Annotated in this window: 50 protein-coding genes, 1 tRNA gene and 1 pseudogene (1 of these 52 running past the window's edge); 25 read left to right on the plus strand and 27 right to left on the minus strand. The window is 43.2% G+C overall.

What is annotated here, in order from left to right; translation table 11 throughout:
• The 3 genes from H6G40_RS07805 to H6G40_RS07815 all read left to right on the plus strand — a co-directional run.
• A partial coding sequence (locus H6G40_RS07805; protein ID WP_190537497.1) for a zinc ribbon domain-containing protein occupies window positions 1-225 on the plus strand: 225 nt, incomplete at its 5' end.
• A 706-nt stretch (window positions 226-931) separates the two neighbouring features.
• Window positions 932-2,092, plus strand: a complete 1,161-nt coding sequence (locus H6G40_RS07810) for a nucleotidyltransferase family protein (RefSeq protein WP_002734722.1) — start codon at window positions 932-934, stop codon at window positions 2,090-2,092.
• 139 nt (window positions 2,093-2,231) lie between these two features.
• Window positions 2,232-3,470, plus strand: coding sequence for a glycosyltransferase family protein (locus H6G40_RS07815; protein ID WP_123230629.1), 1,239 nt, complete (start codon window positions 2,232-2,234; stop codon window positions 3,468-3,470).
• 12 nt (window positions 3,471-3,482) lie between these two features.
• Here the strand turns inward: H6G40_RS07815 and dnaG are convergent, their stop codons facing one another.
• The 6 genes from dnaG to H6G40_RS07845 all read right to left on the minus strand — a co-directional run bounded on the left by dnaG (window position 3,483) and on the right by H6G40_RS07845 (window position 10,138).
• Window positions 3,483-5,363 carry a DNA primase gene (gene dnaG / locus H6G40_RS07820; RefSeq protein ID WP_069474419.1) on the minus strand — a complete coding sequence of 627 codons (1,881 nt, stop codon included), beginning with the start codon at window positions 5,361-5,363 and terminating at the stop codon, window positions 3,483-3,485.
• A gap of 88 nt (window positions 5,364-5,451) precedes the next feature.
• Entirely contained in the window at window positions 5,452-6,588 is a 1,137-nt protein-coding gene (locus H6G40_RS07825; protein WP_123230627.1) for a beta-ketoacyl-ACP synthase, read from the minus strand.
• A gap of 91 nt (window positions 6,589-6,679) precedes the next feature.
• Window positions 6,680-7,417 carry a peptidylprolyl isomerase gene (locus H6G40_RS07830; RefSeq protein WP_002791172.1) on the minus strand — a complete coding sequence of 246 codons (738 nt, stop codon included), beginning with the start codon at window positions 7,415-7,417 and terminating at the stop codon, window positions 6,680-6,682.
• 28 nt (window positions 7,418-7,445) lie between these two features.
• Window positions 7,446-8,012: a photosystem I assembly protein Ycf4 gene (locus H6G40_RS07835; protein ID WP_002733435.1), complete on the minus strand. Its 567-nt coding sequence runs from the start codon at window positions 8,010-8,012 to the stop codon at window positions 7,446-7,448.
• A gap of 348 nt (window positions 8,013-8,360) precedes the next feature.
• On the minus strand, window positions 8,361-8,822 hold the full coding sequence (locus H6G40_RS07840) for a hypothetical protein (RefSeq protein ID WP_123230626.1): 462 nt from the start codon (window positions 8,820-8,822) through the stop codon (window positions 8,361-8,363).
• Complete coding sequence (locus tag H6G40_RS07845) at window positions 8,822-10,138, minus strand: AAA family ATPase (RefSeq protein WP_190537499.1); 1,317 nt, start codon at window positions 10,136-10,138, stop codon at window positions 8,822-8,824. The genes H6G40_RS07840 and H6G40_RS07845 overlap by 1 nt, the downstream gene beginning before the upstream one ends.
• A gap of 730 nt (window positions 10,139-10,868) precedes the next feature.
• On the opposite strand from H6G40_RS07845, the gene H6G40_RS07850 reads away from it, so the two are divergent.
• Both H6G40_RS07850 and H6G40_RS07855 read left to right on the plus strand, forming a co-directional pair.
• Window positions 10,869-11,219: a DUF6883 domain-containing protein gene (locus H6G40_RS07850; RefSeq protein WP_159247607.1), complete on the plus strand. Its 351-nt coding sequence runs from the start codon at window positions 10,869-10,871 to the stop codon at window positions 11,217-11,219.
• Window positions 11,216-11,524, plus strand: a complete 309-nt coding sequence (locus H6G40_RS07855; RefSeq protein ID WP_002759315.1) for a DUF4926 domain-containing protein — start codon at window positions 11,216-11,218, stop codon at window positions 11,522-11,524. The genes H6G40_RS07850 and H6G40_RS07855 overlap by 4 nt, the downstream gene beginning before the upstream one ends.
• A 471-nt stretch (window positions 11,525-11,995) precedes the next feature.
• Here the strand turns inward: H6G40_RS07855 and H6G40_RS07860 are convergent, their stop codons facing one another.
• The 11 genes from H6G40_RS07860 to H6G40_RS07910 form a co-directional block, all read right to left on the minus strand.
• Entirely contained in the window at window positions 11,996-14,425 is a 2,430-nt protein-coding gene (locus H6G40_RS07860; RefSeq protein ID WP_190537501.1) for a S8 family peptidase, read from the minus strand.
• The gene (locus H6G40_RS07865) at window positions 14,425-15,429 is read right to left on the minus strand and encodes an AAA family ATPase (protein WP_190537503.1); all 1,005 of its coding nucleotides are present in this window, start codon (window positions 15,427-15,429) and stop codon (window positions 14,425-14,427) included. The genes H6G40_RS07860 and H6G40_RS07865 overlap by 1 nt, the downstream gene beginning before the upstream one ends.
• Window positions 15,430-16,028: 599 nt before the next feature.
• Entirely contained in the window at window positions 16,029-16,364 is a 336-nt protein-coding gene (locus H6G40_RS07870) for a ribulose bisphosphate carboxylase small subunit (protein ID WP_002741682.1), read from the minus strand.
• 15 nt (window positions 16,365-16,379) lie between these two features.
• Window positions 16,380-16,778 (minus strand): RuBisCO chaperone RbcX, encoded by a 399-nt coding sequence (gene rcbX / locus H6G40_RS07875; protein WP_002732424.1) that lies wholly within the window; start codon window positions 16,776-16,778, stop codon window positions 16,380-16,382.
• Window positions 16,779-16,908: 130 nt separating this feature from the next.
• Window positions 16,909-18,324, minus strand: a complete 1,416-nt coding sequence (locus H6G40_RS07880) for a form I ribulose bisphosphate carboxylase large subunit (RefSeq protein WP_046662935.1) — start codon at window positions 18,322-18,324, stop codon at window positions 16,909-16,911.
• 549 nt (window positions 18,325-18,873) lie between these two features.
• A complete protein-coding gene (locus H6G40_RS07885; protein WP_002734538.1) occupies window positions 18,874-19,536 on the minus strand; it encodes a beta-carboxysome scaffolding protein CcmN in 663 nt (220 codons plus the stop codon).
• Between the two features lie 131 nt (window positions 19,537-19,667).
• Window positions 19,668-21,626 carry a RuBisCO small subunit-like domain-containing protein gene (locus tag H6G40_RS07890; protein WP_002777285.1) on the minus strand — a complete coding sequence of 653 codons (1,959 nt, stop codon included), beginning with the start codon at window positions 21,624-21,626 and terminating at the stop codon, window positions 19,668-19,670.
• A gap of 70 nt (window positions 21,627-21,696) precedes the next feature.
• The gene (locus H6G40_RS07895) at window positions 21,697-22,008 is read right to left on the minus strand and encodes a beta-carboxysome shell vertex protein CcmL (RefSeq protein ID WP_002734360.1); all 312 of its coding nucleotides are present in this window, start codon (window positions 22,006-22,008) and stop codon (window positions 21,697-21,699) included.
• A 32-nt stretch (window positions 22,009-22,040) separates the two neighbouring features.
• A complete protein-coding gene (locus H6G40_RS07900) occupies window positions 22,041-22,382 on the minus strand; it encodes a carbon dioxide-concentrating mechanism protein CcmK (RefSeq protein WP_002733426.1) in 342 nt (113 codons plus the stop codon).
• A 66-nt stretch (window positions 22,383-22,448) separates the two neighbouring features.
• Window positions 22,449-22,760, minus strand: coding sequence for a carbon dioxide-concentrating mechanism protein CcmK (locus H6G40_RS07905; protein ID WP_002734613.1), 312 nt, complete (start codon window positions 22,758-22,760; stop codon window positions 22,449-22,451).
• A gap of 606 nt (window positions 22,761-23,366) precedes the next feature.
• Window positions 23,367-23,651 (minus strand): Nif11-like leader peptide family natural product precursor, encoded by a 285-nt coding sequence (locus H6G40_RS07910; protein WP_002731728.1) that lies wholly within the window; start codon window positions 23,649-23,651, stop codon window positions 23,367-23,369.
• A 303-nt stretch (window positions 23,652-23,954) separates the two neighbouring features.
• Here H6G40_RS07910 and miaB point away from each other — a divergent pair, with 303 nt between their 5' ends.
• Window positions 23,955-25,295: a tRNA (N6-isopentenyl adenosine(37)-C2)-methylthiotransferase MiaB gene (gene miaB, locus H6G40_RS07915; RefSeq protein ID WP_042790437.1), complete on the plus strand. Its 1,341-nt coding sequence runs from the start codon at window positions 23,955-23,957 to the stop codon at window positions 25,293-25,295.
• Window positions 25,296-25,339: 44 nt separating this feature from the next.
• Window positions 25,340-25,726, plus strand: a complete 387-nt coding sequence (locus tag H6G40_RS07920) for a C6orf136 family protein (protein ID WP_002734639.1) — start codon at window positions 25,340-25,342, stop codon at window positions 25,724-25,726.
• Window positions 25,727-25,735: 9 nt separating this feature from the next.
• On the opposite strand, the gene H6G40_RS07925 is transcribed toward H6G40_RS07920, so the two are convergent.
• On the minus strand, window positions 25,736-27,148 hold the full coding sequence (locus H6G40_RS07925) for a slr1306 family protein (protein WP_002731567.1): 1,413 nt from the start codon (window positions 27,146-27,148) through the stop codon (window positions 25,736-25,738).
• Between the two features lie 177 nt (window positions 27,149-27,325).
• On the opposite strand from H6G40_RS07925, the gene rpmG reads away from it, so the two are divergent.
• The 8 genes from rpmG (at window position 27,326) to glgA (ending at window position 34,997) form a co-directional block, all read left to right on the plus strand.
• Window positions 27,326-27,520 carry a 50S ribosomal protein L33 gene (rpmG, locus tag H6G40_RS07930; RefSeq protein WP_002734724.1) on the plus strand — a complete coding sequence of 65 codons (195 nt, stop codon included), beginning with the start codon at window positions 27,326-27,328 and terminating at the stop codon, window positions 27,518-27,520.
• Between the two features lie 40 nt (window positions 27,521-27,560).
• Entirely contained in the window at window positions 27,561-27,776 is a 216-nt protein-coding gene (gene rpsR / locus H6G40_RS07935) for a 30S ribosomal protein S18 (protein ID WP_002732313.1), read from the plus strand.
• A gap of 381 nt (window positions 27,777-28,157) precedes the next feature.
• Window positions 28,158-30,386 (plus strand): sensor histidine kinase, encoded by a 2,229-nt coding sequence (locus tag H6G40_RS07940; RefSeq protein WP_002733944.1) that lies wholly within the window; start codon window positions 28,158-28,160, stop codon window positions 30,384-30,386.
• Between the two features lie 76 nt (window positions 30,387-30,462).
• Window positions 30,463-30,535 (plus strand) — tRNA-Phe (locus H6G40_RS07945).
• Window positions 30,536-30,975: 440 nt separating this feature from the next.
• On the plus strand, window positions 30,976-31,719 hold the full coding sequence (locus H6G40_RS07950; protein ID WP_069474426.1) for a HEAT repeat domain-containing protein: 744 nt from the start codon (window positions 30,976-30,978) through the stop codon (window positions 31,717-31,719).
• Window positions 31,703-32,320: a flavin prenyltransferase UbiX gene (locus H6G40_RS07955; protein WP_069474427.1), complete on the plus strand. Its 618-nt coding sequence runs from the start codon at window positions 31,703-31,705 to the stop codon at window positions 32,318-32,320. The genes H6G40_RS07950 and H6G40_RS07955 overlap by 17 nt, the downstream gene beginning before the upstream one ends.
• A 405-nt stretch (window positions 32,321-32,725) precedes the next feature.
• The gene (locus H6G40_RS07960) at window positions 32,726-33,340 is read left to right on the plus strand and encodes a LapA family protein (protein ID WP_002734877.1); all 615 of its coding nucleotides are present in this window, start codon (window positions 32,726-32,728) and stop codon (window positions 33,338-33,340) included.
• A gap of 229 nt (window positions 33,341-33,569) precedes the next feature.
• On the plus strand, window positions 33,570-34,997 hold the full coding sequence (gene glgA, locus H6G40_RS07965; protein ID WP_069474428.1) for a glycogen synthase GlgA: 1,428 nt from the start codon (window positions 33,570-33,572) through the stop codon (window positions 34,995-34,997).
• A gap of 49 nt (window positions 34,998-35,046) precedes the next feature.
• Here the strand turns inward: glgA and H6G40_RS07970 are convergent, their stop codons facing one another.
• Window positions 35,047-35,652, minus strand: a complete 606-nt coding sequence (locus H6G40_RS07970; protein ID WP_002753340.1) for a vWA domain-containing protein — start codon at window positions 35,650-35,652, stop codon at window positions 35,047-35,049.
• 213 nt (window positions 35,653-35,865) lie between these two features.
• Here H6G40_RS07970 and H6G40_RS07975 point away from each other — a divergent pair, with 213 nt between their 5' ends.
• From H6G40_RS07975 to H6G40_RS08010, 8 genes are all read left to right on the plus strand, one after another.
• Window positions 35,866-36,198 carry a TMEM165/GDT1 family protein gene (locus H6G40_RS07975; RefSeq protein WP_002753338.1) on the plus strand — a complete coding sequence of 111 codons (333 nt, stop codon included), beginning with the start codon at window positions 35,866-35,868 and terminating at the stop codon, window positions 36,196-36,198.
• Window positions 36,199-36,270: 72 nt separating this feature from the next.
• Window positions 36,271-36,546: a TMEM165/GDT1 family protein gene (locus H6G40_RS07980; protein WP_002732425.1), complete on the plus strand. Its 276-nt coding sequence runs from the start codon at window positions 36,271-36,273 to the stop codon at window positions 36,544-36,546.
• A gap of 433 nt (window positions 36,547-36,979) precedes the next feature.
• Entirely contained in the window at window positions 36,980-38,296 is a 1,317-nt protein-coding gene (urtA, locus tag H6G40_RS07985; protein WP_069474430.1) for an urea ABC transporter substrate-binding protein, read from the plus strand.
• A 94-nt stretch (window positions 38,297-38,390) separates the two neighbouring features.
• A complete protein-coding gene (locus tag H6G40_RS07990) occupies window positions 38,391-39,551 on the plus strand; it encodes an ABC transporter permease subunit (protein ID WP_069474431.1) in 1,161 nt (386 codons plus the stop codon).
• Window positions 39,552-39,554: 3 nt separating this feature from the next.
• The gene (gene urtC, locus H6G40_RS07995) at window positions 39,555-40,709 is read left to right on the plus strand and encodes an urea ABC transporter permease subunit UrtC (RefSeq protein ID WP_069474432.1); all 1,155 of its coding nucleotides are present in this window, start codon (window positions 39,555-39,557) and stop codon (window positions 40,707-40,709) included.
• Between the two features lie 107 nt (window positions 40,710-40,816).
• Window positions 40,817-41,563: an urea ABC transporter ATP-binding protein UrtD gene (gene urtD / locus H6G40_RS08000; protein ID WP_002732385.1), complete on the plus strand. Its 747-nt coding sequence runs from the start codon at window positions 40,817-40,819 to the stop codon at window positions 41,561-41,563.
• 38 nt (window positions 41,564-41,601) lie between these two features.
• Entirely contained in the window at window positions 41,602-42,300 is a 699-nt protein-coding gene (gene urtE, locus H6G40_RS08005) for an urea ABC transporter ATP-binding subunit UrtE (RefSeq protein ID WP_069474433.1), read from the plus strand.
• A gap of 21 nt (window positions 42,301-42,321) precedes the next feature.
• On the plus strand, window positions 42,322-43,539 hold the full coding sequence (locus tag H6G40_RS08010; protein WP_069474434.1) for a BaiN/RdsA family NAD(P)/FAD-dependent oxidoreductase: 1,218 nt from the start codon (window positions 42,322-42,324) through the stop codon (window positions 43,537-43,539).
• A gap of 103 nt (window positions 43,540-43,642) precedes the next feature.
• Here H6G40_RS08010 and pckA read toward each other — a convergent pair whose 3' ends face one another.
• Window positions 43,643-45,322, minus strand: coding sequence for a phosphoenolpyruvate carboxykinase (ATP) (pckA, locus tag H6G40_RS08015; protein WP_042790440.1), 1,680 nt, complete (start codon window positions 45,320-45,322; stop codon window positions 43,643-43,645).
• Window positions 45,323-46,117: 795 nt separating this feature from the next.
• Window positions 46,118-47,305, minus strand: coding sequence for an RNA-guided endonuclease InsQ/TnpB family protein (locus H6G40_RS08020; RefSeq protein ID WP_069474435.1), 1,188 nt, complete (start codon window positions 47,303-47,305; stop codon window positions 46,118-46,120).
• Window positions 47,306-47,396: 91 nt separating this feature from the next.
• On the opposite strand from H6G40_RS08020, the gene H6G40_RS08025 reads away from it, so the two are divergent.
• Window positions 47,397-48,773 (plus strand): cobyrinic acid a,c-diamide synthase CobB, encoded by a 1,377-nt coding sequence (locus tag H6G40_RS08025; RefSeq protein WP_069474436.1) that lies wholly within the window; start codon window positions 47,397-47,399, stop codon window positions 48,771-48,773.
• Between the two features lie 272 nt (window positions 48,774-49,045).
• Here the strand turns inward: H6G40_RS08025 and H6G40_RS08030 are convergent, their stop codons facing one another.
• Window positions 49,046-49,432: a hypothetical protein gene (locus H6G40_RS08030; RefSeq protein WP_016517153.1), complete on the minus strand. Its 387-nt coding sequence runs from the start codon at window positions 49,430-49,432 to the stop codon at window positions 49,046-49,048.
• 389 nt (window positions 49,433-49,821) lie between these two features.
• Here H6G40_RS08030 and H6G40_RS08035 point away from each other — a divergent pair, with 389 nt between their 5' ends.
• Complete coding sequence (locus H6G40_RS08035; protein ID WP_002733805.1) at window positions 49,822-51,681, plus strand: iron uptake porin; 1,860 nt, start codon at window positions 49,822-49,824, stop codon at window positions 51,679-51,681.
• Between the two features lie 271 nt (window positions 51,682-51,952).
• Here H6G40_RS08035 and H6G40_RS08040 read toward each other — a convergent pair.
• From H6G40_RS08040 to H6G40_RS08060, 5 genes and pseudogenes are all read right to left on the minus strand, one after another.
• Window positions 51,953-52,218, minus strand: a pseudogene (locus H6G40_RS08040) (ISAzo13-like element transposase-related protein); the annotation flags it as partial.
• 244 nt (window positions 52,219-52,462) lie between these two features.
• Complete coding sequence (locus H6G40_RS08045; protein ID WP_069474437.1) at window positions 52,463-53,371, minus strand: LysM peptidoglycan-binding domain-containing M23 family metallopeptidase; 909 nt, start codon at window positions 53,369-53,371, stop codon at window positions 52,463-52,465.
• Window positions 53,372-53,391: 20 nt separating this feature from the next.
• The gene (locus H6G40_RS08050; protein WP_002731804.1) at window positions 53,392-54,690 is read right to left on the minus strand and encodes a homoserine dehydrogenase; all 1,299 of its coding nucleotides are present in this window, start codon (window positions 54,688-54,690) and stop codon (window positions 53,392-53,394) included.
• Window positions 54,691-55,074: 384 nt separating this feature from the next.
• Window positions 55,075-56,256 (minus strand): hypothetical protein, encoded by a 1,182-nt coding sequence (locus H6G40_RS08055; protein WP_190537506.1) that lies wholly within the window; start codon window positions 56,254-56,256, stop codon window positions 55,075-55,077.
• A gap of 340 nt (window positions 56,257-56,596) precedes the next feature.
• Window positions 56,597-57,671, minus strand: partial view of a (Fe-S)-binding protein gene (locus tag H6G40_RS08060; RefSeq protein WP_002733217.1) — the 3' portion only. The gene runs 281 nt beyond the window's last position; the window shows 1,075 of its 1,356 coding nt (coding positions 282-1,356); its start codon lies off the right edge, out of view — the gene reads right to left on this strand; the stop codon is at window positions 56,597-56,599.

Consider the following 57,671-nt stretch of genomic DNA (forward strand, 5'->3'; position numbering starts at 1 on the left):
CCAGCCTATACAAGTCAAGAATGCCTTAATTGTGGTCGGTTAATCCAAAAGTCTCTATCAGTCAGAACTCATGTTTGTTCCTGCGGATATGTGGAAGATAGGGACAAGATGGCGGCATTAAATATACTCAAAAAAGCTACGATAGGGCATATCGGAAGCTGGTCGTCAGACCTAAACGCTTGGGGAGATTTAAGCTCTATTTTGGTTGGTAGAAATACCTGCTAAGACAACTTGAGTCAGTGAACCAAGAATCCCTCGCATAAGCGCGACGGGAGTGTCAATATCTCAAGTAGTCAAATTTTTGCTCACCATTTTTCGCCTAGACTTCTTGGGGTTAACCGGATTGTTGGGGAAATTAGGCAAGGAGTCTAGGTTGATCTAATGCTCAAGGACACCTCGAATAAAAGATTTTGTTAACAAAGTGTTGGTCGAGGAAATCTCCTTGATCTACATTGATGAAGAGGGAATTATTTTCAAGAACTAACAAGGCGCTCCGTCCCTCAAAATTCGATTTTTCGAGGTAGCCTAGACATAACGCCTTGGTTATTGGCTAAAATTAAACTTTTTTTGCCCATCAATTTAAAAACTTGCGTTTTTTTGATCATCTTAGCCTAGAGGACTGAGTAGTATGAGTTACAGCAAAGTTGATTTGTTAATTTTGTCCATCAGTGTAATCTGGGTTAAATCTCTCACTTTTTCCCGTTATCAATTACTCAAGGGGTAGCTCGATCAATTGGACTTATTGAGAAAATCTTCGTACTAATTGAGAGTAAACCAAGGTTTGATCAGGGTTTCAGGCGGTGCAATGCTGAAGTAAATCTATTTTTCGAGGTACCCCCAAGAGGATCGATAACCACTGATTCCGAGCCAGTAATGATACACTAGGCATGATTTAATTACAAACCTCGATCGCAAAAGGAAATAAATATCGATGAAAGCCATGATTTTGGCGGCAGGCAAAGGAACTCGTGTCCGTCCGATTACCCATACGATTCCCAAACCCCTGATCCCGATTTTACAAAAGCCGGTGATGGAGTTTTTATTGGAACTGTTGCGACAGCATGGCTTTGATCAGATCATGGTGAATGTCAGTCATTTAGCCGAAGAAATTGAGAGTTATTTCCGCGATGGTCAGCGTTTTGGGGTGCATATCGGCTATTCTTTTGAGGGTAGAATCGAAGAGGGCGAGTTAATCGGTGATGCCCTAGGATCGGCGGGCGGTTTACGACGAATTCAAGATTTTAATCCCTTTTTTGACGATACTTTTGTGGTTCTCTGTGGTGATGCGCTGATTGATCTCGATCTAACCGCAGCCGTTAAATGGCATCGAGAAAAAGGAGCGATCGCCACTATCGTCACCAAAACTGTCCCCAGAGAGGAAGTATCCAGTTATGGGGTGGTAGTTAGCGACGAGGAGGGACGGATTCTCAGTTTCCAAGAAAAACCGGCCATCGATGAAGCTTTGAGTACCTGCATTAACACGGGGATCTATATTTTTGAACCAGAAATCATTGATTTTATTCCCCCTAATAGTAAATACGACATTGGTGGCGATTTGTTCCCCCAATTAGTCGCTAAAGCTGCGCCTTTCTACGCTTTAAACATGGATTTTGAATGGGTGGATATTGGTAAAGTCCCCGACTACTGGCAGGCAATTCGCGGGGTGTTATCCAGGAAAATTAAAAATGTTGCTATCCCCGGCATCGAAGTCAAACCGGGCATCTACACGGGCTTAAATGTGGGGGTAAACTGGGATCGAGTCGATATTACCGGACCTGTGTATATCGGGGCAATGACGCGCATTGAAGACGGGGCGAAAATTGTCGGTCCGAGTATGATTGGCCCAAATTGTTGGATTTGTGGCGGCGCAACAGTGGATAATAGCGTTATTTTTGAATATTCTCGCCTCGGTTCAGGGGCGCGTTTGGTGGATAAGTTGGTCTTTGGGCGCTACTGTGTTGATAAAACCGGCGCGGCGATCGATGTGGAAGCGGCAGCCTTGGATTGGTTGATTACCGATACCCGCAAGGTTCCCCCAGAATTTGATCACCCTAAACATCAGGCAATTCGTTCTTTATTCAATGGCAAGTAGGCAACACCGCAACGGGGAACTTTTTACTTGATAAGTACCTAAGCAAAATTAATTACACATATCTAACCACTCCTTGCATGAGTGCCTTTTGCCTTTTGCCTATCCTAACCAAGACATTAATTTTGCACGACTACTTATCATGTTTGATTCTCCTGTTGATCTTCTCATTCTCTCCAATGGTCCTGGAGAAATATCTACATGGGTGCGTCCAGTTGTCAAGAGATTGCGACAAAACTTAACAGAAGATCGATCGCGGTTGCGGATTTCGGTGATTCTTTCCCCTTGTACTCATTCTATGGGGGCGGAAACGGAAGTAGTTAGGAAATATCCGGAAGTCGATCGAGTCCAGTCGCCAGAAAACTTCTTTAATTTTCTTTTCTGGGGAAAAACCGCCGATAATTGGGATTGGCACCCCAAGGGCATCGTTTTATTTTTAGGGGGCGATCAATTTTTTGCCCTCACCATCGGTAAACGTTTGGGTTATCGCACCGTTATCTATGCGGAATGGGAAGCGCGTTGGTATCGGGGGATCGATCGCTTTGCCGTGATGAATACAAGTGTATTAAATAATATTCCCCAACAATATCAGCATAAATTTACTGTTATCGGCGATTTAATGGTGGATTTGCCCACTGCTATCACCCCTGATGATGCTACCTTAATTGCACTCCTCCCGGGTTCCAAACCCTCGAAATTAGCCCAGGGTGTACCCCTAACCCTAGCCATTGCTGAAAAGATACACGCGCAGGCTCCCCAGACTAAATTCTTAATTCCCGTCGCTCCTACCCTAAATTTAGCTTATTTGGCGAAATTTGCCGATCCTAGCTATAATCCGATGATCACTAAAACCGGTTGGAGTGCTGCCCAATTAAAAAACGGCGAAAAACCCTATCTAGAAACAGATAAGGGGGTAAAAGTTGACCTAATTACCGATTTTCCCGCCCATAACCAGCTTTCTCGCTGTCATTTAGCTTTAACGACGGTGGGTGCTAATACTGCTGAATTAGGGGCGCTGGCAATCCCGATGATTATTTTACTACCGACTCAGCAACTAGACGCGATGAGAACTTGGGACGGTTTACCCGGTTTATTAGCTCAACTGCCGGGGGTGGGTTCTTTATTTGCTAAGATAATTAATCTCTATATGTTGCGGAAAAAGCGTTTATATGCCTGGCCAAATATTTGGGCCGGTGCCGAAATTGTTCCGGAATTATTGGGGGAATTACAACCAGAAGAAGTGGCAAATATGGCTAGTTCTTGGTTAGAAAATCCCCAACAATTAGAGGCTATCCGGCAAAAATTGCGGGCAGTGCGCGGGCAAGCAGGAGCAGTGGATAAGTTAGTATCTATTATTGCTGAACAATTGTCTAGTTTTTAATCAATTAGATAATTAAGCTTGTTGGTAGTGAGGATCAATTGCGATTAATTTATTAACAGTTTGATAGAATTCCTGCTGATAAAATTCCCGTTGATTGCCGTCGCCAGAATTAATTAATTGTTCTTGACAGTAGCGACGATATTCCATTAAACTAATTTTTTCCATAGCTATAATAGCATCTTTAATTTGTTCCTCTGGTTGCAAAATTTCCTGACTGGTATGTTCATTTAAGTGAAATAAAGAATTAAAATCACGATTTTTGTCTGTAGTTATCATCAATAAATGATTCTGTAAAGCTGACATCAAATCTCTTGGTTTAGTAATTTGGTTTTCTAAATCTAGAATTACTTGCCATAACCAACGATAATCAGGGACATTAAAAATTAAATCTTTTTCATCCAAAAGTTCACAAATGAGCCTCCGATATTCGGGAGAATGGAGATAGATTAATAATAATAACCATTCGGCTTTTTCTGTGCCATTTTTTTCGGATTTATCTAAGATGTTTTTACTCTTAATTGCTGGGGATTTTCCTTGAGGTTTATTAACCTGTTTGGAGAGATTTTTTAAAATATATGGCAAACGAGTAGCATCTTTTTGAGCCAAAATTTCAGCACAATAATCGAGGTAAAAAGTGCGTTGATTGCCATCGATTAACTTTTGCAGTAAACTCACCATACTATTAGCTATTTGTTGAAAATGTAGTCCCTGTTTTAAATCTTTATTAACCAACATTTGCGAGATTTGCCAATCAATCCAAAAAGGAGATTTTTCGATTAATTCTCGATAACTATTTACCCCGTCAGCACGAGATTTAAGAAATTCATCGGCATCTTTACCATCGGGAAGATTAAGGATTTTTAGGTTAACTTGTCCTGAATAAACTAGAGAGTTAATTTCCTCGATCGCCCTTTGTGTCGCTTTAATTCCCGCTTGATCGGCATCAAAATTAAAGATTATTTGTTTACTTTCACTGTAGCGCAAAAGTAGCTTAATTTGCTCTTGACTTAAAGCTGTTCCTAAACAGGCAACCACATTAGTGATACCAGCAGCATGGAGAGCGATTGCGTCAAAATAACCCTCCACAACTATCGCTAAATCTTGCTGAATAATTGCCTGTTTAGCTCGATCAAGAGCAAAGAGAGTTTTTCCCTTTTCAAATAGAGGAGTATCGGGAGAATTTAGATACTTTGGTTGTTCATTACCTAAACTACGACTACCAAAAGCGATCGCTCGTCCTTGACTATCAAAAATAGGAATCATTAAACGATCTCGAAATTGATCGTAATAACCGCTACCATTTTGACGCGCTTTAATTAATCCCGCTTGTTCTACTAAAGCCACAGGATAGCGCTTTTGTTCCACTAAATAACGATAGAGAGTTTCCCAACCTTCCGGAGAATATCCCAGTTGAAAAGTTGCGATAGTTTCTGGGGTTAGTTGTCGTTGTACCTTGAGATAATCTAACGCTTTTTCCCCTTGGGGTTGACTAAGGGCGTGTTGATAAAAACTCACCGCCACGGCCATTATCTCGTATAATTGTTCCTTGAGGGATAATTGCTGTTCTAATTCCTGACGCTGTTCTACTGCTAGAGTTTTAATCGGGATTTGATACCTTCTAGCAAGATCGAAAACCACTTCACTAAAAGATTGTTTCCCCACCTCCATGAAAAATTTAATCCCGTTTCCCCCCGCACCACAGCCAAAACAGTAATACATTTGTTTGGCAGGACTAACCGTAAAACTAGGGGATTTTTCCTCGTGAAAAGGACATAAACCGACGTATTCCCTTCCCCTTTTTTTGAGGACGACTCTCTCCGAAATTAAATCCACAATATCAATTCTTTGTTTAACTTCTTCGATCGTATCTGGATGTAGTCGCGGTGTATCCATAATCAGTTATCAGTTATCAGTTATCAGTTATCAGGAGATTTGCTTTTATTTATTCTCCCCGTCTCCCCAATTCATCATTCATCATTCATCATTCCCACTCCCCTCTCCTTCTCCCCCATCTCCCCACTGCGATGGCTGCATTTTGTCCTCCGAAACCGAAACTAAGACAGAGACAATTGTGCAGGGAAAAATTAACAGCCGATCTAATTAAATTTAATTGAAAAGGCGACTCGCGCACACCGACACAGGGGGGAATTAGCTGATTTTTCAGAGCCATTAAACAAAAAGCCACACCTAATGCCCCCGAAGCCCCTAAAGTGTGTCCTGTTGCGCCTTTTGTCGAGCTTACAGCCACTTGCGAACCAAAAATGCTGGCGATCAGGTTTGCCTCCCGTTCATCGTTTAAACGCGTGCTAGTGCCGTGGGCGTGAATGTAATTAATTTCATCTTTTCTTAATTGACTTCTGTGCAAACATAGTTCTATGGCTTTGGTAGCGCTACGATTATCGACCGCCGGGGCGCTAACATGATCGGCATCACAGGTAAAACCATAGCCCAAAATTTGCCCGTAGATGGCGGCATTTCTGCTTAAAGCCAGTTCTTCCGATTCAAGGACTAAAATCGCGCCACCTTCCCCCAAAACTAAGCCTTCCCTAGCTCTATCAAAAGGATAACAGCCCGTTTTCGCCAAAGCTCCCATCTGTTCAAATCCCACCAGAGTTAAGGGAGTGATCGGAGTTTCGATCGCCCCGACTAAAACTCGATCGCATTCTCCCATTTTGATTAATTCTATACCCTGAGCGATCGACCAGATGCCCGTGGCACAGGCCGCCATGGGTGCTAAGACTGGGGCGCCAGTTTCTATCAATCTAGCGGTCAATACCGAGGCGCGATCGGGTAAACTATCTAACCAGTTTTCTACTATTCCCGTCGCTGCCATCCGTTCCCATAAACCCTGACAACCACGACTAGAACCGATAGTGACACCACAATCCTTTAAGGGAGGGGTTAACTTCGCGTCTTCAAGGGCAGCAATCAGGGCAATTTTGGTTAAATCCTCTAAAAATGCCGGTTTGTGACCGATTAAACCCAGGGGTAACGCGGGTAAATCAGAAAATGGTTGTTGTCTAGTTATACCAGTTTTGCCCTCTAGTAATCTTTGCCAACTCTGACTTAAATTTCCCAGAGAACTGATCAACCCAATTCCCGTCACCACAACATTCATTTATCAGTTATCAGCTATCGGAATATTAAATGATTGGGTGGGTTAGGGGGAAAATTAAATTATCGTCCCGCGAACCCACCCTAACCGATCGCTATTTTTTCAGATTTTCTGCACCAGAAATAACTTTGGCCGAGTCAATTTTATCCCCTTGTTTAATCGTATCGATCACTTCCATTCCCTTAGTGACATAACCAAAAACGGCATAATCACCATCGAGGAAATTGATATCCGACAGGGCAAAATAAAACTGAGAAGAAGCGGAATTAGGTTGTTGAGAACGGGCCATCGCGATCGCACCGCGTTTATGGGGTAAAGCGACGATGGGAGTGCGCGACGTGGCCTGTTGACCGATTGATTTCCCATAAATCGGCTCTTTTTCGTCTTTAAGGAGAATTTCTAGGGGAACATAACGGGATTGCTTGGTTTCTGGATCAACAAAACCACCGGTTCCGCGACCTTGGGGATCACCACCTTGGGCGACAAAAGGCTGCGGTTCTGTAACCACGCGATGGAAAGTTAAACCATTATAAAAACCTCTCTCCACCAGATCCACAAAATTACCGGCAGTAACTGGGGCCGCATTGCCATCAATTTCGATCGTTACCGGTTTACCTTTGATGATCATCTCGACGACAGCAGTTCCATCTAAGCGGGGTTTGTAATTATCCATGTTGACACTGCCCGAACTGGCAGGTTGAGAGGTTTGGGTGATACTAGAATTATCGGGGGTGGAGTTAGCTTCTGGGGAAGAACAGCCGAAAAGTGTGGTCGTTGTGATTAAAAAAACACAAACCACAGACAGCCAGCCAGATTTTCTTATCTTCATCATTTTATAGCCAAAAAGAGCGAAAAAAGGCCTACAATCCCTCTAGAGGAATTTCCAGAAAACGAGCGAGTTCCGCTCCTTGATTTTCCAATTCCGAGAGGGACATCGGATCACCGACGCGAGTTAGAGGGATATCGCGACGCTGTTTAATCCGCAGGAATAGTTCCCGTTTCGGGTTGAGTCCTTCTCGCACTTCGGCCCGCACAGCTTGCACATCTTCGAGAGGCCAATCGAGATCAACGCGACGATTTTTGCCGGGGTAGCCCCAACGAAAGATTTTAAGTTTGCCAGTTTCCTTATTAAACTCGTTGTAACCACCTCCGACATTCCAGAGGAGAGATAACCAGAGATAGATGGCTAAGAGGGTCCCCGCAGTGCCATAAAAGAGGAGGGCGACCCCTTGGGGAATAAATTGTAAGGCACTGGTATCGCTAACGAGAAGTAGATTGACCTTCAAATAACTGGAAAGACCGGCAAGGAGAAACCCTAGACCGCCAATAGAGACGATTACAGCCCAAAAATAGTTACTAGGGCGACGCGCTCCCACTACTTCTTGCCGTAGGATCAGGCTATCTTTACTTGTTGTTTGCGCTTTCATGAATTCTTTTTAAGGTTGCCTAGAGTTATTTTACCAGCTTTTTTCTCGCCACTTCCCCAACCCCGACCCAGGGATGCATCCGTTGATTTTTCTGAGTGTACCCATGTTTATTATAATATTTACTTATAGGTGAGTGGGGGAAGTTTAGGGGAAAATTCCCTAATCGTAATTCTCCTCGGCAACAATCATGCGTTAGATTTATTCGGGGTTTCCTTAATTTGTACCCAGTAAAGGCACATTCAGATACAGCACGGGTTATGGTCTTTTGTCAAGGGGGAAGTCCAATAATTAAATCTCCACCTTTTAAAATACAAATCGACTATTAGAAGTAAATCCGTAGTCAATTACTCATAACTTCGGTGGCCGCTCGTAACCTTTAAGGTGTTTGTCCAAAGACCATATATAGACGCGGCGGCTTGGATTTTGATCACAAATTTTCTGCCAATCATGAATGATAGAAAGGTCTCCCAGTCCCCTACCTCCCATCGCTTGATCAGGAAACTCTTTTAACCATCCTTGCAGGTCTTCTTTCTTTAGAAAACTAATGGGGGTGAAGGGAGATTTTCCTTCAAGAGCTTGTGTTACCTGATTTACAAATTTTTCTGCACAAATACGTCGCTGATTGCCATCTCGATTTTGGGCAATATGATTGCCAGTTTCCAGAATGGTTGCCATTGGCAAAAAAAGAGATTCCCTAGCTTTAATTTTCTCTTCTAATTTTTGAAGTATTAACTCAGATTGACTCGCTTTGTGGGGGACATTAAGTATCTCTAAAAAGCTCGAAGTATCGATCAGACAAATAGCTCCCATCAGGCTACTTCTCCCTGTTTTAATTGCTCTAACCAACTTAGCGCGTTTTGTTGACGTTGTTCTGCTGTGGACTTATCCTTTAAGAACTTATCTAATACTTGTTTAGTCATCAACTGACCAAGAGTTCCCTGCACAATTAATTCGGGGAAACGCTCTAAATCAGCTAATCGGACAATACGACTATCTCCTGCTTGCGGATCTCGGTAACAACAAAGTACATTTCCAATATCACTATCGGGTACTGCATCTAGTAACGCTGGGTTATGGGAGGTGATCAGTACCCTCAGTTTTCTTTCTAAGGCGATCTCCCGAATTTGCTTAACTAAATTATCTGCACGACTGGGATGAACACCATTATCGATCTCTTCAATAATTACGAAAGTTCCAGGATTTACACTTAGTAGAGTTGCAGCAATCGCTAAAACTCTCAGAGTACCATCAGACAACAAAGGAGCATCTATCTGATGTTCTTTGTTCCCAAAAGACTCTATTAGTTTCACCATAACATCGTTGCGGTCTGTAATGATAAAGCGAATATCAGTAATATCCTGTTCTGGTAATGAACGAATGAAGTCAAGCAACTTGTTTTTTTGAGTCTCTCCCTGCTGACAAACTGCGTAAAGAACACTAGAAAGGTTAGAGCCATCTTCTTTAATATCATCATCTTTAGCGTAAGCATAATCCCGCATTACTGCTGGACGAGGATCAAGAAAGACGATATTCCTCAAGGTTTCTCGAATTACTTTAGTAACTGCTGGAATAATTTTTTGTGATTTAGTATGACTTTGCTGGAACCGACTGGGAGTTTCCAATTGATAAAAAATGGCTTGTCGGTTAGAACAAGGTATATGAGGCTTATTTTTACCTGTCTTAAAATTGTTATACATCACCCTAATTTCATCGGTGTGCGGGTTAGGATCGCTATCAATTTTGTAAAGTGTTAATTCCTGATCTTTATTAGCTTTACTGACACTTTCTCCGATTATAATAAGTTGGTCTGATAATAGCCCAATTTCAATCTCAAAATCAGTCCAACCGTCGGGAGCGTTATCAATGTGTACTCCCAAGGTAAAATACTGTTTTTCTGCACCGAAAAGATCGATCGCTTGTCCACGAGCAATTGCATTCCCGCTTTGAATGTTGCGTTCAATGTCATCTAACCTGCTGCCTTTCGCTAACCACGAAAGTAAGCGAATTGCTTCTAGTGCATTACTTTTACCTGACGCATTAGCACCGATTAAAAAGGTGATGGGTGCTAGAGACAAGGTTGCCTCCTGATAGCTTTTGAAATTCCGAAGAGTCAGCGATGTTAACATACTTTTCACCCATTAAATCTTGACTGGTGCAGTTTGAGCATTTGTACTAAAAGTTCCAATACCAGCGCAGCTTATAGACTCTAACAAGTACCGAAAACTAGCACCCATAACCTTGAAAACTCAAACTGTAGGGCAGGGCATATCCGAACAGTATAATCTAGGCTTGGGGAGATAAGGTCGCTGTTTATTGGCATTAGGGCGGAACCCTTACCCTTACTGCAGGTCGCTTCTCAGAAAAAATTGAAAAGACGCTACTGGGTACATTTTCCCCTTGAAAATGGCTGTACCGTTGATTGTATCTAGAGTAGAGCGATTCTGTGGAGTTGGCTGTATGGTGATCGCTAACCTTATGATCACAGATGATGTCATTAATCTTTAGAGTAAGCAATTCCCTCTGTAGCCATGTTTTTGCTGGTTTTCTGCCCCGAAACAAGCTATAATGATCTAAGGGTCAAATTAGAAGATTTTTGCCGCAAACCCTATCTGCGTAAATACTTCAGGATTTTGTGTTCAGTAGCTCATTGGTATTATATGGCTTTAACTCAGGCTCTGTAAGACTTTTAGCCATAGCTAGTATTTTTGTACGGGTAAATTCCAGAGCTAAATGGTTGCCTTTTTTAACTTTTTTATTGATCTCATTAAGCATTTCTACTTATTGCAAGGGTGAGATGCTCCCTTATGAAATATGAAACTAGAGGCAAAGTCAAAATTAATAATCGTCTTAATTCCAATGAAATTAAAAGATATTGTCAACAAAGTCAAAATAGATTCTAGAAAATTAACCCAATATGCTCTCAATTTAGACAATCCAAAAGGATTAAATAAAGCCATCATGTTTCAACGCCACTTAGGATATACTCAAGATAATTATGAGCCACTTCTACAACAAATCGCTAACAAATCCCTTGAAGCAAAAGCTGTTTATCAAAGTACAGATCGACATGACAAACGCTATCAAGTTGACCTAGAAATTACAGGAATTGAACCAGGGCAACAAGAAATAGTGAGGACTGGATGGATTGTTGAGCCTGATAGTGATACAGCTAAATTAGTAACTTTATATGTGAGAAAAAGACCATGATTAAACCAGAATTATTTGACCTTGTGGAATTATTAGTTGACTTGCCTGAACATAACTTAATAATGGGAGAAAAAGGGACAATTGTTGAAGACTATAATGATGGTTGTTACGAAATTGAATTTAGTAATGATCTAGGGGAAACTATCGCCCTTTGTTCTCTCCCAATGCAGCAATTTATTGTAATCTGGAAAGCTCAGAACAAAACTTGGTTATCTTTAACAGAAAAGCTAACAGCTTTAATCGATAAATTACCCAAAGAAAAGCAACAAAAAGTTTTAGATTTCACCCGCTCTTTGTATCAATAAAATCGGAAAAAATAGGCTATTCCAGAATTGTTATGCAAATAATTAACTTAAAATAAAAGCTAAAATTCATATAGGGAAGGACTTAAGGCACAAACAAGTTAAGGACACAAAGATAGACAATAGAGTTAAGATTTGATATAATCGCCAAAAACGAGAGTATTTTACCTATGATAGTTGACAAATTTTTGAACCTAAAAGGAACCTCTATTCAAGGCTATCGACACCTAGAAAATATCGGTATATTTTGACGAATCGAATCAAAAAATAAAAAAGCAACGGCTCGAAGGCGTTAGATTTATTTGGGGTTTCCTTAATTTGTACCCAGTAAAACCCCATTCAGATACAGCACGGGTTATGGTCTTTTGTCAAGGGGGGAAGTCCAGCTATAGCAATCCTAAATAAATAGATCACTTATGATAATACCCGCTTTTTATTGACTTTATTAGCTATGAAGTCTTAGATATAGCGTTTTTAAATATTGCTTCTAGCTTGAACTTCAAGTTGTGCCATGATATTCTGAACTTCCACATAAACATCTGCTGTTTGTGTCGTATCTTCAAGGCGTACAACTACCGCATAAGGTACAGGATCAGGATTTTCACGATTCCATTTTTCGTAAGCAGCAATAGCTAATGTGTAGCAGTTTTGACTATACTCAGATTTGTGCTGCTTCCACTCGCATATTCCATGTTGAACTGTTCCTCTAGAACGTAGAGTAATACCGGGTTCAAATTTTAATTCTTTGGGATTTTCTCCAGTCTCCTCATCATTCTCCTCTTCTTCTACAGACATATACTTAATAACTTCTTCTTGGTCCACATTGCCTCTAAACATTCGCCATTTAAGGGTTGTTCCTAAGTAGGTTTCTAATCCCCATCGCTGAACTTCAGGAGCATAAACCACTGTAACAGTTAACCGTTTTACTTTTGTTGGTGGTGTTTCTACTAAACACTCAGGAACAGGAATCTCAAAAAACTTGACAGTATTAGGTTGAATTTTCTCCTGGAATATTAGAATTGCCGTGTATTTATCACATTCCGTTGCTCTGATATCATCTGGTATTCCGTAACCAACCACATTTAACCAATGTTTAGGTTTTTTCTCATCCATTGCCTGCTTAAAATTGTCAAAATTTCCATAATAGGGAGGGTAAGTAGCAGAATTAACGGTTAGTGCTTTCAATAAAGAGGCAGAAATATCATCAAAACCAAGAGACTGCATATCATAGAGAATACGAGCCATTTTATGAGCAACACGAGGAGCAGCAAAACTTGTCCCTGACTTATGAGTAATTGCAGGTGTCAGTTGATGACTTGCCATTATTACATTCATCCCTGGATTTTCTCTTACTGTGCCATTTTGATCTAATAAATAATTGCCACCATATTCCACTAACTCAGGTTTAATTTCACGGTTAATTCCAGGTCCACAACGAGTAAAAGGAGAAGGTTGATGTTTTTCTGCTATTGCCATTGCTGTTGTTATTTGTCCTACTGCTTGAGTAGTAGGACTCATAGAACCTACTGTAATAGCGAGTGATGCTTGTCCAGGGTCATAAATTGAGGCTTCATCGTCTATAAAATATTCTGGATAAGCTAATCCATCCCCATAATAGTATTTGACATTAGAAGTTGATATATTGCCTGTAACTGTAATAAAAACTATGTTATGTTCCCTGGAAAGTTTATCAATCGTTCTAGCTATCCAAGAACGACGAGGAATCGTTCGCTTTGCTTCTTCATGCCATTTTCGATTGATAAATTGAATAGATAAATTAAAAATTTTAATTCCAATTAAAGTAAAAGTTTTAACAACTTCTTCCAAGATTTTGGAAAATAATCGCTCATCTTCAATTTCATTATCTTGATTTAAAACTCTAGCACTAGCAATCCAAATCTTTCCTCTATTTTCTGCATTTTGGTATAAATTTAAAGCATAATAAGAAGCTAAAGAAGCCACACCAGAACCATGTCCACACTCATCGTTAGGATTATCTTTATCTGATTCAGTCCTAAGAAAAGAAAGGATTAAATCTTCTCTCACCACAGGTTTTAGAAAAGGATTTTCAATCGTAACGCCTGAATCTACAATACAGACCATTGGTGCATCTGAGGGAGGACTGATAAATTCACCTAATTTTTCAACACTAAAGTTTCTTAGTGTTTGATGAAATGTTTCAAAGGCTGGACGAGCATCAAAATAGACTATTTTAGTTTGCCACTTCCTATCTTCTACTAATTCTTGAAAAACTTCTCCGGTACATCGAATTACAGCACGACAAGTTCCTTTGATTTCTTCTTGCTCAAATAAATTTCCTTTAGTCCCACTCTCAAATAGTTTGCTTATTTCTTCTCGTATTTTTAATAACTCCTGTCTCTGCTGCTTTTCCCCCCTTTCTAAAGACATCATTTCAATCTCAAAAATTATCCAATCCTTCTGAATTAATTCATCATATTGCTCAAAAAACACTTGACAAAGACGGTCTTGGGGAGAAGCTTCTTCTATCGTATTAAGATAGGCAAAATCTTTATTAGGGGGTTGCCCTCTTTTTAAGTCTCCTTCCCCAAATTCCTCAATTTTTTCTTCAAGTTTATCTAATTTTTCAGTTCGAGGAACAGCAAGAGTAAAATGTTGCGTAGATTCAGCAATTGGTTTTAAACCTGTACCACTTAAATTAATTTTTTGTTCATGTTCCAGTTTAATTAATACGGACTTTCTTTCCTCTTCAGACATTTCTTGTAGTTGACGAGAGATCCTTCTAACTTGCTGTCTTAAATTATCAGCTTTCTCTTTTCGCTGTTGGATTTTCTCTGGTGAAAGTGGCAGCAAACGAGGTGGTTCCTTACCACGTTTAGCCGTTTGAGGTTGAGTAAGAGATAAGAGAGGAAAATCTGGGTTCATTACACAATTATCCTAGTTTTTGTTCTTGCTTCAGATGAGGCTTTTTTAAAAGCTTTAAGTTGCTCGGAAATATCTTGACTTTGAAGTTGTTCTCGACCTTCAAGAATCATCGTTTTAATAGCTTCTATCGTGATACGTTGAATATCTGCATACGATAATGAACTCATATTCTTAGCGATATATTCCAGTGAGCCATCAAAATAAACTCCATTTAAAAGACTTTGAAGATAAAGCTCTCGTTCGGTTTTAGTGGGTAAGGAAAATTCAATCAAATCATCAAATCGTCTCCACAAAGCAGGATCTAGTAAATATTGATGATTACTCGCTGCAATGACAATACTTTTGGATGAATCAAAAGAATCCATAGCTTGCAGTAAACTATTAACAACTCGTTTGAGTTCCCCTACATCATTAGGATCATCTCGATTCTTGCCCACTGCGTCAACTTCATCTAAAAGCAGTACCATTGGAGTTGTGTTAGCTAAATTAAAAACACGCTGGAGATGAGAAGCAGTATCTCCTAAAAAACTAGAAATAACAGCACTTAATTTTAATAAACCTACTGGAAGCCCAAGTTCATACGCCAAATATTTTGCGGTAAACGTTTTACCACACCCAGGAGGCCCCCAGAAAAGAAGTTTAGTCTTTGGTAAGTATCCATACTTAGCTAATTTTTGTCGTTGACGATGCTCATCTAAGACTCTCTCTATTTTAGCTTTAGTTTCTTGATTAAAAACAATTTGAGTTGAATCTATAGAGCTTTCTTCAAGTATAACTAAATCCTCGCCACTGCGACGATCTTTAGGGAGTAATCTTAATCCATTCTGTGGAATCTGTTTCAACGGTTGCTTTCCTAAAACTTGCTGTAGCTCTTGAGCAAGAGCATGATGATTAGCGGCTAATTCATCGGCAATAAGAGACTCCGCCGCTCTGTAAAAAGCAACATCGTCACGCTCTTTGAAGGCTTGAAATAGCCTTTTAAGTTGTTTTTCAGCTATCATCATCTCATGTCATGGCTCAAGTTTACACTCAGAGACTCGCCCAACAAGCCAAATGTGTCTCCGATTATCTAAAGGTTCTCTCCACAAGTTATATTAAAGTCGCCTGTTTAAAATTTATTCAATCTTAATAATATTATTGTACTAACTCTAGACCTTCTAAAGCAGCTGAGGTAAATTGTAAATTAATATTATGCCGTGAGACTGTGATACACCTCAAACTTAAACAAGTCTCATTTTTTTTTATTTGTTAATCTTTTCTTTTGCCTAGACAGGTTTAACTATATCTTTTTGTCGAAAATTCCACTAATTACTTTTTGGGATAAATTTACCCTTTACATAGTAACTTTTATATTCTGACTTTTTCAGCCAACAATATGTAACCCAATTAATTGAAGACGGGTTGACTCACCGAGAAAATGACAGTGAACCGCATCCCTAAGCATCGACGCTGGGTTTCTAGCTCCTCCGCTTATCTAAAAAACGATTTCTCTCATAGTATTTCTAGCTCGGATTCACTCTTGCTAAAAATTCTACCAGACAAATAGAAAAAAAGGGAGGTCTAAGAACCCCCCTCAACAGTTAATAATTAGATGACAACCAAATTAGTAGCGGCCGGCATTGGGTTTATGAACAATAAAGCTCATGGTTTGACATTGTTTGATGTTGTCAAAAGCGATAACGCGGATGTAGCAATCAGAATATTCAGTGCGGCACTCGCGAACTTCATTAAGAACTTCTTGGGGGCCAGAAACAGAGAATAAAGGCAGTTTCCACATCGTCCAATGATAATCCGCGGGTTTGGGATCTTTTTCAAATTCCACAGCAGGAATATAACCCTGATCGATCATGTATTGAATTTGTTTAGCAATTTGTTGATCGGTGAGGGGGGGCAAGTAGGAAAGAGTTTCGTAACGCTTCTCTTTAGGTAAAGTTTTCATGGGTTTCTTGATTCCTTATGGGTTGGGTAGATCATCAACATCGAGATTTAATTCCGATGTCTCTGGTTGACTTATAGCAGTACGGGTGAGACGTTCCAAAAGTTGCCGACGATGTTCGGTATTGTCATTAATAATTCCCGTTTTTACCATCTCTGGCAAGAACTCTAAAACCTGTTCGGCTAGATGTTCTCTTACCGTCATGATCCGCAAAACTAACTCTTTATTCTCAGTCATTAACCCCGCAATATAGGCCTCGCCATCCTGAATGGAATGGCTAGAAGTATAGTGACTCAGCCAAATAGCCAAAGTGGGATTAGTTTCTGACAATTGATCGATAATCGTGCGAACCGCTTGGTAAGTTAGGTAACTTTGTAAGACTTTCGCGGTATCTTGAACAACTTTTTTCGGATACATTTTATACAGTTTTCAGTTATTGGCTAGACAGTTATCAGTGTTGAAATTCTAGCGACTGCTTGCCGATTTTGGGCAAGTCCCCGGCATTATTTTCCACCGATAACTGCTAACAACCTTCTGAAGGGCTGTATTAGAGGGTATCCATAGCCTCGAACTCGAATTTGATTTCTTTCCAGAGTTCGCAAGCGGCAGCTAGTTCAGGACTCCAACGGCAAGCTTCCCGGATAACGTCGTTACCTTCGCGGGCCAAGGAGCGACCTTCGTTACGAGCTTGGATACAAGCTTCCAGAGCCACACGGTTAGCGGTGGCACCCGGTGCGTTACCCCAGGGGTGGCCGAGGGTTCCACCACCGAACTGTAAGCAGGAATCGTCACCGAAGATTTCCACCAGCGCCGGCATATGCCAAACGTGGATACCACCGGAAGCAACCGGCATTACCCCGGGTAAGGAGGCATAGTCTTGGGTGAAGAAAATACCACGAGCGCGATCTTCTTCTACATAGTCTTCACGCATCAGGTCAACAAAACCCATCGTGATGCCGCGTTCACCTTCGAGTTTACCGACAACGGTTCCAGAGTGCAGGTGATCACCACCGGACAGACGTAAGCACTTAGCTAAAACGCGGAAGTGGATACCATGATTTTTCTGACGGTCGATAACCGCGTGCATTGCCCGGTGAATGTGGAGCAGTAACCCTTTGTCGCGGCAGAATTTCGCCAGGGTGGTGTTAGCGGTGAAACCACCGGTGAGGTAGTCGTGCATGATGATGGGGGTTTTGATTTCGGCGGCGAATTCAGCCCGTTGCATCATCTGCTCGCAGGTAGGAGCGGTTACGTTGAGGTAATGTCCTTTAACTTCGTTGGTTTCTGCTTGGGATTTAGCGATCGCCTCTTGGACAAAGAGGAAACGATCGCGCCAACGCATGAAGGGTTGAGAGTTAATATTTTCGTCGTCTTTGGTGAAGTCTAAACCACCGCGGAGACATTCATAAACGGCACGACCGTAGTTTTTAGCGGAAAGGCCGAGTTTGGGTTTGATGGTGCAACCGAGTAGGGGGCGACCATATTTGTTTAATTTGTCCCGTTCAACGGTGATACCGTGGGGAGGACCTTGGAAGGTTTTGATTAAAGCGACGGGGAAACGGATATCTTCTAAACGGAGACCGCGTAGAGCTTTGAAACCGAAAACGTTACCAACGATCGAGGTGAGGATGTTGGTGACGGAACCTTCTTCAAATAGATCTAAAGGATAGGCAACGAAACAGAAGAACTGGTTATCTTCGTTGGGTACGGGTTCGATATCATAACAACGGCCTTTATAGCGATCGAGGTCGGTTAAGTTATCGGTCCAAACAGTGGTCCAGGTACCTGTGGAAGATTCCGCCGCTACCGCCGCACCTGCTTCTTCAGGAGGAACTCCTGGTTGGGGTGTTACCCGGAAGCAAGCTAGTAGATCGGTATCTTTGGGGGTGTAGTCGGGGGTGTAGTAAGTCAGGCGGTAGTCTTTTACGCCGGCCTGGAAACCTTTGGATTTGGCTTGCACCATTGGGATTATTCCTCCATAAACTGCATGATTAGTCGCACCTGTAAAATCTCGCCGTCAACCGACATAGATTTTTCTTAAGCTCCTTTCCCCTGCTGCTAGGAGCGAAGTTAGGGAGCAATTTTCACTAATGTTTTTTTCAACTGATCATCTTAACACGAACTTTACCCTATTCTGATCATTTTTTTCTTTATCCCTAAAATTTTGATTGTTTTTTTTTCTCGGGGGGATTAGTTTCTTTAATCTGTCGTCATCTAACTTTGACAATCTCTACAAAAACACAAAAAAATCAACAAAAATTTACCTGATTGACACGCAGAAACTTCTGCTCATCAGGCTTTGAGCGATTAAAGCTAATCCTTAATTGAGGAAGATTATCAATAATTACAACCTCAAAAAATGTCGGCAATCGCTAAAGATGAATTAGATTTCTAAGCAATTATACCCAGTACCTAGAGGACAGTTAGACAGCCGTGAACTCTAGATAAATTAGGTCTAATTACTCAGTAATTATTGTTGAGATTTTTGGCTTGTGAACGATTATTTTCCCCTTCAAGAATTATGGTTATTGTTGCCATTAAAACGATGACGTTCTGGAAATAGCGTGACCAATAACTGATTGATATAGACCTTTCCGACCACCGATGCTTGATTCGGTCGGTTAGTAGTAGATGCTGGTTCTCTGGTTTCCGTAGAACCTGCCTCGGCCACCATTTCCTCGCCATCCCAAGGACTGGCCACGGTTTCGGAGACCACTTCCTCCACTGACGGCACTGGGGACACTTGACTGACTACGGGTTGCGGTTCCGGTAAAGGGGGTCTTTCCGGTTCCGATCGGGTCGCTGACACTTCGATGGTAATTTGACGGGAAGTATCTCCGATCAGGGAACCGGACGGCACGAGCGACATCGCTGCCACAGAAGCATTAAAAATCGTTGTGGTTGACCCAATACAGGCATTTTCACCGATTTCACCCCGACCGACGACGAGAACACCTGTACCTAAAATTGCTCCCGCACCGATAGCAATAACACCCTGATAGGCGGTTAAAATTGTTCCCATACCCAGGCAAGCACCCGCACCGATAATTATTTGGCTATTGGGGGCTGCTCGGAGAATCACCCCCGGAGCCACGATCGCACTCTCATCAATGGTTACATCACCATTGACATAGAATTCCGAGCGGCTAATAGGTTGAACGGGGGGTAAGGACATAATTGACAGTTATTCAGTGATCAGTGATCAGTGATCGGGGGTTAGGGGGTAGGGGTTAGAGTTTCGGGCATTTTTCCCGATCCGCCAACACCTAACACCTATCTCCCTTCACCGATCGCCGAGTTCTGAAATTAAGGGCGTTGAATAATCGATTCGAGAACACGACGTTTCGCTTGGGAGTCAATCCCGATTAGACGAACGTATTCCCCTTGATGGTCGCGCAGACAGGTTTCTAAAGCGGCCACCACATCGGATTCGCGACTGCTCTCGATCGGGGTGCAGCTTTGCCAAGAACTGGTTTTAAAACGACGTTTATCCGCGTGTTCGGCCCCGATTTTGTGACCTTGGTTCAATAAAGAGCGAATTTGAGTGATCGTTTCTGCGGTTAAGGTACTGGTTAAAGTGGCAGTACCGCCGCCAGAAGAACCAGAAGCATAGCTTTTGAAACTCGGTTCAGCAACGGTGGCGGTTTTACTGCTGCCATTACTACTCACCGAACCATCGGGACGCTGGATCACCGTTTCTAAAACCCGTTTTTTGGCCTTAGCATCGATACCGAGTAAGCGGACGTATTCGCCGCTATGTTCGCGTAAACAATCTTCCAAAGCAGTAATTACCTCAGATTCGCGATTGCTTTCGATCGGGGCGCAACTCTGCCAAGAACTGGTTTTAAACCGGCGTTTATCCGCGTGTTCGGTGCCGATTTTGTAGCCTTGGGCGAGCAGGGAACGAATTTGAGCGATCGTTTCCCCACTTAAGCTACCACTGCTGCTATAACTGGCTCCGTTACTAGCGGGGGCGCTGTAGCTGCTGGCTTTGCCGCTGCCGTTACTAGCGGGGGTGCCGCCGGGGCGGTGAATAATCATTTCGACGACCCGTTTTTTCGCTTGCGGGTCGATCCCGATCAGACGGACGTACTCATCGCTATTTTCAGTCACGATCGCTTCAATATCGCGAATGATGCCCGCTTCGCTCTTGGTTTCGATCGCAGGTCCAGTTAACCAAGAACTGGTTTTAAAACGGCGTTTATCCGCGTGTTCGGTGGCGATTTTCAGTCCTTGGGCCAGCAGGGAACGCACTTGTACGGACAGATCCGAATGGCCGTTACCGTTGCCATGACCGCCGTGGACGGCGGTGGTGGTGCGGGCCGTTTCTCCCGGGGTGTCTTCGGGGCGTTGGATAATCATTTCCAGTATGCGCCGTTTAGCGGCGGGATCGACTCCGATCAGGCGGACGTATTCGCCTTGCAGGTCTCTCAGGGAGGCTTCTAGGGATTGGGATACCTGTTCTTCGCGGCCGCCGTCGATAAAGCCGGCACTTAACCAAGAACTGGTTTTAAAGCGGCGTTTGTCAGCGTATTCGATGCCGATCTTGTAGCCTTGGGAGAGGAGGGAGCGAACCTGCGCTCGAATGTTTGTATTTAAACTCATAGGTGTCACCGAATTTCTATATAGCGTCTCATTAGCGATGTTTATAGCGGCTGCTGGTGCAGGAGTCGCTGGGCTGTGGGCTTTGACCGGGACGCTGGGGGCGAGGTCGATATCGACAATGTGACGAGTGAAGGCTCGATCGATTTCTGTGACATCGGGTAAGCGATCAGCCTGTTGTTGGCTGGTGATCACGGAACCGGATGGCACGAATTTACCGGCGGGGATTTCCACGTCTTGAACGAGGGCGTGCATCATGACGATGCAATCGGCCCCGATGCGGGCATTAAAGACGGTGGAGCGAAAACCGATAAAACAGCGATCGCCCACATAGGCGGGCCCGTGAATGAGTGCCATGTGGGTGATACAGCTGCCCCGGCCGATCCACACCGAATATTCTCGGCCGTCATCTCCCACCACACGGCTTTTTTCTAAACCGTGGATGATTGCTCCGTCCTGAATTTTGCTGTCGTCGCCAATGTGAAAGGGGGTTCCTTCATCGGCGCGGATGGAAGTCCCCGGAGCAATCACCACTCGCGCCCCGATCTCGATAGCGCCACTGAGGTTAGAGAAGGTGTGGACTTTGGCACTCTCGTCTATGCGCGTTTCCTCTGGGGATTTGGTCCGCTTTTTCGGACTAGCCGCCGTTGTGCGGACGACCATAGTTAGTCTTCCTCCATACTGAATTTGGCTGGCTGGTTGTTAATTAACTGTGTTTGGGTTCTATCGATGTTTAACCGGATTGACGAAATTCGTCTCTCTTGCTGTAGAGGGTGCGATTTTCTACGGTTATAGTGTCAATAATCCCCACCACCATCGCGTCAAGGGGGCGATTGTTCTGCCCGTCTTCGATCCGAGCCGCTCCTCCCCGGGACACTAGCACCCATTCATTAAGCCCCGCTCCGACAATATCACCCGCTACTTCGTATTTAGGCAAAAGTTGCCCCTGTGCGTCGATGAATTGCAAAAGCAGAAGTTTCACTCCCGTCATACTGCGCGGTTTCAGGGTGCTAACGACGGTTCCGCAAACTTTGGCAATTTGCATGGAATTTGTTTACACTAAAAGTTAGTTGCGCTCTAGATTCGTCTTAAAGGTTGTGGGTTAACACTTTCACGAAACTGTTCCACGGCTTCTGTATAACGAATGGGAAGAACGTATTCGAGGTTTTCGTGGGGACGGGCGATGATGTGGGTCGAGAGGACTTGACCACCTTTAACACGATTAGATGCCGCTTCTGTCCCCGCCGATACGGAGGCCTGTACTTCCGAAACGTCCCCCCGGACGATTACGGTGACGCGACCACTACCAATTTTTTCGTAACCTACTAGGGTTACGCGGGCGGCTTTTACCATGGCATCAGCCGCCTCGACAACGGCTGGGAAACCCAAGGTTTCCACCATGCCCACTGCAATTGACATAATATTTTTGTCTCCTAATGGTTGGCTTTCTTCGACTCTATAGATGCTGACCCCGATTAACGGTGTTTAATAGCTGCGGAATTGCTCTACTTCTTCGGTGTAGCGAATGGGCAGCACGTATTCGAGGTTTTCGTGGGGACGAGCGATGATATGGGTAGATAGCACTTGTCCTCCGTTAACCCGGTTGGCGTTTTCCACTCCAGCGGCTACAGAAGCTTGCACTTCTGAAACGTCTCCCCGGACAATGACAGTGACGCGACCACTACCGATCTTTTCGTAACCCACTAGAGTCACCCTGGCGGCCTTGACCATGGCATCGGCCGCTTCCACAACGGCGGGAAATCCTAGGGTTTCAATCATTCCTACTGCAATTGGCATTTTTTTGTTCCTCGCTTGTCAAGCCAAACTAAACTATTAATTTCGTTAGCGTTATCAACTTTGTTTCAGTCAAATTCTTTCCTTGTTACTTTTCCTGCTCTAGCTTTGGTGGCAGTCGGGATCGTGGCAAGGTGGGGGTAAGACCATCCTAGATTTTATCTCGATCGTGACTGTTTTCATCCACTAATTTTATTTTCTAGGGCTGGTTGGTAAAAATTTGACGAGTCAGGCAAAATTATCAACCTAAAAAAAGCATAGGAAACTATGACACCTTTGACAATATAAAACATTATGATTATTTCTCATCTTCCGGTTAACGAAAGTTAATCATTCCTTCCCTTCGTCCATCAGCCTCAGCAATTCTCAGGACATTGACAGCTAAAACCTTTGCTATGACTGCATTTGCCCTTTAACTTCTCTCTTGGCAGCTCAATTGTCTCTGCTGGATTTACTGGCAGATAAAAGCCTATTTTTCCCTGATTTCGGCTTTTTTATAATTTTTTTATACTATATACGGCTGGGGTTGGGGAGAGAGGAGTGGGGAGAATAAATAAAAATAATCTCCTGACTCCTGACTCCTGACGGCTAAAAAACTGATCACTGATTCTAGCGATCGATCTCACCTTCGTAGGGTTGGACACCGATCGAGGGATAATTATCGTGGTTAGGGCTGAAAACTTCTAACACTGCATGAGCTAACTTTTGGAAAAAGTCGGGACTCTCGTGCAAGGATTTAAGTGCCGCTTCTAATTCCGGACGGGAGAAATCGAAGCCTTGAGAGCGAGCTATCTCTAGTAATTGCTGAGGATCTTGGGTTGAACGCATTTTTTTACCCAATTCTTCATTTTTAGCGGCTAAGGCGAAAAAGTCGAACACTTGATTTTTAGACATATAAATACTTTTCCTTTGATGATTAAAGGTGTGGCCTCGGCGGCGTGGAGGTTAAACTGCCTAGTATGGTTTATTTTTATCCTACCAGTCAGGAGATATCCTCAAAGCAAAAGTTTCGTTTTTATTTGCTTGTATGGCTGAGTATGCTTTAGGTCTAATTCTGAGGAGTGGGAAGTGGGAAGATGAAAGAGGTTTCTTTCCCCACACCCTACACCCCACACCCCACACCCTACACTCTCTTTCAAGTCAGAGAATAAATAGCCTAAAATAGAAACCTGCACTCTTGTTTCTGTAGCCAGCATCATGAATAAGTCCCCACGTCGTTACCATATCACCACCTTTGGTTGTCAGATGAATAAAGCTGACTCCGAACGCATGGCGGGTATTTTAGAAGATTTGGGGTTTCAATGGTCCGAGGATGCCAACGAAGCCGATTTAATCCTCTACAATACCTGTACAATTCGCGATAATGCCGAACAGAAGGTTTATTCCTATCTCGGCAGACAGGCTAAACGCAAACAAACTCAACCCGATCTTACTCTAGTGGTCGCTGGCTGCGTGGCCCAACAGGAAGGGGAACAATTATTAAGACGGGTTCCCGAGGTGGATTTAATTATCGGTCCGCAACACGCAAACCGTTTGGGAGACTTATTACAACAAGTTTTTGACGGTTCCCAGGTGGTGGCTACCGAACCCATCCACATCATGGAAGATATCACCAAACCGCGCCGGGATAGTAATATTACCGCTTGGGTGAACGTCATCTATGGTTGTAATGAACGCTGTACCTATTGTGTGGTTCCGGGGGTGCGTGGGGTGGAACAATCGCGCACTCCTGCGGCAATTCGAGCAGAAATGGCACAATTAGGACAACAGGGTTATAAAGAAATCACCCTTTTAGGTCAAAATATCGATGCCTACGGACGGGATTTACCCGGAGTGACGGCAAGCGGCCGACATCTGCACAACTTCACCGATTTACTCTACTACATTCACGATGTGGCCGGCATTGAACGTCTCCGTTTTGCCACCAGTCACCCCCGCTATTTTACCGAACGTTTGATTAAAGCTTGTCAGGAATTACCTAAAGTTTGTGAACATTTTCATATCCCTTTTCAATCGGGGGATAATGATATCCTCAAGGCCATGAAACGGGGCTATACTCAGGAAAAATACCGACGGATTATTGCTAATATTCGCGATTTAATGCCGGATGCTGCCATCAGTGCCGATGCGATTGTCGGATTCCCGGGAGAAACAGAGGCACAGTTTGAGAATACTTTAAAATTAGTCGATGAGATTGGTTTTGATCAATTAAATACGGCGGCCTATTCTCCCCGTCCAGGCACTCCGGCCGCTATTTGGGATGATCAATTAAGTGAGCAGGTAAAAAGCGATCGCCTACAAAGATTAAATCATTTAGTGGCGACAAAAGCTGCTGAACGTTCCCAAAGATATTTAGGCAGAATTGAGGAAATTTTAGTGGAAGACGTTAACCCTAAAGATGCTAGTCAAGTTATGGGAAGAACTAGAGGCAATCGCTTAACTTTCTTTACGGGAAATATTGAGGAATTGCGCGGCACATTTGTTAAGGTTAAAATTACCGAAGTCCGTCCCTTTAGTTTGACGGGAGTGATATTTTAAGTAGTGAAAAAAGACAATAGCTATCGGGAATAATTGGGTATTTTATGGATATTATCGCTATTTTGCAGCAAGATTATCAAAGATTTCCCCTGGATCAAACCTATGATATTTATGCTGATAACGTTTATTTTCAAGACCCTCTCAATCAATTTCGGGGGATTAAACGCTATCGGGAAATGATTGGTTTTATGAGTCAATGGTTCCAAGCTATTAAGATGGATGTCCACGCAATTGAACAGCAGGGAAATATTATTAATACCCGTTGGACATTGCACTGGACAACCCCTTTACCTTGGCGGCCTCGCATCGCTATTTCTGGAAGCAGCCAATTAACTCTCGATGACAATAATCTGATTATTTCTCATATCGATTATTGGGATTGTTCGCGCTGGGATGTGCTGCGTCAGCATTTACCTTTTCCCGGTTCTTAACTAGATTTTTTAACCAGAAAATGCCGACCAACGAGCGCTCGTTTGCTTGACAAAATCCTGTAAAAATGCTAGGCGCTGATTTTGTTCCCAGACCTGTTTAACTTTATTCTGCAAACTCGTCCAATTCCAATCATTATTCAGTTGCTCGTTAATTTCCTGTTCTTGGAAATATTCAACTAAACTTAAACCAGCTAAACGAGTTAAATAGGCTGCTCCAATTCCCTGCACTGTACCACCGGCGATATAAGTAATCGCATTTCCCTTGAGAATCGTTCCTAATGCTTGGGTTGTCACCTCTACCATGCCTAATTGTACCATCATTTTCCCCAGGGTAGTCATGGCTGTTTTTGCTTGTTCAAGGGACATTTTTTGTTGATAAATTGCCCCTAAATCCACTAACATTTGAGCGTTAGTGGCTGCTGCTAAAACTAAATCTAGGGCCGCCAGAGGATTAGCAAAAGTGGCAGTAGCGGCTATCCATTGGTATTGTTCGATAACAGGTAAAGCCTTTTTGCGTCGGGATTGATTAAGTAATTGTTTGGTTTCCTTGGCTAATTCGAGCGCTTGTCTCCAGATAGTTCCGAGAACTAATTCGGACTTTTCTTGTTCGATAATTTTTCGGAGATGATTATCTAAAGGATCGATAACTACCGTTTGGGGTTCCGTCCATTCCTTGATTTCTCCATTGCTTTGATGTTGACGAACTTTTAGGGGTTCAGGGGCAGCGGCTATGGCTAAAATATGATGAGAGGGAATAGTTTCTTTCAGTCTTTGTTTCAGGGAAAGGAGTATTTCTTCTCTGGTTTCGGCGGGTAAACGATCCTGTTTATTCAGTAACAGGATAACACGCTGGTGCATTCGATCGAATTGCTGGAGGATTTGCCATTCGGAATCGCTTAAATCCCCATTGATGAGATACAAAACTAGGTCGGCTGCCAGAGCCTTTTTCTGGTTAGCGGTGCAGTTGAGAGTTAGAAGCGGTTCCGTTTCCAGAAAAGCGATAGATTCCCCAAAGTTGCCGCTTTCTAGTAGTTTTTTTAAGGCAGTTTTACCAGTTTTTCTAGCACCAGTAATGGCAATTTTCAGGTCTTGGCGACTAAATTCTTGATTTAATTGGCTTAAACTGGTTTTGAGTGGAGTTAAGTCTTGATTAGGGTCTTCTTTGGCCAGATAATTAATTATCTTCTCGGCCTTGCTAATCGCTTGTTTAACCTTTTCTAGACTCAGGGGAGTGGGATGGGAAAAATCGATTTTCGTGTTGGGTTTTTGCCAAAACCAGATACCAGCACCAAGAGCAATCGCACCGAAAATACCCCAGGAACTGATTTCGCTCAGTGTACTATTGAGAGTTTCCCCCAGGGTGAAAGCGATGGTAATGCCTATCCCCGTCACTAAAATCGGTTTACCCAATCTTACCGTCATTTTTCCTCATCCTCGCCAACTGCTGTGATTATTCTAGCTTTTTTGTGCTGGATTTCATCTCAAAATCAACTTTTTAGCTGACAATTCCTCGCTGGTGTCCCAGCCGCTCTTGCCTAAAAAGCCCTAGATATGTCATAATGATCGATTGCGTGTAAATTTACCCGATCCCCTGTTGTTATGGCTAGTAAAAAAGGCGTTCGCCTGATCATCACTGTAGAATGCACGGAATGCCGCAGTAATCCCGATAAGCGTACCCCCGGCGTTTCTCGCTACACCACCAGCAAAAACCGTCGCAATACCACCGGCAGACTGGAAATCAAAAAATACTGTCCCCACTGCAATAAGCACACCGTCCACAAGGAAATTAAGTAACCACACTTTAGTTAAAAAGTCAAGCAATCTTTACAAATCTATGAGCTACTATCGTAAACGTCTCTCCCCCATCTCCCCCAGTCAACCGATTGACTACAAAGACACCGAACTCCTCCGCAAATTCATCACCGAACGCGGCAAACTCCTACCTAGACGCATCACCGGTTTAACTTCTAAACAACAGCGAGATTTAACTGAAGCGGTGAAACGGGCCCGTTTAATGGCTTTATTGCCTTTTGTCAACCAAGAAGCCTAAATTCAGTGATCAGTAATCAGTAATCAGTGAACAGTGATCGCTGAAAATAACACATATAAGTAATAGGACAAAATTAACTTCTTGGTGAGGATAGGCACTCATGGAAGAAGTAATTGGATATGTGTAATTAATTGTATATAGCTACTTAACTTAAAACTTAAACCTGATCACTGATAACTGGTCACTGATAACTGATAACTGATAAGCGATCTCAGTATATTGGGGTTGCTTTCTCGTTTTTGCAAAGAAATATATCGAAATCGGCAGCGGATAGGAAAATTTGTGCGAGAATCTAAAGAAATTGTTAAATCGCCCTAGGAGTAGCCAACGATTTTGTGATTATCGATCCAAATCCACCAATTAGCACAATGGGAGGCTCTTATGGAAAAGCAGCCATCAGAAACCGAGATCGAGCTAGATAAACAGCTAAAAGAGGAGTATTCCGAGCAGTTTCTGCGTAGTATATTTAATTCCGTGCAAGCGTCGATTTTTGTGGTGGACGTGCTGGAAAATAGAGATTTTCGCTATGTGGGAGCAAACCCCGTTCATGAACGCTGGACAGGATTGCGTTCATCAGAGATTAAAGGCAAAACTCCCGAACAAATCCTTCCCCCCGATGATGCGCGTAGTGTGCGGCAACACTATAGTGATTGTGTGCGTTACGGAACGACTATTTCCTACGAACAGTATTTACCTTTTCAAAATATACCCTACTGGTGGCTAACGACTTTAACACCCCTACGGGATAACAATGCGCGCATCTATCGTTTAGTGGGAACCAGTACCAATATCACCGAACGTAAACAGGCCGAAGAAGCTTTAAGATTACAAGCAGAACGGGAACAACTATTGGGGGTAATGCAGGAAAGAATCCGGCAATCGTTGGATCTTGATCGCATTTTGCAAAGAACCGTTAAAGAGGTGCGACAATTCCTCAACTGCGATCGAGTGTTAATTTATCGTTTATTCCCCGATCATAGTGGCATGATTGTGGTGGAATCCCATACTGCGAGGATTAATTCCGTCTTAGGAAACAGCATCGAGGATCCCTGTTTTAATTTATCCCCAGAACGTCTGGAAAATTATCGTCGTGGGAGAATTCAAGTTATTGAAAATGTTCATAATTCGGGACTTGATCCCTGTTATCGCAAGTTACTCACCTCTTTGCAAGTACAGGCTAACTTGGTGGTGCCAATTATCTGCGATAACCAACTCTGGGGGTTACTAATTGCCCAAAATTGCCAAAAAACTCGCTCTTGGCAATCCCAAGAAATCGATCTCCTTAAACAATTAGCCATTCAAGTGGGAATTGCCATTCAACAAGCGGAACTGCACCAACGGGTAAAATGCTTGAATACTGCCTTAGAATCGGAGGTTCAGCAAAGAACCGCCGAATTGCAGATGACTTTGAAGTATGAAGCATTAATCGGACGGATTACCGAAAAAATTCGCGATAGTCTCGATGAAAATCATATTCTGCAAACCACCACTAGGGAATTAGTGCAGGTTTTACCCGCAGAACGGGCCCAAATTGAGCTTTACAATCCCAGTCGCAGCCAAGCTACTATTGTCCACGAATATACCACTCAAGAGCTTATCTGTCAGGGAATTAGCTGTCAAATTAGCGATTTTCCTGAAATCTATCAACCGCTGCTGCACAAACAAATTTTACAATTTGTTGATCGTCTTCCCCTTGGCAATCCGCAAATCTGTCGTGTTAACCGTTGCGCTTGTCCTATCTTTGACGATCAGGGTTTTTTGGGCAATATTTGGCTAATTCGGCCAGCTAATCAGATTTTTAACTCCTTAGAAACTAATTTGATTCAACATATTGCCACCGAATGTGCGATCGCTATTCGCCAGGCGCGACTTTACGAATCTTCCCAAGCACAAGTGAGGGAATTAGAAAAACTGGAAAGATTAAAAAGCGAATTCCTGAAAACCCTTTCCCATGAACTGCGAACCCCGATCACCAGCATCCGTCTAGCGGTGGAAACCCTAGAAAGTCTCCTAGAATATCAAGGGATCAAGATCGATCCAGAGGATTCGATCGGTCAACTGTTGCAAATTCTTAACATTGAATGTCAGCGTCAGAGTAAGTTAGTTAATGATCTGTTGACTTTAACCTATCTGGATGCGGAAACCGAACCCCCGGCGATCGAAGCGATCGACTTACTTTCTTGGCTACCCTTATTAGTGGAACCTTTTCGCACTCTCACCCGCGAGCGACAACAGCAGTTAATTTTAGATATAGATGGGGATATACCGGAGATTAACAGCAATCTTTGTGATATCGAACGCATCATAGCGGAATTACTGACCAATGCTTCTAAATATACCCCAGAACAAGGGATAATTAGGGTAAATGTCTGGCGTGCAGACGAGCAAATATTAATTAATGTGAGCAATTCAGGAGTAGAAATCCCTCCAGAGGAATTATCAAGAATATTTGCTCCTTTTTATCGCATTCCTCACCACGATCCCTGGCGCTACAGTGGCACCGGTTTAGGTTTAGCTTTAGTCCACAAACTGATTAAACCCCTGAATGCCACCATCGATGTCACCAGTGCCAATGCTGTCACCACTTTTACCCTCACCTTGCCAATCTAGTCAAGCAGAAAACTTTTTAGAAAAAAACCTTGCAATTATTTCGAGGGCGTGCTATATTGATAAAGGACTAAAAAAAGCCGAGATAGCTCAGTTGGTAGAGCAGAGGACTGAAAATCCTCGTGTCCGCGGTTCAAATCCGCGTCTTGGCATCGGAAAAACACCAAAATTTGCCCTGTATTTACTTTCTAATCTGCTAGGTTTTGTAAATGCAGCTGACTGTCTTAGGTTTGGTGGGTAAAATGTATTCTAAGATACAGTCTTGCGGGCGAACGACTGGAACGAACCACTCCAGACACAAAGGACACAAAGATTGATCGCTACTATATCAGTTAAACTTATCACACAAAGAATAAGAGAGCCTGCAGCCTTTCTCGTCAAGATGAAGTGTAACCTAATTTGGTAAGCTAAAAGCTTTGATGTACTTAGTTTCTGACCTTGTTTTTAGGTGGGAGAATTGCCAGATTCTTTCTTTTGCCTGTTGCCTGTTGCCTCTTGCCTATCTTCACTAGGAAATTAATTTTGCACGACTACTTACTTTTTGATTTTGGGCTTGACGTGAGCGGTCACGGATTAAGATAATCTAACAAGTATGTACGACAATGAAATCCTAGACTCTAGCAATTCCTTAAATAATCCTCTCGATGGGAGCGATCCGGATCAAGCAGCGGAAATCCCTCCCGATCCCGAGGAAATGCTCTTATTGCTTACTTCTGCTCATGTTAGCGAGAGAATGATCGCCGCTCGCGCCTTTTGTGAATTGCGGGACGAAAGAGCGATCGCCCCCTTACTAGAGATGTTAAACGATGTCTGTCCCCTGGTGCGTGTCAGTGTCGCCTACGCTTTGGGACGAAATCCCAGTCTTAGCGCCGTGGAGCCTTTAATCGATTTACTGGCCAGGGATTGGAATGGTTACGTCAGAAAAGGGGTAGTTTGGGCCCTAGGTAACTGTGGTGATCGCAGAGCGATCGAGCCTTTGGTTCATGCTCTCAAAACTGATATTTCGGCGGTGCGATTATGGGCCGCCAGTAGTTTGGCCCAGATTGCCAAGGTCAATTATGAAGATATCATCACTGTGTTGCCGCCTTTAATTGAAGGATTGCGCCGGGATTTAATCGCAGCGGTGCGGAGTAATTGCGCTTGGTCGATCGGTCAATTATGCCGAGAATTGCCCTTCAATGTGATTTATGCCACGGCGATCGATGCTTTGATCGAGGCCTTGGTGGAAGACGAGGATTTAGGTGTCAAGGAAGATGCTAGGGGTGCTTTATTAAAGGTGGGCGACCCAAGAGGATTACAATTGATCGAGGAATTAGAGCTTGAAGGAATTATCTAAACCGCTAATTTTGGGCGTTACAGGGGCATCAGGGCTGATTTATGCCGTGCGTACCCTCAAATATCTACTTTTAGCCGACTGCACGATCGATCTAGTGGCCTCCAGATCAGCTTACACCGTCTGGCAAGCAGAAGATAATATTCGGATGCCGCCAGAACCGGAGCTGCAAGAACAATTTTGGCGCAGTCAATGCGGGGTGATGGAGGGGGGAAAATTACGCTGTCATCGTTGGGGTGATGTGGGGGCAACGATCGCCAGTGGTTCCTATCGCACCCTTGGTATGGTAATTATTCCCTGTAGCATGAGTACAGTGGCCAAATTAGCGGGGGGATTAAGTTCCGATTTGCTAGAAAGAGCGGCCGATGTGCAGATTAAGGAGGGCAGAAAATTGGTTTTAGTACCGCGAGAAACCCCTTTTAGTTTAATTCATCTGCGTAATTTAACTACTTTGGCCGAGGCGGGCGTTAGAATCGTGCCAGCAATACCGGCATGGTATCATCATCCCCAATCGATCGAGGATTTGGTCGATTTTGTCATCGCTCGTACTCTCGATCAGTTAGATATCGATTGTGTGACAATTAATCGCTGGCAAGGACATTAACAGTTATCAGTGATCAGTTATCAGTTATCAGTGGATAGTGGACAGTGGTTAGTGGTTAGTGGGAAAGCATCTCATTTATGCAAGTGAGTAATTATACTTATCCATAAAACTGGTTTCTAGCAAGACTTTCAAAATAGCTTGACATAAAAACCTGATTTAGGGGTTACAAAGGTGAGATGCTCCCGTGGTTAGTTAGTGGTTAGGGACCTGCGCTTTGATAATGTACCTTTTGGGCGAACGCAGTTCGCCCCTACATTGTGGACAAAATCCGTTACTGTAGGGGCGCAAAGCTTGCGCCCTCCGATCGATTGGGATATTATTCCCACGCAAGTCCCTTAGTGATTGATCACTGATCACTGTTTACTGATCACTGTTTACTGAATCACTGTATCAAGGGAGGTAAAAATGGGCTGGATTATGGTCTTATTTGCGATCGCTGTAGGCGGATTACTGATCTGGCAGAATCTGGGGGTGATCACTTTGGTCTTTTTTGGCGGTATTATGACGGTAAAACTGCCCCTAGCAGTCTGGGTGTTACTTTTCACCCTAGCGGGAATTATCAGTGGTTTAACCCTGCAATTTCTCTATAGTTTTGGTCGTCCTTTGGCTGCCCCAAAAGCCTCCCCTCGTATAGCGAATAATCCTACAGTACCACCGCCATCTCCCCGACCTACCTATATTCAAGATACTGCTCCGTCTGCACGGGGTAACGATTGGGAAAGAGATAGCGGTGATGATTGGAATTTTGATACACCCCCCGAAAAACCGACGACCATTCAGGATCGGGAAGAATTTTCGTCTAGGCTTGCAGATGAGGAAAAAGCAAATTTTGTCAAGCCTCCTAGTGACAGTTCTCGAACCGGCTCGGTTTATTCCTATAGTTACCGCACAGCCAAACAGACTCGCGGGGAAAAAGCCGATCAAGTGTACGATGTCAATTATCGGATTATTACGCCCCCCGCCCAAGATCAAAACGAAGATCGGGAGGTAAACAAAGGGGATGAAGAGGAGTGGATTTAACTTTGACAGAGACAGAACCGGTGCTGATCAGCTAAAATTTGCTAAAAAGACGGTAAAAAAAAGCCTAAAAAACTTAATAATGCCCAAAACAGCTAATTATGCCCCTCGTTGGCGCTCTGGTTCGTTAAAGAAAAATCTCGGCTAATCCGATAATACCTGCTGGCAAATCCTGCTGGGGGGGTTTTATCTGTTAAAATTTCTTGTCGTCGTGAAGTGAAGCGGGAAGAGTATGCGAATTCTATTTGTGGGTGCCGAGGCCGCTCCAATTGCCAAAGTTGGGGGAATGGGAGACGTAATTGGGGCATTACCGAAAGTCTTGCGTCAGCTAGGTCATGATGTGCGGATTTTTCTACCCTACTACGGTTTTCTTCAGGAAAAAATGGACATCCCTTCCGAACCCATTTGGTCAGGATTCGCCATGTTTCAGGATTTTTCAGTCTATGAAACGGTTTTACCCGATACAGATATTCCTCTCTACCTCTTTGGTCATCTAGCTTTCTCTGGACGCAGTATCTACGGAGGCGAAGATGAGGCCTGGCGATTTACCCTATTTGCCAATGGTGCGGCGGAATTCGCTTGGAATTACTGGAAACCACAAGTTATTCACTGTCATGATTGGCATACGGGCATGATTCCCGTCTGGATGCACCAAGACCCCGATATTAGTACCGTTTTTACGATCCATAATCTCGCCTACCAGGGTCCTTGGCGCGAAGCATTAGAAAAAATGACTTGGTGTCCTTGGTATATGCAGGGCGATAATACCATGGCCGCGGCGGTTCAATTTGCCAATCGCGTCACGACTGTCTCTCCCACCTATGCCCGTCAAATACAGACCCCCATTTATGGCGAAAATTTAGAGGGATTATTGTCCTATATTTCCGGCAATCTGGTGGGGATTGTCAACGGCATCGATACGGAGGTGTATAACCCGGCTAAAGATGTTTATCTTAAGCAGAATTTTACCCCAGAAACCATCGAAAAACGTCTGGCTAATAAAATTGCCCTGCAAGAAGAAGTGGGGCTACAGGTCAGCAGAAATGCCTTTGTCATGGGGATGGTGACGCGTTTGGTAGAACAAAAAGGTATTGATCTAGTGATGCAAATTTTAGATCGCTTTCTCACCTATACTGATGCTCAATTGATTATTTTAGGTACAGGCGATCGCTATTATGAAACCCAACTATGGGAGATGACTTCCCGTTTCCGGGGGCGAATGTCCCTGCATCTTCTCTATAGTGATGCTCTTTCCCGTCGCATCTATGGGGGGGCCGATGCTTTGTTAATGCCTTCCCGTTTTGAACCCTGTGGCATTTCCCAATTAATGGCCATGCGTTACGGTTGTATTCCCATGGTACGCCGCACCGGTGGTTTAGTCGATACGGTGTCTTTCAACGACCCAATTCAGGAAAGAGGAACAGGATTTAGTTTCGATCGCTATGAACCTTTAGACCTGTTTACCTGTATGATCCGGACTTGGGAAAGTTTCCGTTATAAACAGGATTGGCAAAAACTACAGCAACGGGCAATGACTCAAGATTTTAGTTGGTATAAATCCGCTTTGGAATATCTCAAAATCTACAAACAAATCACCGGACAATCCGATCAATTATCCGATGAAGAAAAAGATAAATTTGTCGCCCTGACTAGCAGTTAAATCCTCCCTGATTAGGGGTGAAGATATATCACCCCTACTCCGGTAGAAATTAATCGGTAATGGCGTTGAGAAGAACTTCCGCTAGGGTCATATCTTCCATATCATCGATAGTAATTGTATCAACAATATCGAATTTGGCCCCCGCCGATTCTAGTTGATCGTCTAAAGCTTTGAGAAATTCTGTTGCTTGTCGATCATGGCCTACTTGAATCAGAGAAATGGCTAATTCTTCATCCCTATCGAGTTTTCGAGAAGCTTCGATAATTTGACGCATCACCGCTTTGCGATCATCTGGTTCTCCGTCGGTAATCACCAGAATAGTTTCTCCGTTGGGTTTAGTTTTGCCGGCAGTTTTGCGCTGAAAATAATTATCGAGGGCATCTTGGAGAACAGCTGCTAGGTCTGTCCTCCCCATGGGTTCATTTTCTTGATAAATTTGTGTCACCTTATCGGAAGTAACATTATCATAGCGTCGGAAACGTCCGGAAAAAAGATAGATAGTGATGCCGTCGGGATCGAATTCCTCGCACTTTCTAGCCAAGGCGAGGGTGGATTCTTGGGCAATTTGCCAACGGGTTTTCTCGCTGGGTTTATCAGCAGTGGACATACTGCCACTTTTGTCAATAATCAGAGTATAATCTCTGTTTTCTACCATAGGGGCTATACCTCCAAGCAATTTGCGCTCGTCCTAGTCTAATAATTATTAAACTCTAGGATGGAAACTCTACCTCGATCGACTAGGGTTTTTTAACTATTGGGGGAAGGAGACAGCGTAATCAACAGCAGAAACTATCGCCAGAAAACCAGTCGGGCTAAAATGAAAAAAGTATGAAAATTATTTCTTAACCTGATACTGTTAAATTAGCCGATGAGTGATAGTAAATCGATCGCCTCAACCGAGAAAAAGCCAGATCATCCACCTTCTTGGAGTTTTTGGACGGTGTTTAGTTCCACCTTCCTAACCATATTTTTTGCTGAAATCGGCGATAAAACTCAATTAGCCACCCTTTTGATCAGCGCCGAATCCCAATCCCCCTGGGTGGTTTTTGCCGGGGCAGCCACCGCTTTAATCGCTACCAGTCTCCTCGGTGTCCTGATCGGTTATTGGATTGCGCGTCGTCTTTCCCCCAAAACCTTAGATATCGGTGTCGCTATTCTTCTCCTTTTGATCACTGGTTTACTGATCGGCGATATTCTCTAAGCAATCAGTGATCAGTGTGACTGTTTACTGTTTACTGTTCACTGAAAAAAGCTTCCCATCTCCCTAGAATTTATGAATTGGCAATTATTCGGACTGACATTTATCACGGTTTTTTTGGCAGAAATAGGCGATAAAAGTCAATTAGTAGCGATCGCTCTCGGTGGCAGTTCCAAATCACCTAAAGCTGTCTTTTTTGGCTCAATTACCGCCTTAATCTGCACCAGTTTCTTAGGAGTCCTGGCGGGGGGCAGTATGGCGCAGTTATTCCCCGCTAAGATATTAAAAGCGATAGCGGCCATTGGTTTTGCTCTGCTTGCTGTCCGGCTGCTTTGGCCAGATTCAGATTGATAATTGGGTTGGGCTGAATATTACTGGAAGCCTTACTAGAAAACGGTTTTGGCACTTTTTCCAAGCACGCGAGGCCATTCTGTTATTATGACACTAAATCCGGTTATTAAAGACTGATTATTTATTTCCCCTATTGCCTCTTGCCTTTTGCCTTTTGCCTATCCTCATAACTAGCCTATACTCAACAGATTTAGTATGACTCCCTCCTGATAGCTAAAAAACTGAGGCAAATTCCAGAAAAAATAATTAATTTTTTGGAAAAAAGTAGCGAAAATTACAAAAAATATCCAAAAAGTAGCGAAAATCACAAAAAATCTGCTAACCTAGCCGTAATATCACACAGATATTTGTAGAAAGATTCCCGAAAATCTCCTCAGCAAAAACATCCGTGTGAAGTAGCTAATATTGTCAGCGAGGTTAGTTCAAGATCATCATGTCAAATTTAGGACGACGTAAATTTCTCCTGTACGGTTCTGCCGCTTTGGGAACCAGTATTCTGTTAAAAGCTTGCGGTGGCAATCAAAGCCAAACCCCCACGGCTAGTCCTAGCCCGGCTGCTAGTCCCGCCCCGGCTTCTGGAGAGACAATTAAGGTGGGTATTCTGCACTCCCTCAGTGGCACCATGGCCATCAGTGAAACCAGCGTAGTTGATGCGGAAAAACTGGCGATCGAGGAAATCAATGCCGCCGGTGGTGTTCTTGGTAAACAGATCGAGGCAGTGGTGGAAGATGGCGCTTCCGATTGGCCAACTTTTGCCGAAAAAGCCACCAAACTGATCGATCAGGACAAAGTTGCGACTGTCTTCGGTTGTTGGACTTCCGCCAGTCGTAAGGCGGTTTTACCCGTGTTTGAAGCCAAAAACCATATGCTCTGGTATCCTGTCCAGTACGAGGGTCAAGAGTGTTCTAGAAATATCTTCTACACCGGTGCTGCCCCTAACCAACAGATCGAGCCAGCAGTGACTTGGTTGCTGGAAAATAAAGGGAAAAAATTCTTCCTCGTCGGTTCCGACTACGTTTTTCCCCGCACTGCCAACACGATTATTAAAGAGCAGTTAAAGGCGAAAGGCGGCGAAACCGTGGGCGAAGACTACCTACCCCTAGGTAACACGGAAGTTACCCCGATTATTACCAAAATTAAGCAAGCTTTACCCGATGGCGGCGTTATTTTCAACACCCTCAACGGTGACAGTAACGTGGCTTTCTTCAAACAACTGCAAGCGGCCGGTTTAACTCCCGATAAATATCCGGTCATGTCGGTGAGTGTTGCTGAGGAAGAAGTTAAACAGATTGGTAAGGAATATCTCCTCGGTCAGTACGCTTGTTGGAACTATTTCCAAACCGTAGATACCCCCGCTAACAAAAAATTTGTTGCGGCTTTTCGAGCTAAATATGGTGAGGATCGCGTCACTAACGACCCCATGGAAGCGGCCTATATTATGGTCTATCTCTGGAAGCAAGCGGTGGAACAAGCGGCAACCGCCGATGATCTCGACAAAGTTCGCGCCGCAGCCGTAGGACAAAAATTCGATGCTCCCGAAGGACCGGTGGAAATGTTCCCCAATCATCATATCTCCAAAACCGTCCGCATTGGTCAGGTGAGAGATGATGGTCTATTTGACATCGTTTGGTCAACTCCGGGGGTAGTGGATCCGCAACCTTGGAACCAATTTGTCCCCGAAACTAAGGGCTTTGCCTGTGACTGGACGGATCCGGCTAAGGGCGGTAAGTTCAAAATGGAAAAATCCTAGTTTTAGGAATTTTTCCAGACAGTAACGAGAGTGAGGTGGGCATTACTGCTCACCCCACTTTTTAAAGCTTAAAGATGCAGGGGAATAACGAAAAGTGTCAGCATTATTGGAAGGATTGTTTAATGGTATTAGCATCGGTTCTGTGCTATTGCTGGCCGCTTTAGGACTAGCGATTGTCTTTGGACTGATGGGGGTGATTAATCTCGCTCACGGTGAGTTAATGATGTTAGGGGCTTATACTACTTTTGTGGTGCAAAATGTCTTTAAAGGTTTCGGTTCTCCCCTCTTTGATACTTATGTTTTATTCGCCCTACCGATCGCTTTTTTAGTGTCGGGATTGGCGGGATTATTATTAGAAAGGGGGGTGATTAGGTTCCTCTATGGCAGACCCCTAGAAACGCTGCTGGCCACTTGGGGAGTCAGCTTAATTCTGCAGCAATTTGTCAGAAGTGTCAACGGGTTATTAGTAATTAGTTTAATAGTTTTCTGTCTGTTATTTTTTGGGGCGATGACGGTGTTAAGTCGTCGCCTAGATTGGGAGAGAATTCGCAATTTAGCTATTGGTATCACCCTGCCTTTATCCCTAGCTATCGCTGGATTATTAGGCTATCTTTTATCTTTTAATCCCGTTCTCGCTCGACCCTGGTTTAGTGCCAGAAATGTCGATGTCACCGCTCCTGTTTGGTTACGCGGAGGTTTACCTTTACCCGGGTTTCAAATGCCCTACACCCGTCTATTTATTATCATTTTAACTGCCCTTTGTTTGTTAGGGACTTATTGGTTTTTAAATAAATCTTCTTGGGGTTTACGCATTCGTGCCGTCACCCAAAATCGCCAGATGAGTGCCTGTTTAGGCATTCCGACAAATCAAGTGGATGCTTTGACTTTTGCCCTCGGTTCGGGATTAGCTGGAGTTGCCGGTTGTGCGATTAGTTTTTTGGGTTCCGTCGGTCCAAACGTGGGACAAAATTATATCGTTGATACCTTCATGGTGGTGGTGGTGGGGGGAGTGGGTAATCTCCTGGGAACTATTATCGCAGCTATGGCAATCGGTGTGGCTAATTATTTAATTGGTTCGGGAACTTTTGCCCTGATTTTTGGTTCTGTAGAAGCACTAAAACCCCTAACGGATTTCTTCACCTTTTTCTCCACCACTAGCATGGCAAAAGTGATGATTTTTGCTTTAATTATTGCTTTCTTGCAATTCAAACCTGCGGGAATTTTTCCTCCTAAAGGACGTACTGCCGAGTTATAGATTATGATTACAGAAACCATCACTAGAAACGAATCCCGACAACGGGAAAAGAAAAAGTTAATCACGGAAATCGCTGTTATTGTTGGATTGGTGGTCATCTTTGCGGTGTTACTGCCCTTAGCTTTGTCGGCTTTCCGCTTGCGTTTATTGGGGCGATTTCTTTCCCTGGCTATTGTTGCTTTGGGGATAGATTTAATCTGGGGTTATACGGGTTTATTAAGTCTTGGTCATGGTATCTTTTTTGCTCTCGGTGGTTACGCTTTGGCCATGTACCTAAATCTTCAGTTACCCCCCGGACAAATGCCCGAATTTTTTACTCTCTACGGGGTGACAGAATTACCTTTTATTTGGCAACCTTTTTATTCCCTACCTTTGACAATTCTAGCCCTAATTATTGTACCAGCGATCGTGGCGGGATTGTTAGGTTATTTAATCTTCCGCAATCGCATTAAAGGGGTTTATTTCTCGATTTTGACCCAAGCGGCTTTACTGGTATTTTTTAACTTTTTTAACGGCCAACAGAAGTTAATCAACGGCACTAATGGCTTAAAAACTGATACCCAAACAATTTTCGGATTGCTGGTGGGTTCTGATGCTGTTCAAGTGGCCTTTTATTTACTCACAATTGTCTGTTTACTGGCTATTTATCTCCTCTGTCGTTGGTTAACTACCGGCAGATTTGGGCGCTTGTTAGTCGCCATTCGCGATGATGAGGTGCGGGTTCGTTTTTCTGGTTATGATCCTACTTGGTTTAAGGTGTTAGTTTTTGCCATTTCTGGGGCGATTGCTGGTGTTGCCGGCGCTCTTTATACGGTGCAAACGGGAATTATCACCCCTAACTCTATGGATGTGGCTTTTTCCATTGAAATGGTGATTTGGGTGGCTGTGGGGGGACGTGCTACCCTTGTGGGGGCAGTTATCGGTACTTTATTAGTACGCCTAGCCCAAACTTTTTTAAGCGAACAATTTCCGGAAGTCTGGGTATTTTTCCAAGGGGCCCTATTCCTAATTGTGGTGACAGTGCTTCCCGATGGTATTCTCGGTGGGATTAAACGTTTGCTGACTCATTTTGGTTTCCGCAAAACTTTAATTACCTATCCTAGTATTGAGGAAGATCCAGAAGCGCAACTGGAAAAAGAAGAATTAGAGCATAAGTGATTTTATTCTATTAGTATTCAGGAGTCAGTTATCAGATGTGAGTTTTCAGTTCACTGATTACTGTTTACTGTTCACTGAAAATACTTCCCAATTCCCTCTTAGAAATTATGACTGGAAAAATCCTAGAAATCGAGAATCTTACCGTTAGTTTTGGGGGTTTTAAAGCTCTCAATAATCTTAATTTCAGTATGGATACGGGAGAATTGCGGGTGATTATCGGTCCCAATGGTGCGGGAAAAACCACTTTTTTAGATGTGATTACGGGGAAAGTGCAACCAACCATCGGACGGGTATTATTTAAAGGTCGAGATCTCCGCAAAATTCCTGAATATGCGATCGCTCGTTTAGGTATTGGTCGCAAATTCCAAACTCCTAGGGTATATTTAAATCTAACTGTCCGAGAAAATCTCGATTTAGTTAGTAATCGCAATAAAAATGTTTTCTCAACTCTTTTCGGTCGTCCTCCGCTAGAAGATAGCAGAAAAGTTATTGGTTTATTGGAAACTATCGGGTTAACTGCTAAAGCTGATTTATCCGCTTCTTTACTTTCCCACGGCGAAAAACAACGCTTAGAAATTGGCCAATTAGTGGCCCAGTCACCAGATTTACTGCTAGTAGATGAACCCGTAGCAGGATTAACCGATGAGGAAACGGAAAACGTGGGTAATTTGTTGTTAAATCTAGCGGAAAGTCATTCAATTATTGTCATTGAACACGATATGGAATTTGTCCGTCAAATTGCCCGCAAAGTCACGGTTTTACACCAAGGAACTGTTCTATGTGAGGGGAATATGGAGCAAATTCAAAATGATCCGAAAGTTATTGAAGTTTATCTAGGTTCCTCGGAAGAATAAAAATTCAAATGATTAAAATTAGTTAAAAAGGATTGACAATGTTACACATATCTGATCTGAATGTTTACTACGGAGAAAGTCATATTTTAAGAGATGTGGATCTTAACATTAATGCGGGAGAAATGGTCTGTTTAATCGGACGTAATGGCGTGGGTAAAACTACCCTCTTAAAAACCCTAATGGGTATCTTAAAACCGCGAGCGGGAGTAATTAATTATGAGCAAGAAAACCTGATTAATAAAACCTCAGATCAAAGAGCCAGATTAGGACTGGGTTATGTGCCGCAGGGTAGGGATATTATTCCCCGTTTAACGGTAAAAGAGAATTTAATTCTCGGTTTGGAAGCTTTACCCACAAGGAGAAAAAATGCCACAATTCCCGAAGAAATCTTCGATTTATTTCCCGTTTTAAAAACCATGTTATCGCGGATGGGAGGAGATTTAAGCGGTGGACAACAACAGCAATTAGCCATCGCTCGCGCCTTAGTGGGGGAACCAAAATTATTAATTTTAGATGAACCCACGGAAGGAATTCAACCGTCAATTATTCTCGAAATTGAAGCGGCGGTGCGGCGTATTGTTGCCAGCAAAGGAATTGCCGTTTTATTAGTAGAACAACACCTGCATTTTGTCCGCCAAGCTGATCGATATTACGCCATGCAGAAAGGGGGAATTGTTGCTTCTGGTTTCACGAGCGAATTAAGTCAAGAAGTCATTCAGCGATTTTTGGCGGTTTAAACTTAACTTTTTCCTTGATATATGACTCAAATAGTCGTAATTGGTGGCGGGGCAGCGGGATTTTTTGGCGCAATTAAAGCGGCAGAATCTAACCCAAAAGCTGGCGTTACTATCCTAGAAGCGGCAAAAGAACCTCTGGCGAAAGTGCGGATTTCGGGAGGGGGACGCTGTAATGTCACCCATCATTGTTTTGATGTTTCCCAATTGGTTAATTATTATCCTCGCGGTGGCAAAGCACTACGGGGAGCTTTTAGTCGTTTTCAACCCCAAGATACTATTAAATGGTTTGAATTGCGGGGGGTAAAACTCAAAACAGAAGCGGATGGGCGAATGTTTCCCAGCACCGATAATTCTGAAACTATTGTTAATTGTCTGCGGGAAAGTGCGACTTTTGCTGGGGTTAATTTAAGGCTAAATTCCCCAGTTAAATCGGTAAAAAAACAGGAAGAAAGTTTTTTGATTGAATTAAAAAGAGATGAGCAAATTAGGGCAGATAAGCTTTTAATTGCTACGGGAAGTAGTCCTTTTGGTTATCGCACCGCTCAAGATTTAGGTCATTCTCTAGTCTCTCCTGTGCCTTCTTTATTTACCTTTCAAATTGCCGATGCTCGTCTGAAAGATTTGTTAGGGGTTGCTGTGGATAAAGTGCGAGTTCGTCTTGGGGGAAGTAAATTAGAACAAATCGGACCTTTATTAATTACCCATTGGGGAGTTAGTGGCCCGGCTATTTTAAAACTTTCTGCTTGGGGAGCGCGGGTGCTTCACGAGCAGCATTACCGAATGCCTTTAATAATTAATTGGTTAGGGGATTATCATCCTGAAAAATTGCGAGAAATTATCTTACAAACTAAAAGTGAATATCCCAAAAGAAAACTTTTTAATTATTGTCCCTTTGAACAGTTACCTAAGCGTCTTTGGCAGAGTTTATTAAGTTACTTGACTGTTAACTCGGAAACTCCCTGGGCCGAATTATCTAAAAATACTCTCAATCGATTAATGATTGAATTACAGCAAGGGGAATATCAAATAAAAGGAAAAGGGGTGTTTAAGGAGGAATTTGTCACCTCTGGGGGAGTGAATCTTCAGGAAGTGGATTTTAAAACTATGGAAAGTAAAATCTGTCCGGGGTTATATTTTGCCGGGGAGGTACTAGATATCGATGCAGTTACGGGGGGATTTAATTTTCAAAGCGCTTGGACCACTGGTTATCTCGCCGGACAAGCTATGGGCAATAGATAGCAGTATTGCTGGTGTATTAGGCTGCCCCAATACACCCGACGGCAATTAAACTGCGAGAAAATCTCACTTTAACTGATAGTTGATAACCGATTCCTTGATGCTGTTATTCCCAAATTGGACCGGCTGCAATGATTTCTTGGGAGGCAGTGGTAAATTGACGGAAATTTTCCACGAAACGATGGGCCAATTCTCGCGCCTGTAGGTCGTAGGATTCGCCATCTTGCCATGCTTGTCGCGGGTCGAGGATTTTTTTGGGAACTCCTGGGACAATTTCGGGGACGAGAACTTGAAAGATGGGATGAGGATGGAAAACTACTTCCTCTAAATCGCCATTTAAAGCGGCGGAAACCATAGCGCGGGTGTGTTTGATCGAAATGCGATCGCCGACTCCGTAGGGACCGCCAGACCAACCGGTATTAATCAGATAAACCGAGGTTTCGGGGTGTTGTTCTAAACGTTGCCCTAACATTTGGGCATAGACCAGGGGTGAGAGAGGGAAGAAACATTGACCGAAACAACTGGAAAAAGTCACCTGTGGGGCGGTGATTCCCCGTTCCGTTCCCGCTAATTTGCTAGTATAGCCGGAGAGGAAATGATACATCGCTTGGTTCGTGGTTAATTTGGCGATTGGTGGCAGTACCCCAAAAGCATCGGCAGTTAAGAAGATAATCGTTTTCGGGTGGGTTCCCATGCCAGATACGGCACAATTAGGGATATAACGCAGGGGATAGGCGGCGCGGGTGTTTTCGGTCAAACGTCCATCATCATAGTCGGGAAGGCGATTATCGGGGGAAAGGATCACGTTTTCGAGAATAGTGCCAAATTGAATCGCCGCCCAGATTTGGGGTTCGTATTCGGCACTTAAACGGATGGTTTTAGCATAACAACCGCCTTCAAAGTTAAAAATGCCGTCTTCTGACCAACCGTGTTCATCATCACCGATGAGGCTGCGTTTAGGATCGGCGGAAAGGGTGGTTTTACCCGTACCGGAGAGACCGAAAAAGAGGGCCGTATGACCGTGTTTATCCATGTTAGCGGCACCGTGCATCGGTAAAACCCCTTGTTTGGTCATCAGGTAGTTCATCATCGAGAAGACGGATTTTTTGATTTCGCCAGCGTAGCGAGTGCCACCGATGAGAACGATTTTTTTTGCCAGGTTGAGGACGATAAAGGCTTCGCTGTTCAGGTCGTCATCCTCGGGATCTCCCTGTAACCCCGGCAGGGCAATCACGGTAAAATCAGTTTCATGGGCGGCTAGTTCGATCGCACTGGGCCGGAGGAATAACTGATGGGCAAAGAGGTTATGATAGGCGATTTCGGTGACAACGCGCACGCCAAAGCGACAATTAGGATCGGACCCGACGTAACCATCGAAGATATATAGGTCTTTTCCCTGTACATAGGCGAGGACTTTTCGGTATAACTGCTGGAATTTTTCCTCGCTAATCGGGGCGTTATGCTGATTCCAGTCGATTTCCTTTTCGCTGGTGGTTTCTTTGACAATGAATTTATCTTTGGGGGAACGACCGGTATATTTACCTGTTTCCACCACTAAAGCCCCATTATCGGCTAAAACGCCCTCATGATGTTCGATCGCCTGTTCGACTAATTGCGGTACGGAAAGATTGCGATAAACGCGACCGAGATTTTTCATGCCTAGGTTTTCGAGGCCGTAGGTGGGATGAATTTGATTTTCTAATTCGTAGTGGAAATTGACATTCTCCATGCGATCGGACAAGGAACAAGAGATACTATCATTGGTCAGCGTGTGTAGAGTCGGCATAACCCCAATTCTCCTGATAATTTAGTTGTCGGTTTAGAGGTAAATTCTAGGTCTCTGATAGTGCAGTTATAGGAACTAGAAAACCCTCGTTCTCTGTCTTTTTCACTCCCAGACACCTAAGAAGCTATATTGATTAGTTTATCTGACGATATTTCCCTGATTAATCTGGTCTCTCGCTGTCGGTAAAGCCAACTTTAGAGCGGAATTGAGGCTTATTTGCGTATTTACCCTTCATCTCCCAGTCAGGGTTTGTACCTTTTCTCTCTTGCCGATCTAACTGCTTTTTCTAGCTATTTTTAGTCTAGCTGTACAATGGGATGCAGACGATGTTTTTTTTACAAAAGTTAACAGCTACACAAAATTGGTCAGCTAATCTAGAAGTTATCTTAATTGTCAGGTAGGAAGTCTCTGGTTTTGGGGAACGTCAGAACAATAGCTGGTTGTCTAGAGATGATGACAATGATCCTAAACGTGGTCAAATCGATTTCGCCGCTAATAAAAAAAGTCGATTGACACAGGAACCAGTTAGCGGCCAAAATTGACCCTATTAGCCGTTGGCAAGCTCTAGAATTGATTGTGTAAGTAGTCGGACATAAATTCTGTTGTCTATCTTAAGAAATGTAAATTGCCGCAATTCTTACTGACGACCGACTCCTGACGACCGACTCCTTACCCCACAGTTAACTTTACTTTTGTCCAACTACTTAACAGGTTAATTAAGTCTAGCTCGATCTCGAAAAAAAACAACTAATATTGACATCCTCACCGCCGTAAACGGACGGTGATTCCCAAACCTCACGATTTAGGTTTCTGCTTCTTTCCCGAAGGATTTTTCGCACCTGCCTTAACAGATTTACTCTGTTCTGGTCTTATGGTCGCTCTACAGACTGACACCGCAAGCCCTGCGGCCAAAATATTTTTACTGGCGTTAATATCTCGGTCATGGTGAGTCCCACAGCTTGGACAATCCCATTCTCGAACATTTAACGGCATTTTCTCAGCAATGTACCCGCAATTACTACACCTTTTAGAGCTAGGAAACCATCTATCTATTTCGATGTAATTTCTTCCGTACCAACGGCATTTGTAGGCTAATTGTCTAGTTATTTCTCCCCAGCTTACATCAGATATTGCCTGAGATAATTTCGGGTTTTTGACCATATTCTTGACGGCTAAATTCTCAACCACAATCGTTTGATTTTCACGAACTAATTGAGTGGTTAGCTTATGTAAATGGTCTTTTCTGTTATCAGTAATTTGGGCGTGAATTCTGGCTACTTTGATTTTTGCCTTTTCCCGATTTTTTGACCCTTTCTGTTTTCTAGAAAGATTTTTTTGCGCTTTTCGCAGTCTCCGATAATGTTTCTTAAAATGCTTGGGATTAGATACTTTGTCACCATCGCTGGTAATCACAAGGCTACTAATTCCTAAGTCAATTCCAATGGCTTTATCTGTTACTGGTAAAGGCTTAATCGTTGGGTCATCAAATCTAATTGAGATATGCCAACGTCCAGAGGGATGTAGCCTGACTGTTACTGTACTTGGGTCACAGCTTTCTGGTATTTGTCTTGACCATCGAATAGGTAAAGGTTCTGTGCATTTGGCTAAATAGATTTGTTTGTCTTTAAATTTAAAAGCAGACTTAGTAAATTCGGCACTTCCTCCTTGATGTTTTTTCTTAAAGTTAGGATACTTAGTACGACCAGCAAAGAAGTTAGTGAAAGCTGTTTGTAAATGTCTTAACCCTTGTTGTAAAGGTACACAGCTAACTTCATTGAGAAAGTTTAATTCTTCTTGTTTTTTCCACTCGGTTAGCATTGAAGAAGTTTGAGCGTAGCCTACTCTTTCTTGTCTTTCATACCAAGCTTGTGTTCTGACATGGAGAGCTTTGTTGTAAACTAATCTTACACAGCCCAATGTGCGCCGCAATAGCGACTCTTGTTTTGGTGTGGGGTAAAATCGGTAAGAATAGGCTTTTTCCATGTCTCACATTTTAGCATATATCGTGTAAATGTGCTAATATTTGACGGTAAAGCCGTCGTAGAACGACGGGGTTTCAGACCCAAAATTTTCGATGATCATCGCAGGAGAAAGAAGCGGAGTCGGTAAAACTACGATTACTCTGGCAATCTTGGCCTATTTAATCAGTCGTGGCGATCGAGTGCAATCTTTTAAAGTCGGGCCCGATTATATCGATCCCATGTTCCATACTCATTTTACTGGTCGCCCCTGTCGCAATCTCGATCCGGTTTTAACTTCTGAAGACTATGTAAAAACCTGTTTTGCCCAACATTGTCAAAATGTCGATTATGCTCTGATTGAAGGGGTAATGGGGCTATTTGATGGTATTCAATTAAGCGATACTCAATTTCCCGATTATGCCAGCACCGCCCATATTGCCCGTATTTTAGGGCTTCCTCTGCTGTTGGTTATCGATTGTAGTCGTTTATCTACCTCTGTCGCCGCTATTGTCCGCGGTTATCAATCTTTAGACAAAAATCTCCATCTGGCCGGCGTTATCCTCAATCGGGTTGGTAGCGATCGCCACCTGCAATTACTGCAAACCGTCCTAGAATCCATCAATATGCCCATTGTCGGGGTTTTGCGTCGTCAAGATTCCCTGACAATTCCCGAGCGCCATCTAGGATTAGTTCCCAGGGATGAACTAGGAGAAATCAGGCAACTGCAAGATCAACTGGCTTCTATTGCCCAAAACTGCTTTAATTGGGACATTCTCTTGCCTTTACTGACTATTTCTCCCCAAGAGAACCCGAAAAATCCCCCAAGAGCAAATAAGCTTTTTCCCCCTATCCGTATCGGTATTGCCAGAGATAAGGCTTTTAACTTTTATTACCCCGATAATCTCGATATTTTAGCCAATTTAGGCGCGGAATTAATCTTTTGGAGTCCCCTGCAAGGAGCAAATTTGCCCGAAAACCTGCAAGGATTGTACTTTGGTGGCGGTTTTCCCGAAATCTTTGCCCCGGAATTAGCCGCTAACACCCCCGTCTTAACTCAGGTGAGAAAAGCGATCGCATCTGGAATGCCCACCTACGCCGAATGTGGCGGATTAATGTATTTATGTGACAAAATAGTTGATTTTGAGCAAAAAAATCATTTTATGTTGCAAATAATCCCCCAATCTGCTATAATGTCTCCGAAGTTAACCCTAGGTTATCGACAAGCCATCGCCCAACAGGAGACGATCCTGCTCAAAGCAGGTCAACCAGTGCGCGGGCATGAATTCCATCGCTCCCAATTAAGCGGGGTGAGCGACGCACCGATTTATCAACTGCAAGCATTCCCCAAAAGTGACATCAATGGCGAAGGGTGGCAAGGTAAGAATCTGCACGCTTCCTATCTCCACCTACATTTTGGGGCTAATCTGGGCCTGCCAAAAAAATTCTTAGCTGCCGGCCTTGATTTTTTCCGAACAGCTGCGTTAAGCTGATTACAGACAAATTTGATAATCAATCCGTTAAGGGATACAGGAGGTGATGTCGATGGTAGAAAGTAGTAAAAGCATGGGTCTCCTAATCGACAATAGCCGGCTGTGCGCCGGGGCTGTTCTCTAGACCCCCACGTCTAAACAAGATTTAGACTAGCTGGAGTTCCTTCCGGCAGTCTGGTGTCGATTCCGATGACCCGCTACACCGCCCTTACCGAGCAATTGGTGAGGGCGGATAGTTTTTCAGGGTTTCTCGTCATCTCTTCACTTTAACTCTACGGGCGCAAACTAACCCAGCGCCGCTTCTGGTTGGGGGACACCGTTTTAACGCCTGTCACCGAGATAATATCATTGGCCAAATTGTCCGCCATCATGGGAATTAATCGATTTATATTATTTCTATAAGCTTTTGTCCAGAATTCGGAGAGTTTCTCTCGCGCCTCCTCATTGACGTAGATAGTTTTATCTGGCGTAATCAATACCATTGCCACGTGACCGGAGTTTTCCGTGATGGCAAAGACAAACTGATCCCGGTCGGACTTGAGGCCTTTGTACCAGTAGTCTAGGTGTTCTTCTAATTCGTATTCATAAAGAGCGCGTTCCATCTTGCCATCTTCTAGCAAGGCTTTACGCAGTGTATTGGCTATCTTTCTTTTTTTCATGGTTTTGTCTCTGTTTTTATCGGCGTTAAGTTTTGCCCATTAGACATCACTCCATATTAAGAGTGCCACTACAGAAATCATCAATTAACCTGACGACAACTCAGTTCAGTCGTCGTTATCAAAATTACAGAACCTTGCCCGACTCGTCTAAATGAGGCTGTTATTTGAGATTAAGTCTTCTCTCTGTAAGGATTTTAACCTACTTTAGTTTTTGTTTAAGTACCGTTAGGATCAACAGGGTGGCCACTTTGTCAACTGGTCAAGGGAAAAAAAATGAGATCGCATCTTTCCCTAAGTAATTAAATTGTGTATAATGGCAAAAGAATAGAAAGGCTATATGCGTCGTCAAACTGTGTAGTCAACCTATAAGGTGTGAGGAAAAAACCATCATGTTAAGAATGTTCTGGAAATCATTGCTGGTTAGCCCAGCGATTTTAGGGGCTACCCTAGTAGCTTCCGCTAATGCTAGTAGCTTCGATCCCGTCAAATCTACCAGTGTTTCTACCGAATTTAACAATCTAGAAATCGCTCAAGTTCAGAACACCGGTGCAGGAACTGGCGAACTACTCAATCAGATCGAACAGTACGGTAACGAAGGACAGTCCGTACCCGTGGAAGGCAATACCATCGATCAAGTCACCAGCGTTAACCAACTGCGGGATGTTTCCCCCACCGCTTGGGCCTATGAAGCCCTAAGAAGCCTTGTGGAGCGCTATGGTTGTATTGTTGGTTATCCCGATCGCACCTTCCGGGGTGACCGAGCTTTAACCCGTTGGGAGTTTGCGGCTGGTTTAAACGCTTGCTTAAACGTGATGGAACGTTTAATTCAAGATGGTGTCAACGTCCTCAAGGAAGACTTAGACGCTCTCAAGCGCTTGATGGACGAGTTCCAAGCTGAATTAGCAGCCTTGGGAGCTAGAGTTGATAACTTAGAAAGCCGGGTGTCTTTCCTCGAAAATAATCAATTCTCCACCACCACCAAATTAGCTGGGGAAGTCATCTTCGCTGTCACCGATACGGTTGGTGCTGGTAGCCCCGCATCCCAGGCCGCCATGCAATACCGCGCTCGTTTAGTTTTAAACACGAGCTTCACCGGTCAGGACGTACTGAAAACTCGTTTAGTGGCGGGTAGTGCCACTCCCTTCGGATTTGATTACAAATCGACCACCACACTACAAAATGGTGATCCCGCTTCCGTCAGATTCGATAATCTGCAAAGCCCTTCCCTATTCCAAACTTGGACCGCTACGGGTAACGGTAGCGATGTGGTTCTCGACTGGTTGGCCTACTACACCCCGATTGACTTAGGTTATTTTGGTCGCTTCAATACCTATGTTGCCGCTTGGGGCGGTATTTGGAATGACTTCGTTCCCACCACTAATCCCTTCTTTGAAGACTTCGACGGTGGTAATGGTGCGCTATCTACCTTCGCTTCTGAAAACCCCATCTATCGTATCGGTGGTGGTTCTGGGGCTGGTGTTAGCCTACAGTTAGGCTTCCTCCAAAGCATTGTCGGTCCGACCTCCCTATCCTTGGGTTACTTAGCCGGTGGTGGTGGCTCTAGTTCTGCGGCCAATCCTAACCCGGGTAATGGTCTCTTTAACGGAGATTACGCCGCTTTAGCACAGATTAACGCTAACCTCTTTAACTTCCTCAACGTCGGCTTCACCTACGTTAATGCCTACCAAGGTGCCGATACCGCCATCTTCGGTAACGGTGGTTCCTTCGGTGTGACGGGAAGTTCCGCCGCTAACCTTTCCCAAACTCAGTTAAATACCCTGCTCAACGTCAACGGCAACCCTCCTGGAGACGTAACCCTACAGGATGAAGTCGGTTTCTTCAACTTCGGAGCCAAAGTATCCAATAGCTACGGTTTAACCGGTGCGGTAGATATTGGTTTCGCCAGCTTGAGTGCCTTCGGTTCCTACTCCACCGTGCGCTTACTCGGTCTCGGTGATGCGGAAGTGTGGACCTACGGTGCTGGTATTGCCTTCCCCGACTTAGGTAAAGAAGGAAATATCTTGGGTCTGTTTGCTGGTGCGCAGCCCTACATTGGTCACTTAAGCTTCCGGGAAATAGGTCTGAAAGTATCTAACATTGTTCCCTACCACGTTGAATTGTTCTACAAGTACCAAGTCACCGACAATATTTCTATCACCCCTGGTGTCATCTGGATTTCTGCACCTGAACAGTTCAAAGGCACTGGTAACGAGTGGATTGGCACCCTTCGCGGAACCTTTACCTTCTAGGATTTCCTAAATTAAACCCGAAACCCCACCCATGGTGGGGTTTTGTTTTAGGCAAATAAGGGACTTCCAGAGAATAAAATACCCAACAAAAAAATAGAATAGAAAAGTGTTTTTTTGAAAAAGTAATTATTTTTGTCTAGGAAAACAAAGAGTCTTCCATTACAACCTATTTTTCCGAAAAAATAGGCAGCATAAACTTTTATACTTCCGAGCTTTTTCGAGTATAAAAAGGACAAGTTAAAGAATCAAAGACAGTTTTTAGCCAACCATCTTAGTTAAATACAAACCAGGTCTTATCATAATAGATATCAATAAACCATTGGCCCAAATTGGGAAAGTCTTGATTCGTTAATTCTGGGAGACGTTCGATTTTTTCTTCAATTTTTTCCCTGGCTTTTTTAGCAAGCTTTACTCCTTTTTGTAAATTTCATTAATCAACTTAACAATCGGGTGTTTTCCTTTTCAAGTCATAGTTTGGGCGAATTTCAAGGCTGTTTCGATTTCATCTAAAATACTCCCATTCCAATGGTTTTCTAGCCCAATTCTAAGACTGTTTGTGCCATGAATCTTCTTTTAGTTACATCTTTTAATTGAAGTGCAGTTTCACTGAGCAATTTCTTGAGGGAATCAGTTAATTCCATATACACTTCAAAGGAAAAACTTGATTAATAATGTACAGGATTAATTCTACTACAAAATCGGGAAGGAGGGGGCAATCATCGACCCCTCCCTCTCACACTCCGAGAATGAATAGTTTATTTTTTGGAAGTCCCTTAACTGGTTACTTTTGACTTGATTGCGGGCCGATTTGGGGCAAATGCAAAGCCGGATCCTGCGCTGTCCAACCGACGGGAGTATCTAAGCGCACCTCAAAATGAAGATGGGGGGGAATAATATCTGGTTGTCCGGTGGTGCCAACCGCACCGATAACGTCTCCTGCTCGTACCCTTTGGTCAATTTTAACTGTAACCCTGCTTAAATGGGCATAACGGGTCTGCCGGCGACCTAAATGATTAATTACTACCAAATTACCATAGGCCCCCTCCTGACCCACATAAATCACTAGACCATCCTCGGCGGCTAGAACTGGTGTACCAACATCTGCGAGAAGATCAACACCACTATGAAAGAGATTTTTCTGTTCCGTGGGGCTTTTTTGCCAACCGTAGGCTAATCCGACAGTGCTGGCCAAGGGTAAGGGATAAGAACTTAATCCAGTATAATCCGATCGCTTGCTGGCGGCGGACCAATTGGTGCCGGGGATAAAAACTATTGTCGGCCGGCGACCACAACCGTTAAGCTCAAAGAGTATATCTGCACGAATACCATAGGCTGCTTCTAAATCGCGCCAAGTGGAACCCCGGGGTGCTTCGATGCGAATGCCGTTCATCGGGGGAATGAAGATTTCTTTCCCCACCGGGGCCAAACCATTTTTGAGAATAGTCGGATTGAGTTTAATTATCGTTGCCGGGATGAGAGCGTATTTTTCGGCGATGGAGGCGATCGTTTCTCCCGCTTGGATTTTATGGCGTTGTAACCTTGATAAAATCGGCAGGGGACAAACATTATCAGACCCTTGGGCAAAAATTAATTTTTGATTTAAGCCCAAAAAACCTAGACAAAAAAACAAAATTGTGCTAGTCAAACTGAGCCAAATTTTCTCACTTTTGATTCTCCGACCCATGACCATAAAAAAAGCGATATCTATAATTACAAAACCCGGAGAATACTGGGAATACTGTCAATAGCTTCTAAAGAGTCTATTGCCACTAAAGCATTGCGGAAATTGCCCTCGCGTACATCGTGGGTGACAACGACAATTTCGGCTAAATCACCCCTAATCCCAATTTGTACCACGGATTCTAGACTAACCCCATGGTCGCCGAAAGCCATACCTAAATGACCGATTACCCCCGGCACATCGCGACAGAGAAAACGAGCATAAAAACGGGTCGATAACGACTCCATGGGGGCGATTTGACAATAATGCTGGTGAATACAGCTTAAAAGCGGGTCAAGTTCCTTGGTTTTGCCACTACTTTTTAAAATTCCGACGATATTCATCACATCCGATACTACTGCACTGGCCGTCGGTCCGCCACCCGCACCTGGCCCATAAAACATCACTTGTCCCAAGGGTTCCCCCTCGACCAGAATAGCGTTATAGACTCCGTTAGCATTAGCGAGGGGATGGATTTTCGGTACTAGGGTCGGATGAACCCGCAACTCTAGAGTATCGGAATCTTCCTTAACCGTATCTTTCGCAATCGCTAATAATTTAATCACAAATCCCAGTCTATCAGCGTAGGCGATATCGACGGCGCTAACTTGCCGGATACCTTCACAGTAAACATCTTCTCGTTTTACCCGACCTCCAAAACCCAGAGAGGCTAAAATAGCGATTTTATCGGCTGCATCGAATCCATCCACGTCCGCAGTGGGATCCGCTTCCGCATAGCCTAATTCCTGAGCTTTGGCCAGAACTTCGCTAAAATCTGCCCCTTTTTGGCTCATTTCCGTGAGAATATAGTTAGTTGTGCCGTTGACAATTCCCATGATGCTGCTGATGCGATTAGCGCCGAGGGATTGTTTCAAGGGTTTAATGACGGGAATTCCACCACCCACGGCCGCTTCTAGGAGGACATAAACCCCCTTTTCGTTAGCTTTGGCGTAGATTTCATCACCAAAACGGGCAATAACCGCCTTATTTGCCGTAACAACGTGCTTTCCCGATGCGATTGCCTTGAGAATTAAAGAGCGTGCTGGTTCCAAACCCCCCAATAATTCGACAATAATATCAATTTCGGGGTCAGTAACGATCGATTCTAGGTCAGTGGTCAAAAGATGGGGAGAAAGCTCGATTTCTCTCGGTTTATCTAGGGTTCTAACTCCCACTCGTCCAATGGTAATCTCTTTGAGTACGGGATGACGACCAAAAGGATCGAGGAGGATTTTCGCTGTTCCCGTCCCCACAACCCCGAAACCGAGTAAACCAATCTTAAAGGTCACGCTTTTATCTCCTGCTAGTCCGACGCAAAAAATACTAATGGCCAAGCTGTCGCCATTGTCGATTCTATCATTACAAGGTCTTTGTCTGTGGGGTGTGCTTTTCCTTGCGTTCAAAGCCTGAGGATGATCAATGTGCAGTATTTTTGTATTAAAATCAAGCAAATCTCGATCGCATTTAAACGCTTACCCTGTAATTGTGATTGATTTTATTGACCGATATAGATATTCGGCAATGTGAGTAACATTTTTGATCATAACTCTAATTTATGATGACAATAATTCTCTATCTAGTTGATATTTTTGAACAAATCAATCGACTCTCTCTGAGCAAAGAGCTATGTTAGCATGATTAGTTAGGGTAATTTGAATCAACTGCACGAGCAACTAAGTTATCCAGCCCCAATTACCATACCAAAGAAATAGAATTGATAAAAAATAGGTAAAGAAGAATAACAGAAATCCATAAAAATAACGATTTTTTTGGCTCCAATATCCAAGAATAATAAATATTGGAAATATTGTCATCATATACCTCATCATTGATTCTGTTATTCCTGTACTTAAAGGTAAAAAAATGCTCAGAAAGGCAAAAATTAATAGGGAAATATTTAGAGGCTTTTTAATGATAGAGAATAGCAAGATACCTAAAAAAAAGGAGCTAAAAAAAGTATTGAAGAATCGAATTGCATTAATAGGATCTTTGGGAAACATAAAATTGATGTTCTTCCAGTAGTTTATTAGAGTAATTAAAGGAAATACTCTTTCACCTCTACTCCATAAAACTTGAGTTTTAACAAATGCCAAAGGTTCGTTGAATTTCCAAGCTAAAAATACCATATAAGCGATTAACCCACAGGGTATTAATAGTAGGAAAATACTTTCTCTCTTGGGCAGTTCTTTTTTCTTTAAATATTTCCAGAGTAATTCGATAGCAAAAGCCAGAAAAATTATTACTCCTGTGACTCTAGTTAAACTGGCAAAAAATCCAAAAAATCCAGACCAAAAGTATTTCTTATTCAGAAAGAAATAAAAACAAGCAGCGGTGGTTAGCAAATATAAACTTTCTGTATAAAAACAGCTATAAAAAAAGGAAGTAGGAAAAACCAACATAAGAATTAAAACTTTTTCACAGCCTCTTTTATTCAGATAAATATTACTGATTTTATAAACAAAAAATAAGGCAAGTATTAGACATAAATTAGAAAGTAAAAGACCAGAAATAGGCACACTTAAGGAAGTTAAAGATACAATTGCTTTGACTAAAATAGGATAGAGAGGAAAAAAAGCAACGTTCGATTGTTTTTCGGGATTGTATGAATATCCTGTTTGAATAATTTCGTTATACCAAGTGCTATCCCAACGAAAGAAAGAATCCAAATAATGATTATCGGGAAACCAATGCCAAAAAGGTTCTTGAGGAGATGAAGATTCATTCATCTGACTAAAACTGAGTCCGATTAGGTGCATCAGTAAAAGTGTTCCTCTCCAAATGATGAAGATTTTTAATATATACAAGAAAAGCTTTCTTGATTGACTAAAGTTGCTAGTTTCGGCCTTTAATTCCATCTTATTGATTTCTCCTAAAAAAATTTTATGGTTGAGTTTGAATTAGGAAATAAACAAATATGCCCAGTTTTAAGTCCGGGGTTTTCCCGAACCTTACCATAGGGAAACAAAAGTAAATTATCTTAGTAAATAGTTGAGTCTGATTGCTCCTAACCGCATCTTTCTGTGAACTGGATTCTAAGATTGAAGGGGGAACAATATTGTTCCCTAGATTTTTCTTGATGCTATTTTTACCGAGTAATAACAGAGGAGAGATGAAACCCCTCTATCAAAAATCTAGGTGACAGTAAGGACGAACTATCGAGAAAATTACCGAAAATTAAGATAAAACGGGGATGAACTAGGAAATTTTCAGCCCGCGAATCGCATAATCTAATAATTCGATAGGATGAATAACGGGTGTATCTTTTCCCTGTAATTGTAGATGTTTTTTAATTTGTAGGGAACAACCCGGATTAGGAGAAGCAATCACCGCAGCCCCAGTATTTAATAAATTGCGTACTTTCTGCTGACCTAATTCATCGGCAGTATCTGGCTGTAGCATATTATAAACTCCGGCACTACCACAACACAGGGCCGCATCGATAGGTTCTTTTAAGTTAATATTGGGGATTTTTTGCAATAATTGCCGTGGCTGCACCGAGATTTTTTGTCCGTGTAAAAGATGACAGGCATCTTGATAAACTAGGGTTAATTCTGTTTCGGTAATCGGCGATAAATCAGCAGTTAATCCCACTGCTGCCAAAAATTCTTGGGCATCGCGTACTTTAGCCACAAACTCCTTAGCCTTATCTTTATATTCAGGATCATCGGCTAAAATATGATGATATTCCTTGAGAGTATGACCACAACCCGCCGCATTGATAATAATATAATCAACCCCAGTTTCTGCGAAACTATCGATCATTTGTCTGGCTAAACTTTGTGCTTGTTTTTCCTGTCCTTGATGTGCGGGTAAAGCGGCACAACAACCCTGGGTTTTTGGGATAACCACTTCACAACCATTGGCAGTTAAAACCCGCACTGTCGCTTCATTTACTGGCGAGAAAAAGAGGCGCTGCACACAACCTAAAACTACTCCCACCCGATAGCGTTTTTCAGTTTGGGAGGGAATAACATCGGCATAGTTTTTAAACAGAGAATTTAGAGTAATTTTGGGTAAAATTGATTCCATGGCCGCTAGACGAGGAAATAGCATTTTTAAGATACCCGATTTCCTGACTAGGGTTTGTAATCCTAGGGTTTGATATAACCAGAGGAAAGGTAAAAATAATTTGAGACGGACGGGATAGGGAAAGAGATTAAAAATGAGAAAACGAATAATTTTATCTTTAAAACTGCGGGGTTGATTGCGTTCCACCTGCGGACGAACTGCGGCGATTAATTGATCGTATTGTACTCCCGATGGACAGGTA

It is taken from the genome of Microcystis viridis FACHB-1342 (assembly GCF_014698335.1).
Taxonomy (GTDB): domain Bacteria; phylum Cyanobacteriota; class Cyanobacteriia; order Cyanobacteriales; family Microcystaceae; genus Microcystis; species Microcystis ichthyoblabe_A.

Bases quoted from the DNA above. Each gene is read 5' to 3' on its own strand.
- H6G40_RS07810 (WP_002734722.1), top strand. From the start codon at position 932: ATGAAAGCCATGATTTTGGCGGCAGGCAAAGGAACTCGTGTCCGTCCG.
- H6G40_RS07815 (WP_123230629.1), top strand. From the start codon at position 2,232: ATGTTTGATTCTCCTGTTGATCTTCTCATTCTCTCCAATGGTCCTGGA.
- dnaG (WP_069474419.1), bottom strand. From the start codon at position 5,363: ATGGATACACCGCGACTACATCCAGATACGATCGAAGAAGTTAAACAA.
- H6G40_RS07825 (WP_123230627.1), bottom strand. From the start codon at position 6,588: ATGAATGTTGTGGTGACGGGAATTGGGTTGATCAGTTCTCTGGGAAAT.
- H6G40_RS07830 (WP_002791172.1), bottom strand. From the start codon at position 7,417: ATGATGAAGATAAGAAAATCTGGCTGGCTGTCTGTGGTTTGTGTTTTT.
- H6G40_RS07835 (WP_002733435.1), bottom strand. From the start codon at position 8,012: ATGAAAGCGCAAACAACAAGTAAAGATAGCCTGATCCTACGGCAAGAA.
- H6G40_RS07840 (WP_123230626.1), bottom strand. From the start codon at position 8,822: ATGGGAGCTATTTGTCTGATCGATACTTCGAGCTTTTTAGAGATACTT.
- H6G40_RS07845 (WP_190537499.1), bottom strand. From the start codon at position 10,138: ATGTTAACATCGCTGACTCTTCGGAATTTCAAAAGCTATCAGGAGGCA.
- H6G40_RS07850 (WP_159247607.1), top strand. From the start codon at position 10,869: ATGAAATTAAAAGATATTGTCAACAAAGTCAAAATAGATTCTAGAAAA.
- H6G40_RS07855 (WP_002759315.1), top strand. From the start codon at position 11,216: ATGATTAAACCAGAATTATTTGACCTTGTGGAATTATTAGTTGACTTG.
- H6G40_RS07860 (WP_190537501.1), bottom strand. From the start codon at position 14,425: ATGAACCCAGATTTTCCTCTCTTATCTCTTACTCAACCTCAAACGGCT.
- H6G40_RS07865 (WP_190537503.1), bottom strand. From the start codon at position 15,429: ATGATGATAGCTGAAAAACAACTTAAAAGGCTATTTCAAGCCTTCAAA.
- H6G40_RS07870 (WP_002741682.1), bottom strand. From the start codon at position 16,364: ATGAAAACTTTACCTAAAGAGAAGCGTTACGAAACTCTTTCCTACTTG.
- rcbX (WP_002732424.1), bottom strand. From the start codon at position 16,778: ATGTATCCGAAAAAAGTTGTTCAAGATACCGCGAAAGTCTTACAAAGT.
- H6G40_RS07880 (WP_046662935.1), bottom strand. From the start codon at position 18,324: ATGGTGCAAGCCAAATCCAAAGGTTTCCAGGCCGGCGTAAAAGACTAC.
- H6G40_RS07885 (WP_002734538.1), bottom strand. From the start codon at position 19,536: ATGTCCTTACCCCCCGTTCAACCTATTAGCCGCTCGGAATTCTATGTC.
- H6G40_RS07890 (WP_002777285.1), bottom strand. From the start codon at position 21,626: ATGGTCGTCCGCACAACGGCGGCTAGTCCGAAAAAGCGGACCAAATCC.
- H6G40_RS07895 (WP_002734360.1), bottom strand. From the start codon at position 22,008: ATGCAAATTGCCAAAGTTTGCGGAACCGTCGTTAGCACCCTGAAACCG.
- H6G40_RS07900 (WP_002733426.1), bottom strand. From the start codon at position 22,382: ATGTCAATTGCAGTGGGCATGGTGGAAACCTTGGGTTTCCCAGCCGTT.
- H6G40_RS07905 (WP_002734613.1), bottom strand. From the start codon at position 22,760: ATGCCAATTGCAGTAGGAATGATTGAAACCCTAGGATTTCCCGCCGTT.
- H6G40_RS07910 (WP_002731728.1), bottom strand. From the start codon at position 23,651: ATGTCTAAAAATCAAGTGTTCGACTTTTTCGCCTTAGCCGCTAAAAAT.
- miaB (WP_042790437.1), top strand. From the start codon at position 23,955: ATGAATAAGTCCCCACGTCGTTACCATATCACCACCTTTGGTTGTCAG.
- H6G40_RS07920 (WP_002734639.1), top strand. From the start codon at position 25,340: ATGGATATTATCGCTATTTTGCAGCAAGATTATCAAAGATTTCCCCTG.
- H6G40_RS07925 (WP_002731567.1), bottom strand. From the start codon at position 27,148: ATGACGGTAAGATTGGGTAAACCGATTTTAGTGACGGGGATAGGCATT.
- rpmG (WP_002734724.1), top strand. From the start codon at position 27,326: ATGGCTAGTAAAAAAGGCGTTCGCCTGATCATCACTGTAGAATGCACG.
- rpsR (WP_002732313.1), top strand. From the start codon at position 27,561: ATGAGCTACTATCGTAAACGTCTCTCCCCCATCTCCCCCAGTCAACCG.
- H6G40_RS07940 (WP_002733944.1), top strand. From the start codon at position 28,158: ATGGAAAAGCAGCCATCAGAAACCGAGATCGAGCTAGATAAACAGCTA.
- H6G40_RS07950 (WP_069474426.1), top strand. From the start codon at position 30,976: ATGTACGACAATGAAATCCTAGACTCTAGCAATTCCTTAAATAATCCT.
- H6G40_RS07960 (WP_002734877.1), top strand. From the start codon at position 32,726: ATGGGCTGGATTATGGTCTTATTTGCGATCGCTGTAGGCGGATTACTG.
- glgA (WP_069474428.1), top strand. From the start codon at position 33,570: ATGCGAATTCTATTTGTGGGTGCCGAGGCCGCTCCAATTGCCAAAGTT.
- H6G40_RS07970 (WP_002753340.1), bottom strand. From the start codon at position 35,652: ATGGTAGAAAACAGAGATTATACTCTGATTATTGACAAAAGTGGCAGT.
- H6G40_RS07975 (WP_002753338.1), top strand. From the start codon at position 35,866: ATGAGTGATAGTAAATCGATCGCCTCAACCGAGAAAAAGCCAGATCAT.
- H6G40_RS07980 (WP_002732425.1), top strand. From the start codon at position 36,271: ATGAATTGGCAATTATTCGGACTGACATTTATCACGGTTTTTTTGGCA.
- urtA (WP_069474430.1), top strand. From the start codon at position 36,980: ATGTCAAATTTAGGACGACGTAAATTTCTCCTGTACGGTTCTGCCGCT.
- urtC (WP_069474432.1), top strand. From the start codon at position 39,555: ATGATTACAGAAACCATCACTAGAAACGAATCCCGACAACGGGAAAAG.
- urtD (WP_002732385.1), top strand. From the start codon at position 40,817: ATGACTGGAAAAATCCTAGAAATCGAGAATCTTACCGTTAGTTTTGGG.
- urtE (WP_069474433.1), top strand. From the start codon at position 41,602: ATGTTACACATATCTGATCTGAATGTTTACTACGGAGAAAGTCATATT.
- H6G40_RS08010 (WP_069474434.1), top strand. From the start codon at position 42,322: ATGACTCAAATAGTCGTAATTGGTGGCGGGGCAGCGGGATTTTTTGGC.
- pckA (WP_042790440.1), bottom strand. From the start codon at position 45,322: ATGCCGACTCTACACACGCTGACCAATGATAGTATCTCTTGTTCCTTG.
- H6G40_RS08020 (WP_069474435.1), bottom strand. From the start codon at position 47,305: ATGGAAAAAGCCTATTCTTACCGATTTTACCCCACACCAAAACAAGAG.
- H6G40_RS08025 (WP_069474436.1), top strand. From the start codon at position 47,397: ATGATCATCGCAGGAGAAAGAAGCGGAGTCGGTAAAACTACGATTACT.
- H6G40_RS08030 (WP_016517153.1), bottom strand. From the start codon at position 49,432: ATGAAAAAAAGAAAGATAGCCAATACACTGCGTAAAGCCTTGCTAGAA.
- H6G40_RS08035 (WP_002733805.1), top strand. From the start codon at position 49,822: ATGTTAAGAATGTTCTGGAAATCATTGCTGGTTAGCCCAGCGATTTTA.
- H6G40_RS08045 (WP_069474437.1), bottom strand. From the start codon at position 53,371: ATGGTCATGGGTCGGAGAATCAAAAGTGAGAAAATTTGGCTCAGTTTG.
- H6G40_RS08055 (WP_190537506.1), bottom strand. From the start codon at position 56,256: ATGGAATTAAAGGCCGAAACTAGCAACTTTAGTCAATCAAGAAAGCTT.